33 protein-coding genes and 1 pseudogene are annotated in these 44450 nt (G+C 69.4%); 15 read left to right on the top strand and 19 right to left on the bottom strand.

Features of this window, described 5'->3' with window-relative positions:
* Positions 1-90 precede the first annotated feature (90 nt).
* The 4 genes from AB0D94_RS31135 to AB0D94_RS31120 form a co-directional block, all read right to left on the bottom strand.
* Complete coding sequence (locus AB0D94_RS31135; protein ID WP_362058692.1) at positions 91-1377, bottom strand: MFS transporter; 1287 nt, start codon at positions 1375-1377, stop codon at positions 91-93.
* Positions 1374-1913 (bottom strand): winged helix-turn-helix domain-containing protein, encoded by a 540-nt coding sequence (locus AB0D94_RS31130; protein WP_214933824.1) that lies wholly within the window; start codon positions 1911-1913, stop codon positions 1374-1376. Before AB0D94_RS31130 ends, AB0D94_RS31135 begins: the two co-directional genes overlap by 4 nt.
* 154 nt (positions 1914-2067) lie before the next feature.
* Positions 2068-2730, bottom strand: a complete 663-nt coding sequence (locus tag AB0D94_RS31125) for a response regulator transcription factor (protein WP_362058688.1) — start codon at positions 2728-2730, stop codon at positions 2068-2070.
* On the bottom strand, positions 2727-3854 hold the full coding sequence (locus AB0D94_RS31120; protein ID WP_362058685.1) for a histidine kinase: 1128 nt from the start codon (positions 3852-3854) through the stop codon (positions 2727-2729). Before AB0D94_RS31120 ends, AB0D94_RS31125 begins: the two co-directional genes overlap by 4 nt.
* Positions 3855-4051: 197 nt before the next feature.
* Between AB0D94_RS31120 and AB0D94_RS31115 the strand changes: the two genes are divergently transcribed.
* A complete protein-coding gene (locus AB0D94_RS31115; RefSeq protein WP_362058682.1) occupies positions 4052-4474 on the top strand; it encodes a DUF6223 family protein in 423 nt (140 codons plus the stop codon).
* 116 nt (positions 4475-4590) lie between these two features.
* Positions 4591-4971, top strand: coding sequence for a nuclear transport factor 2 family protein (locus tag AB0D94_RS31110; protein WP_362058679.1), 381 nt, complete (start codon positions 4591-4593; stop codon positions 4969-4971).
* A 185-nt stretch (positions 4972-5156) separates the two neighbouring features.
* On the opposite strand, the pseudogene AB0D94_RS31105 reads toward AB0D94_RS31110, so the two are convergent.
* The 3 genes and pseudogenes from AB0D94_RS31105 to AB0D94_RS31095 all read right to left on the bottom strand — a co-directional run.
* Positions 5157-5855: pseudogene (locus AB0D94_RS31105) on the bottom strand (GAP family protein); the annotation flags it as partial.
* 786 nt (positions 5856-6641) lie between these two features.
* Positions 6642-7184 carry a hypothetical protein gene (locus tag AB0D94_RS31100; RefSeq protein WP_362058676.1) on the bottom strand — a complete coding sequence of 181 codons (543 nt, stop codon included), beginning with the start codon at positions 7182-7184 and terminating at the stop codon, positions 6642-6644.
* Between the two features lie 253 nt (positions 7185-7437).
* Positions 7438-7851, bottom strand: coding sequence for a hypothetical protein (locus tag AB0D94_RS31095; protein ID WP_362058673.1), 414 nt, complete (start codon positions 7849-7851; stop codon positions 7438-7440).
* Between the two features lie 518 nt (positions 7852-8369).
* Here AB0D94_RS31095 and AB0D94_RS31090 point away from each other — a divergent pair.
* The gene (locus AB0D94_RS31090; protein ID WP_362058670.1) at positions 8370-9878 is read left to right on the top strand and encodes an MFS transporter; all 1509 of its coding nucleotides are present in this window, start codon (positions 8370-8372) and stop codon (positions 9876-9878) included.
* Positions 9879-9924: 46 nt separating this feature from the next.
* Here AB0D94_RS31090 and AB0D94_RS31085 read toward each other — a convergent pair whose 3' ends face one another.
* From AB0D94_RS31085 to AB0D94_RS31075, 3 genes are all read right to left on the bottom strand, one after another.
* Positions 9925-10947: a hypothetical protein gene (locus AB0D94_RS31085; RefSeq protein WP_362058667.1), complete on the bottom strand. Its 1023-nt coding sequence runs from the start codon at positions 10945-10947 to the stop codon at positions 9925-9927.
* Between the two features lie 152 nt (positions 10948-11099).
* Positions 11100-11666, bottom strand: a complete 567-nt coding sequence (locus AB0D94_RS31080) for a hypothetical protein (protein WP_362058664.1) — start codon at positions 11664-11666, stop codon at positions 11100-11102.
* 642 nt (positions 11667-12308) lie between these two features.
* Entirely contained in the window at positions 12309-13211 is a 903-nt protein-coding gene (locus AB0D94_RS31075; protein ID WP_362058661.1) for a TauD/TfdA family dioxygenase, read from the bottom strand.
* An 85-nt stretch (positions 13212-13296) separates the two neighbouring features.
* On the opposite strand from AB0D94_RS31075, the gene AB0D94_RS31070 reads away from it, so the two are divergent.
* Together AB0D94_RS31070 and AB0D94_RS31065 are read left to right on the top strand one after the other, a co-directional pair.
* Positions 13297-14271, top strand: a complete 975-nt coding sequence (locus tag AB0D94_RS31070) for an aldo/keto reductase (RefSeq protein ID WP_362058658.1) — start codon at positions 13297-13299, stop codon at positions 14269-14271.
* 305 nt (positions 14272-14576) lie between these two features.
* Positions 14577-16265 carry a protein kinase gene (locus tag AB0D94_RS31065; RefSeq protein ID WP_362058655.1) on the top strand — a complete coding sequence of 563 codons (1689 nt, stop codon included), beginning with the start codon at positions 14577-14579 and terminating at the stop codon, positions 16263-16265.
* Positions 16266-16395: 130 nt separating this feature from the next.
* Here AB0D94_RS31065 and AB0D94_RS31060 read toward each other — a convergent pair whose 3' ends face one another.
* On the bottom strand, positions 16396-17340 hold the full coding sequence (locus tag AB0D94_RS31060; protein WP_362058652.1) for a LysR family transcriptional regulator: 945 nt from the start codon (positions 17338-17340) through the stop codon (positions 16396-16398).
* 89 nt (positions 17341-17429) lie between these two features.
* On the opposite strand from AB0D94_RS31060, the gene AB0D94_RS31055 reads away from it, so the two are divergent.
* From AB0D94_RS31055 to AB0D94_RS31045, 3 genes are read left to right on the top strand one after another with little or no spacing between them, the layout of a single operon-like run.
* Positions 17430-18350 (top strand): zinc-binding dehydrogenase, encoded by a 921-nt coding sequence (locus tag AB0D94_RS31055; protein WP_362058649.1) that lies wholly within the window; start codon positions 17430-17432, stop codon positions 18348-18350.
* Positions 18347-19339 carry an alpha/beta hydrolase gene (locus AB0D94_RS31050; RefSeq protein WP_362058646.1) on the top strand — a complete coding sequence of 331 codons (993 nt, stop codon included), beginning with the start codon at positions 18347-18349 and terminating at the stop codon, positions 19337-19339. Before AB0D94_RS31055 ends, AB0D94_RS31050 begins: the two co-directional genes overlap by 4 nt.
* Entirely contained in the window at positions 19336-20088 is a 753-nt protein-coding gene (locus AB0D94_RS31045) for an SDR family oxidoreductase (RefSeq protein ID WP_362058643.1), read from the top strand. Before AB0D94_RS31050 ends, AB0D94_RS31045 begins: the two co-directional genes overlap by 4 nt.
* Before the next feature lie 107 nt (positions 20089-20195).
* Here AB0D94_RS31045 and AB0D94_RS31040 read toward each other — a convergent pair whose 3' ends face one another.
* Entirely contained in the window at positions 20196-20975 is a 780-nt protein-coding gene (locus AB0D94_RS31040; RefSeq protein ID WP_362058640.1) for an SDR family oxidoreductase, read from the bottom strand.
* A 364-nt stretch (positions 20976-21339) separates the two neighbouring features.
* Between AB0D94_RS31040 and AB0D94_RS31035 the strand changes: the two genes are divergently transcribed.
* A complete protein-coding gene (locus AB0D94_RS31035) occupies positions 21340-21795 on the top strand; it encodes a nuclear transport factor 2 family protein (protein ID WP_362058637.1) in 456 nt (151 codons plus the stop codon).
* 73 nt (positions 21796-21868) lie between these two features.
* On the opposite strand, the gene AB0D94_RS31030 is transcribed toward AB0D94_RS31035, so the two are convergent.
* Positions 21869-23407, bottom strand: coding sequence for a carboxylesterase family protein (locus AB0D94_RS31030; RefSeq protein ID WP_362058634.1), 1539 nt, complete (start codon positions 23405-23407; stop codon positions 21869-21871).
* 362 nt (positions 23408-23769) lie between these two features.
* Between AB0D94_RS31030 and AB0D94_RS31025 the strand changes: the two genes are divergently transcribed.
* Complete coding sequence (locus AB0D94_RS31025) at positions 23770-24384, top strand: DUF3995 domain-containing protein (protein ID WP_362058631.1); 615 nt, start codon at positions 23770-23772, stop codon at positions 24382-24384.
* A gap of 68 nt (positions 24385-24452) precedes the next feature.
* Here AB0D94_RS31025 and AB0D94_RS31020 read toward each other — a convergent pair whose 3' ends face one another.
* The 3 genes from AB0D94_RS31020 to AB0D94_RS31010 are packed head-to-tail and all read right to left on the bottom strand — an operon-like array spanning position 24453 to position 28097.
* A complete protein-coding gene (locus AB0D94_RS31020) occupies positions 24453-25487 on the bottom strand; it encodes an ABC transporter ATP-binding protein (protein ID WP_362058628.1) in 1035 nt (344 codons plus the stop codon).
* Positions 25484-27073, bottom strand: coding sequence for an iron ABC transporter permease (locus AB0D94_RS31015; RefSeq protein ID WP_362058624.1), 1590 nt, complete (start codon positions 27071-27073; stop codon positions 25484-25486). Before AB0D94_RS31015 ends, AB0D94_RS31020 begins: the two co-directional genes overlap by 4 nt.
* 4 nt (positions 27074-27077) lie before the next feature.
* Complete coding sequence (locus tag AB0D94_RS31010) at positions 27078-28097, bottom strand: iron ABC transporter substrate-binding protein (RefSeq protein ID WP_362058620.1); 1020 nt, start codon at positions 28095-28097, stop codon at positions 27078-27080.
* 215 nt (positions 28098-28312) lie between these two features.
* On the opposite strand from AB0D94_RS31010, the gene AB0D94_RS31005 reads away from it, so the two are divergent.
* A complete protein-coding gene (locus tag AB0D94_RS31005) occupies positions 28313-30976 on the top strand; it encodes an AMP-binding protein (protein WP_362058617.1) in 2664 nt (887 codons plus the stop codon).
* A gap of 309 nt (positions 30977-31285) precedes the next feature.
* Entirely contained in the window at positions 31286-32419 is a 1134-nt protein-coding gene (locus tag AB0D94_RS31000) for an alpha/beta hydrolase (RefSeq protein WP_362058614.1), read from the top strand.
* A gap of 53 nt (positions 32420-32472) precedes the next feature.
* Here AB0D94_RS31000 and AB0D94_RS30995 read toward each other — a convergent pair whose 3' ends face one another.
* A complete protein-coding gene (locus AB0D94_RS30995; protein WP_362058611.1) occupies positions 32473-32673 on the bottom strand; it encodes a hypothetical protein in 201 nt (66 codons plus the stop codon).
* A gap of 222 nt (positions 32674-32895) precedes the next feature.
* Here AB0D94_RS30995 and AB0D94_RS30990 point away from each other — a divergent pair, with 222 nt between their 5' ends.
* A complete protein-coding gene (locus AB0D94_RS30990) occupies positions 32896-35841 on the top strand; it encodes a tetratricopeptide repeat protein (RefSeq protein ID WP_362058695.1) in 2946 nt (981 codons plus the stop codon).
* Between the two features lie 283 nt (positions 35842-36124).
* On the opposite strand, the gene AB0D94_RS30985 is transcribed toward AB0D94_RS30990, so the two are convergent.
* A complete protein-coding gene (locus tag AB0D94_RS30985) occupies positions 36125-38791 on the bottom strand; it encodes a DUF6185 family protein (protein ID WP_362058608.1) in 2667 nt (888 codons plus the stop codon).
* A gap of 167 nt (positions 38792-38958) precedes the next feature.
* Between AB0D94_RS30985 and AB0D94_RS30980 the strand changes: the two genes are divergently transcribed.
* On the top strand, positions 38959-39336 hold the full coding sequence (locus AB0D94_RS30980) for a hypothetical protein (RefSeq protein ID WP_362058605.1): 378 nt from the start codon (positions 38959-38961) through the stop codon (positions 39334-39336).
* 19 nt (positions 39337-39355) lie between these two features.
* Here AB0D94_RS30980 and AB0D94_RS30975 read toward each other — a convergent pair whose 3' ends face one another.
* On the bottom strand, positions 39356-41782 hold the full coding sequence (locus AB0D94_RS30975; RefSeq protein ID WP_362058602.1) for a DUF6185 family protein: 2427 nt from the start codon (positions 41780-41782) through the stop codon (positions 39356-39358).
* Between the two features lie 359 nt (positions 41783-42141).
* Between AB0D94_RS30975 and AB0D94_RS30970 the strand changes: the two genes are divergently transcribed.
* Positions 42142-44346, top strand: a complete 2205-nt coding sequence (locus tag AB0D94_RS30970; protein WP_362058599.1) for an endonuclease — start codon at positions 42142-42144, stop codon at positions 44344-44346.
* Positions 44347-44450 lie beyond the last annotated feature (104 nt).

Here is a 44450-nt window from a genome sequence, read left to right as displayed (position 1 = left end):
GTACGGCCGAGTACGAGCTGCGCTCCTCCGCCTTGCGATGCACCGCACCAGACGACGCGGGCTGATCCACGAAGATCGCCCGGACAGGACCTAGACGGCACGCTCCTGAACGGGATCCCAGGATTCCGGGTGATCTGGATCATCGGCCTGCGCGGCGGCACGCAGCGCCGCCTCAACCCGGCGGTTGCTGGTCATGGTCGACGTGACGGCGGTCATGGTGAGGAGGAGGCCGGCGGCGGTGTAGAGCGGGGTGCGTACGTCGTAGGTGGTGGCCAGCCAGCCGCCGAGGAAGGCGCCGAACGGGGCGGCGCACATGGCGAGCATGCGGGAGGTGGAGGCGACCCGGCCCATCAGGTGGGCGGGGACGATCGCCTGTCGGAGGGAGGGGCCGAGCACCATCGTGGCGCCCATGCCCGCTCCGCAGACGGCGAGCGCGAGGCCGGCGACGTACGGGTTCGGGGCGACGGCAAGGCCCAGGATGGCGAGTCCCTCGACTGCGGCCGTGCAGGTCAGCGCGGTGCCGGTGCCGAGTCGTCGGCCGAGGCGAGACGCGACGCCCGCACCGAGCAGACCGCCGGTGGCCTCCGCCGTGAGGAGCAGGCCGAAGCCGAAGGTATCGATGCCGAGACGATCGTGCGCGAAGAGGGCGAGTACGGTCTCCACGGCGAGGAAGGCGATGTTCCCGACCGCCGGACGCAGCGCGAGCCCGAGCAGCAACTGATCCCGGAATACGTACGAGGCGCCGGCCCGCGCCTGCCGCAGCAGCGACTCACGGGCCTGCGGTACGGGCCGGGGTGCGGCAGGCAGCGACCGTACGAGCAGTGCGGAGATCGCGAACGAGACCGCGTCGGCGAGCAGCGGAACCGCCCGCCCGAGCGCGAGCAGGGCACTGCCCGCGGGCGGCCCGGCGAAGCCGGACGCGGCGGTCTGGGTGCCGCGCAGGCGGGCGTTGGCGCGCTCCAGGAGCGCGGGGTCGCGGCCGAGCAGATCCGGCAGATAGGCCGTGGCGGCCGTGTCGAAGAAGAGTCCGCCGAGGCCGAGGAGGAAGGCGACTGCCGCGAGCAGTGGAATGCTCAGCACGTCGAGCACGGCCGCTGCCACCGGTATCGCGAGCAGCACCGCACGCGCCGCGTCCGCCACCCACATCGTGCGCCGGCGGTCCCAGCGGTCCACCAGCGCACCGCCGAGCACCCCGAAGAGCAGCCACGGCAGCGTTCCGGCGGCCGTGACGACGGCGAGCGCCATCGGATCCCGCGTCAGCGTCAACGCGAGCAGCGGCAGCGCGGCATGCGTCACCCCGTCACCGAGCGAGGACACCGTCTGTGCAGTCCACAGCCGTCCGAACCCGGCCGGCAGCTTCCGAACGTCTGAGGTCACTTGGCGTCCCCTTCGGCCTGCTCGCGCGGTGCCGGGTGGAACAGCGCGAAGACGAGTGACGCGTCCGGCAGCGACGGATCGGACAGCTCCCGGTACTCGTCCGCGAGTGCCTGCAGCCGCGCCCCCAGCTCCGCGAACTGCTCTTCGGTGAGCCGCAGATGCGCCATCCGGACGTGCCGCTCGCCATCCACCGGCGCTGCCTCCAGGTCCGCCACCGCATGCCGCATCAGCACATCCGGCCCTCCCTCGCCCGGATCCGGCAGCACGATCGCCCGCGCGGCCATTGCGTAGTACCGCTCGGTGACCCCCCGGACCTTCCGCGTTCGCACCACCTTCACCAGGCCGGCCCGCTCCAGCAGCCGTACGTGGTAGCTGGAACTCCCCTTCGCGAGGCCCACTCGCTCGGCGATCTGCGTGATCGTCGCGGGCTCGAAGCGGAGCACGGCCATGATCCGGTGACGCGTGAGATTGGAAACGGCGCGTAGCTGCTCGTCAGTGGTGACGTGGAACGTCTCAGGAAGATCATCGGTAGGCATGCCCCTAATGGTCAACACTTCTTGACCATTAGGCAAGGGTTTTTTGTTCGGGCTTCCGGAATCGGCTGTCCAGCACGTGAGGCCTTCGCTCCCGGGGTTGGCCTCGTGACGACCGCAGTCAGGGAATGCGGTCCGGGGTGTTGCTGAGTGGATGTCAGGAGTTGCGTGGGGTTACCAGGCCGGATTCGTAGGCGAGGACCACGAGCTGGGCGCGGTCGCGGGCGTGGAGCTTGGTCATGGCTCGGTTGACGTGGGTTTTCGCGGTCAGAGGGCTGATCACCATGCGGTCCGCGATCTCGTCGTTGGACAGGCCCTGTGCGACCAGTACGACGGCTTCACGTTCGCGGCTGGTCAGTTCTTCCAGTGCTGGCTCCGTGGTGCTGGGGAGCGGCTGACTGACGTACCGGTTGATGAGCTTGCGGGTGATCGAGGGCGCGAGCAGGGCGTCGCCGCGCGCGGCAACGCGTACGGCGTGCAGGAAGTCCTCCGGCACGATGTCCTTGACGAGGAATCCGGCGGCGCCGGCGCGCAGGGCGTTGAAGACGTATTCGTCCAGGCCGTAGTTGGTGAGGATGACGACGTGCACCCCGGCCAGGGCCGGGTCGGCTGCGATGCGCCGGGTCGCCTCGATGCCGTCCATGACCGGCATCTGGATGTCGATGAGCGCGATGTCGGGCACGTGCTTCATGGCGAGCTGCAGCCCTTCGGCACCGTTGGCGGCCTCGGCCACCACCTCGATGTCGTCCTCCAGGTCGAGGAGCGCACGGAATCCGCTGCGGATGAGCGGTTGATCGTCGACCAGCAGAACCCGGATCACGAGGCTCGCTCCACGGGGAGTTCGGCCTGGACGGTGAAGCCGCCCTCGCCGCGCGGTGCTGCCCGCAGGCGGCCTCCGAGGGCGGTGACGCGTTCGCGCATCCCGAGCAGTCCCATGCCGGGGACCGGGGCGGCGTGCGGTGTGGCCTTGCCGTCGTCATCGACCTGGAGACCGATGGCGTCCGGGCGGTACTCGATGCGAACCGATGCCGAGGTGGCGTCCGCGTGGCGGGCGATGTTGGTGAGTGACTCCTGGACGATCCGGTAGACGGTACGGCCCACCGCGGCCGGGACATCGTGCCGCTGCCCCTCGATCGTCAGCGTGGCCTCCAGGCCCGTCCCGCCGGCCCGCTCCACCAGTTCCGGCAGGTGGTCGAGACCGTGCGGCGGGGTCGTGTCGTCGTCGCGCAGGGCCTCCAGGGTTGCCCGGAGCTCCCGGGCCGCCTCACGGCCGGCCTCCCGGATCGCCAGCAGTGCCTCCGGTACTTGTTCGCCGCGCTTTCGGGCCACGTGGACGGCCACTTCGGACTGCACCTTGATGACCGAGATCTGGTGGGTGAGGGAATCGTGCAGCTCCCGCGCGATGTGCAGCCGCTCCTCGTCGGCGCGGCGCCGTGCGGTCTCCTCCCGGGTGCGCTCGGCTTCGTCCGCGCGCCGCTCGGCCTGCCGCAGGGCTTCACCTGCCGCCCCGGCCGCGATCAGCCAGGCAATCTCAAGGGCGCCGCGGGCCTGCGCGAACGCCTCGCCCGTGTCGTGCAGGCCCGAGACCAGGGCCGCGAGGGGAAGAGCCGCCAGCACGGCCACGCTCGCTGCCACCGTGACGATGCGGTGTCCGGCCCGCATCGCCGCGTACACCGCGAAGAGGAACGCGACGGCAGCCACGTCGAACCCTGTCGCCTGGTACCCCACCGCGCAGGCCCCGGTGACGGCCAGTACGGCAACCGGAGCCCGGCGGCCAGCCGCCAGCGCCAGGCCACCGACCACCAGCAACGCGTATCCGAGCAGGTCAGGGCCGGTGGCAGAGTGTTGCCCGGACAGCCCCGTGACCAGGAGCGCCCCCGCCACACCGACGGCTATCAGCCAGTCTCTGACACCGGCCCGAACGTGGAACCGTCGATTGCTCATGCGCGCACCGTAGCCGGAGGCTGCCGCGGGCGGATCCCGCTCGCGGACGAGCGGCCGACTACCGCACACGCAGTAGTTCCGCGGCGCCTGCCGCGTCCGTGGTAGGGCGAAGTGCCTGCGGCTGCTGGACGACCTGTGGCGGCTCCCGCCGACATGCTCGGACCACATCCAGTCGTAGGAAGAGAAGGAGCACCTTGATGTCCGCTCGTCGCTTGATCGCCGCCGCCCCGGCCGCCCTGCTCGGAGGCCTCGGTCTCGCCACACCCGCGGCAGCGCACGCCTCGGTCCAGCCCGTCGCCGTCAGCGTCACCGACTTCAGCCTCGGGAGGCTCGGAGCCACCACCGGCGGGCTGCTGGGGCTGGCCGCCGTGGTCATCGCCGTGCTCGCGCTGACCCGACCCGCCGGTCGTCTCGGCATTGCCAACGGGTCGCTCGGGGCCACAGTGGCCGTGGTCGCGGGGCTGATCGCCATGGCCCTCGGCGGGCTGGTCGCGGCCACCGCCGACGGTGGACTCGGCACCGGCAACGGGCTGGGCGGAGCCTACGTGGCCCTGCTGCTCGGGCTGACCGGCACTGCATGGGGCGGACGAGCTCTGACCCGCTCCCGCCGCACCCGCTGACCACCCCGAAACCCCGACGACCTCGCCGGCCGGACTCCGGCCGTCCTCGTCGGGGCCGACCACCCGCTCGACGCACTTACCGTGACGCACCCGGCACCCGACCCTACGGTGGCATCATGAGCGACCCGGAGAAGAACAAGGCCACGGCTCAGGCGTTCTACGACCTGATGTTCAACCAGTGCCGCCCCGCCGAGGCCATCGACCTGTACGCCGGCGACACCTACATCCAGCACAATCCACACGTCGGCGACGGCAAGCAGGCATTCATCGACTACTTCGAGCGCATGGCCGCCGAGTACCCGGGCAAGCGGGTGGAGGTCAAGCGCGCCTTCGCCGAAGGCGACCACGTGATCCTGCACTGCCACCAGACCTGGCCCGAGGAGGAGTACGCCGGCATCGACATCTTCCGCTTCGGCGCAGGCGGCAAGATCGTCGAACACTGGGACGTCCTCCAGGTGATCCCGCCCACCTCCAAGAACGACAACACCATGTTCTGACCCTCGCCCCGCGCACGCCGATCTGCCGCACTGCAACGCTCACACGTAACCGCCAACGGCCGCCCCCACCGGTAGGCAGAGCGCCAGCCGACCGCATCAATCGTCGCGGTGAATAGCGCAGGTTCGGAACACTGCCTCTTCACTCTGGCATCTGCCCATCGGGGGACGCTTCGGCAGTGCGGGAGTCAGTGCGTCAGGCCGGACATCGCGTCGCCGACGTACTTGGAGCCCAGAACGGCGAACAGAACGGCGAACAGAACGGTCATGATTGCCGCCGTGTGGGCGGACATCCATGTCTTCCAACCGTTGAGGATCTGCGCCGCGCGGGTTCCGCCGAACAGGAACACGGCGACTGGCACCGCCGTGCACAACGAGGCCACGAGCACCATCACGACCACCGCCACGGTCTTGCCGCGCGGGTCGGCGCCGCTGCCGGCGATGGCGACCGTGCCCCCGAGGATCAGGACCAGGTTCTTGGGGTTGGCCACCGCGAGCAAGGAGGCCAGGCTCACGGCCTTGGCGGGGGTGAACCGGTCGATCGCCGCCATCCACTTGGGGGCGTGGGCCGGGTGGCCCTCGCGGGGCCTGCCCTCGCCGATCTTGCGGTATCCCCACGCCCGGTAAGCAGCCGACGCGGCCTTGCTCGCCGGGTGGACGTTCAACAGCACCCGCTCGGCTCCGATGCCGTCGAACAGCGTCTTGTGCAGACGCCGCGCCACACCGTGTCCGCGCCAGGGTCCGCGCACGGCGAGTTCCATGAGCCCGAAGGTGCGGTGCCCGTCCTCGCGCCGCATGTCGTCGGGCACGGGCTCGGTCAGTTCGTCCCACCACACGGCGTCGGGGCCGAGCAGGTAGCCGTATGCCATGCCGATCGGCTCGCCCTCCATAATGCAGCTGTTTTCAAGTACCGCACCTCAGCCACGAATTGACCTGTAATGACGCGGCCATGACATTGAGTTTCAGGCTACCTTGCCAAACGATCCGGCTAGCACGCGCACTTGGGACGCCCACCAACCAGAGAAGAATGAGGGCCTCATGAAATCAAAGTTAGCCACAGTAACCGTTCTCGGCGTGGCTGCGATCGGAATGACTCTGACCGCACCTGCCGCTCACGCCGCCTCCCCCTCCCCTACCTCCGCAGTGAGCTGCCAGAACTGGACCGTGAGCAGCGCACAGGGCAAAGGCTCCGGCACACACTGCTCCGACGGTGTCGTGTCCGGCTGGGTAGAGGACACCAAGGCCGACGGACGCTGTCCGTACGTGCGACTCAACACCAGCAGCGGCGCCAAGGACAGTCCATGGGTCGGGCCCAAGGGGGCCAAGAAGCACTTCTCCTTCTCAGGAGTCTGGGGCTCTGTGACGTACTCCATGGGTTGGGTCAACTGCTGACCCAACCCCAGACTTCTGAAGGAGCCGGGGCTTGGGATTCCGTCAGCCCAAGCCCCGTAGCACCACTTCCGCCGCCTCGCCCCTCTGAGCCGGGACGCGGGGGGCGTGGTCCAGAAGAAACCGCCGGCCCTGCGCTGGATCGCTCCCTGCCGGCGGGAGGCCGGGCAGGAAGACCTGCGTGGACCTGTGACTGCATCCAGCGCGACGCATGCAAGTCTGCCCGCGTCGTAGAAGGCCTTCACCCCGTTGCTCCTGCAGCCAGGCGGCTCGAGTACGACGCGTCACTTTCCGTCAGTGATGTAGTAGTCGTTCTTGAGGTACTCCAGGGTGTAGCTGCCGAGGTCGCTCTCGGAGAAGGAGGCGGAGGCTCTGACCGCTTCGAGCGGAATCTCGATCTTCTCGGGCGTGATCACGGCGACGTGCTGCGGATCAACCGTCGCGGTTTGCAGCGCCTTCTTCTGCGCGGGTGAAATCATCTGGAACACAACGACGTACGTAGACGTGCACGGACCGAAGCCCATGTCCTGCGCCTTCTTCGCGCCGGGCCCGGCCACTTCGCAAACCGTGTTGATGTCCTCATGGCCGAGGGCGTGGAGGTACTGCTCGTACCGCTGGATCGCGCGCTCCTTGGTCCTGGGCGCGGGCAGCACACTGGTCGGGGTGGGCGACGGCTTCTCGGTTCCAGTCGACGCGGACGGCGTGGCCAACGGCTCTTCTGCCCGTGTGGACGCGGACGGCTGCGAGGGCTTCGCGTCCGCGTTCTCCTTCGATTTCTCCGGACCGCACGCGCACGCCATCAGCGCCACGCACGCCGATACCGCCACGCTCACCATCGTCCGCGTTCTCATCCGGTTCCCTTCACCAGCCGACTACACATCAAGAGGTCACGCAGGATCCCGAGGAACGGTTCCCGAGCCGGTCCAGGAATCGTGATCGGTGCCGCGCTCGTCGTCATCCCCGCCGACGCCCGTGAGTCGATCGCCCCACCGACGCGCGTGCGGATGCCGTGCCGGGCTCGAAGGGTAGCCGCCGCCACCCGCGACGGCCACATTCCCGGACACCGGTCCGGGACGGTGATCAGCGTCCGTAGCGCTCGCATCGCAGAGGCTTGGAGCCGTCGTCGAGGCAGATCCGCACAACCGCGGCTCCGCCGGGAACGGGCGCCCCCGCGGAGAAGCTGAACTTCTCGCTTTCGCCGCATGCGATTCCGGGGGTGACGGCGTACCCCAATTGCTTGTTCGCACTGGCCAGAGCGAACGCAGTGGTCTGCCGGCAACTCGCCGAGGAGACCGACTTCTGCTCTCCCGCCACGGTGACCGACCGGTCGTACCAGGTGATCGTGCCCCTCGTGTACGTGTTCCCGACGGTGACGTCGAACTCGCTGATCGGGTAGCTGGAAGTGTGGGCGCCGGCGCCGGCCGGGGGCGCGGCCAAGAGCATGCCCGTGGTCAGTGCGACGGCGCTGAGGGTAGCGGCCAGGTGAATGCACACGCCATCTCCGGGAGTTGGGCCTGTCGCGGCTGTCGGTCAAGGACCTCTGGTCTCCTGGTCGGGATCGACCGCGTCCACATCCCCCGACTGATGGGCGAGCGCGCCACCTCGCCCGGATGGACAACTCCGATGCTCATCGTGGACGTGTGCACGGACGGCCGGGTGGGGGGCGGACGCACTATCTGATGTGCGGAGGGGGCTGGGGGTGTCGTACCGTGGACCAGTTGCTCAGCCCGTAGGCATAGGCGGCAGCGTCAGTCTTCCTGTTCCTTCTGTGGTGATCTTGAGGTGACTTCGCATCCCCCAGGCCCTGTAGCGGTCCGCATTCCCCCACGTTCTGAGTCTTCGAACGTGTCCGGGGGCGGACGTCGCACTGGCCTGAGTTGCGTCACCCACCCCCGCAGTTTCCTGTCTTTTCCCGGGTGCAGCTCTGCCGACTGCCCCGGGTTTGGTGTTTTCCGGCCCCGGCGCGGCTGACGGCAGGGCTCCCCCGATTCCTTGAATCAGGAGTCCCACAAGTGTCCTCCCCCGCGCTCGGCAACGAGCCGCAGCACACCGCCGAGCCCCCGGCTCACGACGTACCGGGCCGGTCGTCGAAGATGACCCGGGCCGCCCGGATCGCCCTCGTGGTGCTCCTGGTCGCCGAGCTCATGGACATCCTCGACCAGTCGGTCGTCCTCACCGCCCTGCCCGCCGTCCAGGAGTCGACCGGCGCCGGACCGGCCGCGGTCCAGTGGCTGACCGCCGGCTACTCGCTGACCGTCGCTGTCGGGCTGATCACCGGCGGGCGGCTCGGCGACATCCACGGCCGACGCAAGGTCCTCCTGATCGGCACCGTCGTGTTCACGATGGCCTCGCTGCTGTGCGGCATCGCCAGCGGCCCCGGCGTGCTGATCGCCGCCCGCGTTCTGCAGGGCGCCGGAGTCGCCGTGATGATCCCGCAGGTCCTGGCCACCCTCCACGTCACCTTCGACGGCGAGAACCGCAGCAGGGCCTTCGGCCTGTACGGGGCCGTCCTGTCGCTCGCCAACGTTCTGGGGCCGGTGCTGGGCGGCGCGCTCACCGAGGCCGACCTGTTCGGACTGTCCTGGCGGCCGATCTTCCTGATCAACGTGCCCGTCGGTCTCGCCGTGATCATCCTCGGACGCAAGTTCATCCCCGAGTCGACCGCACAGAAGGCCGGCCGGCTCGACCTCACCGGCATGCTGCTGTCCGCACTGGCCGTGGTCCTGATCATCTTCCCGCTCACCGAGGGCCACACCCACCACTGGCCCCTGTGGTGCTTCGCCATGCTCGCCTGCGGTCTCCTCGTGCTCGGCGTCTTCCTGCGCCACCAGCAGCGCAGGCAGGACGACGCCCCGCTCGTGGCACTGTCCCTCTTCCGGGGCAAGCAGTTCTCCGGCGGCCTGTCCGCGCAGCTGATGCTCGGCCTGCTGTGCGGCCTGTTCTTCATGACCTGGACGCTGTACCTCCAGCGCGGCCTGGGCATGAGTCCGCTGATGGCGGCCGCGGCTTTCGTGCTGCTCGCTCTCGGAGAACTGGCCGGTGCGACGACCGCGATGAAGTCCGCCGGGCGTTTCGGGCGCCGCCTGCCCCAGGCCGGAGCTCTGATCGCCCTCGCCTCAATGGCGTCCTACGGGTTCCAGGTCAGCAGCCGACAGCCCGACCTGACCCTCCTCACGATGACCGTCCCGGTCGTGCTGCTCGGCTTCGGCCTCGGCATGGTCGGCGGCCCGCTCGCCGACATGGCGCTCGCCAACGTCCCGCACGAGAACGCCGGTTCCGCCTCGGGCCTGTTCAACACCGCCATGCATCTGGGCATCGCCCTGGGCACCGCGCTGACCGCCCTCGTGTTCTTCTCCGCCACCGGCGGCTCGCCCGACGGTGCGATCAACCGCACCGCTTTCACCGGTGTCCTCTGGTGGGTCGGCGGCGCCCTCGCCGTGATGTGGGCCCTGATGTTCTGCCTGCCCAAGCAAGCGAACAGCCAGGCCTTCGCGTGCCGGCCGGTCCCCAGGTCCTCGTAGAGGCGCACCCAGCCGCCGAAGCGGCCCCGAAGCGGCCTTGTACCGCTCAGTCCTCCCAGTCCTCGTCGTCGCCGCCGCGCATGGTGCGCCATCCCTGGAGGGCTTCCAACGCCTGCCGCGCCAACTGGGCGTACTGCACCGGGCACTCCCACAGCTCGCGGGCCGAGAGCTCGGCGGGCACGGGGGTGTCCGGGTGGTCCTCCGGCGCGTACAGGTGGACCACCGCGCGGTACCGGGACCGCACGGTGGAATCGGCGGTGGACCAGGGGTGCTGCGGATGCTCGCAGGAGACGTCCAGGTCGATGGTGGCGAGCGCGGCGGCCAGGTCGCGCGCGTACGAGGGCGGCAGACCCCCGTACGTCTGGGCGATGCCCATCCACAGGCACAGGAACAAGCCGATCCGCTCCTCGTCCCGCACCTGTCCGGTGAGCCAGCGGCGGGCGGACCACAGGGCGACCGGGCCGGTGTTGTCCTCCCAGCTACGGCTGATCGCCCCCTGCATGGCGACGAGGTCGAGGCGGCCGTCGTCCCGGACGAACTGCGCGTCCAGATGGGAGACGTCGATGCCGCCGAAGAGCTCCTGGTGCGCCTCGTGCATGCGGCGCAGCGCCTCATCGGCGAGGTCCGCGAGGAACCCCTCGCAGTCGAACACCGCCAGCTCCTCCTCGTCGAGACCGTAGTCCTCGGCGAATGCGGTCCGTCCGGCCTCGGTCAGCATGCTCACCCCCGCCTCGACCTGGTACTCCGAGTCCAGCCGCGCGGGGTGGGCGCCGGCCGGGCAGGTGCAGGAGGCCCGGTCCAACTGCGCACGCAACCCGTCCAGGGCCTGTATGTACGACGCGAACAGGGACTTGCTGAAGATGCGTGCACCGACGTACCAGCAGGTGGCATGCAGGAGCATCGTGTACCCGGTCCGCTCCCGGCGGCCCTCCGGCGTGGCGTCGCGGCCGAGCGCCTCCGCCGCGTCGTCGGCGAGTACGGCGAGGGTCGATTCGGGATCCGCATAGGGGTAGTCGCTGACGATCCCGGACAGGTCGGAGATCAGTTCGCGGTGGTCGGCAGGCAGCATGGGCGTCACTTCAGTCACATCCGTAACCGACGATTGCGCAAGTCGAACGGTTCCCCCGGCGCACGCGACCGATGGACCGCTCGGCCCCGTCCTGATCCGGAGGGCGGGGAAGCACGCGGCGCTCTGCATGAGGATGTCGAGCCGGTTCGGGTTCAGGGGCGCCGCCCGACGTGGGCCAGGACGTCCTCTCCTGGCGGGAACTGACCCACATCGCCCGCAGCCATGCAGTGCAGTCTGCCGTCGTGGACCGCCAGGGCCGGTGTACCGAGGGCGGTGACCGGGGGTGCCGGTGTGCTGGCGCTCCAGGTGCTTCCGGTGGTCGTGGTAGTGGTAGTGGTCAGGAGACGGGTGTCACCGGGCCCTGTCCATTTCAGAGTCAGCTCGTAGCGGCCGGCCGGCCCTGCGTGGAGGCGCCAGCCGTCGAGCCTGCCGGGCCGTGCGGTCAGAGCGCGGATCGCGGCGCGGTCGAAGCCGATGGTCCGCTGCGCGAGCAGCTGGTCCTCGCTGCGCCAGACGTGCATGACCGACGAGACGAGTACGGAGATGAGCCCCAGGATCGCCGGGGCCTCGTGGCCGGTAGCTTCCGCGGGCTCCGGGTTGCGCCCGATGCAGAGCGTGCCCTGTGAGAGGTAGTCGGAGATCTTCCACAAGTCCTGGATCAGCCGTTCGTGTCCTGCCGAGTTGGTGTGGTCAGCTGCCCATACCTCGATGTGAGCCATGAACGCGTGGTCGACGAGGCCGTCGAAGAGTACGTCTTCGGGGTCGAAGTGCGCTTGGCTGCCTGCCGGCGTGCTGGCGTAGCACCGTGTGAAGCTTGCACGCTGGGTGCGGTCGAGGTCCCCGCTGCGGTCAGCGCCCAGTAGATCGCTTTGCCGCCGGCCCGGCTGGACCTTCTTGCATGGGAGAAGCCCGACAGCGCCACCCGGGCATGGATCGGGGGTAAGCCGGCGGTGGACTCGGGCGGCCGCTGTCCGGAAGCGGTCACCATCGTCGCCCCGTATCCGTAGGCGTCGGCGGCCGCGGCGGCCTCTGCGCTCCCGGGGCCCCTGCCAAGGGCAGCGTCAAGGTCCACGAGGCTGATGTTGGGCTGCCCCAAGATCTCCGGCCGCAGCGCGGGCAGGTCCGCGAACAGATCCGCAACCGAGTACCCCTCCGTGAGGGCGCGGGAGGTCAGGGTGCCGGGAAACAACTGCGGCGCGTTCCTCACCGACGACTCCTGCGTGAACACGCTCCCGATCTCACAGATCTCGTCCCGCGACATCCTCGATCGCAGCGGCTTGTGACCTGACTAGCCGGCCCGAGCTGGTTGGGCCCGGTCACGCCGGTGGGGGGAGAAACTGCCGCTGGTCGGGCGGTGGCCGTCACGAAGCCTCAGGAAGTTCCGCGGCATCCTGAGGCACATTCATCATGACGCGTACGAGGCAGCGTCGGCGGGCGGGGTCGGGGTGGTCCTCGTAGGATGTACGGCCGTGCAGAACGCGGCGGTCGTCGATGACGAGGCAGTCGCCCTCCTCAAGCGGGATCGTCACCTTCAGCTCGGGCCGGGAGAGCACCTGGCGCAGCATGTCGAGGGCCTCGCACCGGTCGGGCGGTATCGGCTCGCCGATCAGTTCGGCGGCCGTCTCGATGCGTTTGAGGTTGCATCGGATCTGGACGCGGCCGCCGGTGTCTTCGAAGACCGGCGCCCGTACCACAGGGCTCTGGCCTCGAGGTGTGACGTGGCGGCGGTCCACCGGGTAGGGCGTGTGGAGCAGGGCCAGTGCGCGGGGGGATGTCTCGCGGAGGATGCGGTGCACCGTCCAGCCGTCCACCAGCACGGAATCTCCGCCCTGCGCGGCTGTGCGGTGGGTGAAGAGAGCGACGCAGTCGGGCTCGTGCCCGAAGGGGGTGACTGCCCGGTCGTTGTGCAGGTGCAGGTAGCCGCGCGACTTGGACGTGTACGCGTTCTCGCGGAAGCGGCGGTCGTCGGTGTGCTGCGAGACGCCCTCGTCCCGTACGAGCCATGCCAGGGAGGTGTCGGCGCCCCGTCCCTGCAAAAGCGGTTCGCCCAGGTGGCGGAGCATCCGCGTCGCGAACTCCTGGGCCGCCCGGGTGCCCAGGGCTCCGGCAGGCGTGCCCGTAACCACCGCGAAGCCACGGCCGTCGAGCACCTCGGTGCGTAATCGCCGGGCCAAGAGGGCGTGGTCGCAGTCGTAGGGGAGGCGGTACGCGGCCGCCGAGACGAAGGTCTGCCCTGTCCAGCCGTTCATGGAATCCCACGTCATCTCATCGTCCCTTTCGGATGGGCACCCTCTCCGTCAGGGTAGGAGGCAGGGTGGGCACGGAGAAGACCCCCACGAGGAGCCTCGGATGCAGTACAGACGGTTGGGACGTGGCGGCCCGACGGTGTCGGCGATGGGCCTGGGCTGCATGGGCATGTCCGACTTCTACGGACCCGCCGACGAGACGGAGTCGATCGCCACGATCCACCGCGCACTCGATACGGGCCTCACATTCCTCGACACGGCCGACATGTACGGCCCTTACACGAATGAGGAGTTGGTGGGACGAGCCATCGCAGCGCGCCGCGACAAGGCGTTCCTGGCATCCAAGTTCGGTGTCGTACGCTCCGGCGACCGCAGGGCGCGACGGGTCGACTCGACCCCCGCCTACGCCAAGAAGGCCTGCACCGACTCGATGAGGCGGCTCGGTGTGGACCACCTCGACCTCTACTACCTGCACCGCCGCAACCCGGCCGTCCCCATCGAGGACACGGTCGGCGCCATGAGCGAGCTGGTGGCCGAGGGCAAGGTCCGCCACATCGGCCTGTCGGAGGTCAGCGCCGACACCTTGCGCCGGGCCTGCGCCACAGCCCCGATCGCAGCCCTGCAGAGCGAGTACTCCCTCTGGACACGCGGCCTGGAGCGGGAGATCCTGCCCGCCGCGCGCGAACTCGGTGTCGCGCTGGTGGCGTACTCGCCACTCGGCCGCGGCCTCCTCGCCGGAACCATGGCCGGGGTGGACGCCCTGGCCTCCGACGACATCCGCCGCGATCAACCCCGCTTCCGCGCGGAGAACCTGACAGCCAACCTGCGCCTGGTACAACGCCTACGGGCACTGGCACATCACCTCGGCTGCACTCCCGCGCAACTGGCGCTCGCCTGGCTGCTGGCACAGTCGGACAGCGTGATCCCCCTGCCCGGCATCCGCCGCCGCACGCACCTCGACGAAAACACCGGTGCCCTCGCGATCACCCTCTCCGCCGAACAGACACGGCTGATCACCGACGCGATCCCAGAAGCCGCCGGCGACCGCGCACCGGACCTGTCCCGACTGGAAAGATAGCCAGGGCAGCTCAGCGGCGCTGTCATCTACATCAGGGACTCCTAGAGGTGTGGCGCCATCTCCCGGCCTTCGACGGGCGCCAGGTCCGCCATGAAGCGCCGTCGCATGCCCAGCTGGCTGCGGTAAGCAGGTGCCCGGGCGGGGAGTGTCCTGATCTCAGGTGAGATGTCTTGGTGATCACGGCTGTTGGAAGGTGCACCTGCGCGCCGAGGGCCAGGCCGGGCGCACGCACACATACGCGAACACCTACCCTGGTGCGCGCCATGTGGCGAATTTCGAACAGTGCAACGAACGGGATGTGACAGGTGACGGAGGCGAACGGCGCGGATCTGGTCGGCGAGGTTCTGGGCGGGCGATACCGCGTGACCGCCATGATCGGCCGCGGTGGCATGGGTGTGGTCGCCCGGGCGGTGGACCAGTTGCTGAACCGCGAGGTCGCCGTCAAGGTCCTGCGGGCCTACACCGACGCCTCCCCGGCCGAACTGGCCGATCTGCGGGTCCGGATGCAGAGGGAGGCGCAGGCCGCCGCCCGCATCCGGCACAGCGGTGTGGTCACCGTGCACGACGTGGTCGAGGAGAACGGGCTGCCGGTCATCGTCATGGAGCTGGTCGAAGGGCCCTCCCTCGACGCTGTGCTGGCGGAGCGTGGCTCAATGGATCCGCGCGAAGCGGCCGCGATCGGCGCCAAGCTGATGGACGCGCTCGATGCGGCACACCGGGCCGGGGTCCTCCACCGGGACGTCAAGCCCGGCAACGTGCTGCTTGAGCACAGCGGCCGGGTCGTGCTCACCGACTTCGGCATCGCCAGCATGGAGACCTCCGGCGACGAGGCCCTGGCCAAGCTGACCCAGAGCGGTCAGATCATCGGCTCCCTCGACTATCTGCCACCCGAGCGGGCACAGGGCCAGGTACCGGGTGCCGCGTCGGACATCTGGGCGCTCGGCATGACGCTGTACGCGGCCGTGGAGGGCGCTGCGCCCTTCCGCCGTACGTCGGTGTGGTCCACGCTGGCGGCGATCGTCGGCGAACCGCTGCCTGAGCCCCGGTGCGCCGGACCGCTCACCCCGGTGTTGCAAGCGCTGATGGCCAAGGACCCGCTGCAGCGGCCCGACGCCGGGCAGGCGCGCGAGATGCTGGAGGCCGTCGCCGGCGGCAGGGGGGCGGACCTCCCGGCGGCACCGGCGCCCCAGCCCGTCACTCCGCCGGGCTTCGGTCCCGCCCTCGCCGTGCCGCTCTCCCCGCCCGCCCCCCAGCCCGTCGCTTCCTACTCCCCCGGCGCGTACGCTGCCCCTCCGCCGGCGGGCGCCGCGCAGCCGGGCATGGCGCAGCCGGGCATACCCGCCGATCACAACAGCCGTTCCGAAACCCGTGCCACGACGGTCCGCGCGCGGCGCCGCACCCGTACCATCGTCGCGGTGGCAGCCGCCACCGTCCTCACCTGCGGCGGAGTCGCCTACGCTGTGATGGACATGCGAGGCGCCGAGGGCAGAGGTGGGTCGAACACGGCGCTGCCCACGGCGAGCACGGCCGACGACGCGACCTCCCCGGGGAACCTGACCTCCATCAGCCCCGGCGAGAAGTCGTCCAGCACCCCCTCGAAGAAGGATGAGGCCCGAGCGACAGGTCCCACGTCAGCGCCCAGCAACGCTGGTGACAAGCCGGCAGGGAACCCGTCAGCCTCTCCGAAGGCAACGCCCAGTTCCACGGTGAAGGAGCCCACCCCGGTGTCGACGGCGTGCACCGGCTGGGCCCACTCGAACCGCAGCGATGGCTACGGCAAAGCGGCCCAGAACACCCACCTCTACACCGGGCCGTACGCGGAGTGCTCCTATGTGACCGAGGTCAAGTCCGGCGCGAAGATCTACTACCACTGCTATGTCACCAATGCCCATGCCAACAAGTGGATCTACGCCCGTATCGCGGGCACGGAAACCGAAGGCTGGGTGGTCGGCGAAAAATCCACCCTGGACAGCGGCACACTGGCCCGCTGTTAAGACTGATCCGCGATTCACCAGAGGGTGACTTGCGGGTCGCAGCCGGGGCGTCGTCCGGGCGCTGCGGACCCTCCTCGGCCGCCGAGTCCATGAGGACGGTGGCCGAAGGGTCCGTTCCACTTCGGCGGGGTCATTCTCGTCCGGAGTCGGGACCGTCCGTGGGTGGTTCCGGCAGCCAGTCGCGGGTCGGGTCGTACTCCAGCCATCTGCTTCGGCCTGCTTCCTCAGCGCAGGCGGCGGCGAGGCCGTTCAGTGCCGGGTGTCCGTTTCCGGAGCGCCACAGCAGCGACCAGGCGTACAGCGGCGTGGGATCGATCAGGGGAACGGAGCGCAATCCGGGGACCTGCGGCAGTGGCACATCGGCAGGCACCAGCGAGAACCGTCGCGGCTCTTCCGCCACCTCGGCGAGGAAGTGGGCGAGCCCCAGGTTGACGCTCGTTGCCCTGTTCTGGATGCCGAATCGGTCGGCGAAGCGGTGGAGGAAGTCGAGCCGTTCCAGTGCACCGGGTGCCCACAGCACGCTGTCGCGCAACTGGTCCGGCCGCAGAGCCGGTTCAGCCGCGAGCGGGTGGTCCGTGCTCAGTACTGCGTCCACCGGTTCGAGGCGGATGAGGCGGTGTGCCAGCCCGGCAGGCAGCGGCGGGTGGACTCGGCCGAAAGCCGCGTCGATGTCGCCACGCAGCAGCGCCGTCGTCACCGACGGCAGATCGCGCCCGTGCCCCAGCACCAGTTCTCCGGCTCGTCCGGCAACCTGGGCCAGCGTCCGCATCGGCGCGTAGAGGTGCCCCCAGACGTCTACACGCAGCGGCTGTCGCTTCCCGGACACCGCCGCGACCGCGGCGTCGGCGGCGGCCACGGTGTGCCGGGCTGGTGGGAGAAAGCGCTGTCCGGCCTCGGTGAGGCGTACTCCGTTGCCGCCGCGCTGGAACAGCTCGGTGCCGAGCAGAGTTTCCAGGCGCGCGATCCTCTTGGACAGCGCTTGCTGGGAGATCGAGAGCGTCCCGGCCGCCCGACCGAAGTGCAGTTCCTCGGCGGTGCGCACAAAGGCACGTACCTGCGCCAAGTCGAGATCCATGGCTCCCACCATAGGCGACAACCAAAAGTTGTCGGCTTTGCTTGTTCGTTGTTGGATCGGGGGGCAGCCGTGGGGGTTGCATCCCCTCTATGCAAAGACTGATTCCCACGGGAGAGGCGGCGCGACCGGTCGCCTTCGCCGAGGTCTCCCAGCCCGTGCCGGAGCCCGGTGAGGCATTGATCAAAGTCGAGGCGTTCGCCCCGAACCGGGGCGAGACATTCCTTCTCGAACGCCCCCGGCCGGAGCTGCTGCCCGGCAAGGACATCGCAGGACTCGTCGTACAGGCGGCAGCCGACGGCTCCGGCCCCGGCATCGGCACCCGCGTGGTCGGGCACCCGGCGCAGGGCGGCTGGGCCGAGTACGCCGCCGTGCCCACGCACTCGCTCGCGGTTCTCCCGGACAGCATCGACAGCGCACGGGCGGCGGCTCTTCCCCTGGCCGGGATCACTGCCCTGCGGCTGCTGCGTACGGCCGGTTCCCTGGCCGGCCAACGGGTGCTGCTGACCGGCGCCTCAGGTGGCGTCGGCCACTACGTCACCGAGCTCGCCGTGGGGGCTGGAGCCGAGCTGACCGCAGTGACGGCCACGCCGGTGCGCGGCGAGCGGCTCGCGGAACTGGGCGCGAAGGTGGTGCACGATGTCGCGGCGGCTCAAGGACCGTTCGATGTCGTGCTGGAGTCCACGGGTGGGCCGGATCTGGCACTCGCCCTGTCGAAGGTACGCCCGGGCGGCCTGCTCGTCTGGTTCGGCCAGGCGAGCCGCACCCCGGTGTCCCTCGACTTCTTCCAACTCCTTGGCGGGCCCGAGCGGGTGACGATCCAGCACTTCCACTACGCCGGCGCCCCGTACGGCTCCGATCTCGCGGCGCTGGTGAGCCTCGTGGAACAGGGCCGGCTGCATCCGGAGATCGGCCGCACCGCCGACTGGGCACAGACCGCCGGAACCCTGGTCGACCTGCGCGAGCGCCGGATACGCGGCAAGGCCGTCCTGCTGACCGGAGGAGCACGATGAGCCCCGTCGAGTTCGCCGCCGCCCAGTGGACCCGTGCCACCGGTGCGGGCGTGGACCCGCACGAGTACCGGCGCGTCACTGATGGCCTGACCTCCGTCGCCGACTGGGGGCCGGCCTTCCTTCGCACCGGACACGGCTACCTCCGGCGCGCGGAGGACGCGGGATCATCCCGCTCTGCGGGTGAGTACCTGTTGATGGCGGCCCGGTGGTTCCACCTGGCCACCCTGGCGCCGTACACGGAAGCACATCGCGCTGCCGTCGCGGCAGATCACGCCCTGAGCAGAGCTCTCACCGTGCTGGAGCCCGGTGCGCGGCGGGTGAGCGGCGAGGGGTTCACCGGCTGGCTGCGCGGCCCCTCCAACGCGCCGGGGACCGTGGTCGTCGTCCCCGGCCTGGACTCGGCCAAGGAGGAGTTCCTCGATCTCGTGTCCGCGCTGCTGGCCAGACGACTGGCGGTGTTCGCGATGGACGGCCCCGGACAAGGTGTACTCGCGGCCACCACGGCCTTCATGCCGGACTACGAGCGGATCGTGGGCCGGGCCATCGACGCCCTTGGCGCCGCACGCATCGGGCTCATCGGCCTGAGCTTGGGCGGCTACTTCGCGGCCCGGGCCGCGGCGCTGGAACCGCGCGTGGCGGCCGTCGCCACCGTCAGCGGTCCCTTCCGCCTCGACTGGGAGGAACTACCCCCGCCGGTACGGGACATCATGGCCCGACGCGCCGGAGGAGCCGACGCCGCCCATGAGTTCGCACGTCACGTGGACCTCGCCGCCCTGGCACCTCGCATCGCGGCCCCACTGCTGGTCGTGGACGGCGGCCAGGACGTCATCCCCGGCGTGACGAACGGCGAGCCCCTGGCCCGCCTGGCGCCGCACGGCACCTACCTGTCCGTCCCGCACGGCGACCACCTCCTTGGCAACGCGCGGCCAGACTGGCTGCCCCACCTCAGCGACCACATCACGCACACCCTGATGGGAACACCAGCATGAACCGCTTCACCGGGAAGACCGTCCTCATCACCGGCGGCACCAGCGGAATGGGGCTGGCGACCGCACACCGTCTCCTCGCCGAAGGCGCCCACGTCATCGTCACCGGCCGCACTCGCGAACGGGTGGACTCCGCCGTCCAGCAGCTCGGCCCCAACGCCTCGGGGGTCGTGGCCGACGCCGCCGACCTCGGCGCGGTGGACGCGCTGATGGAAACCGTCCGGGACCGTCACGGCCACCTGGACGTCCTCTTCGCGAACGCGGGCACCGGCACATTCCTTCCGTTCGAGAACATCACCGAGCCGGACTTCGACCACGGCATCGACGTCAACTTCAAGGGCGTGTTCTTCACCGTCCAGAAGGCACTGCCGCTGCTGGCGGACGGAGGCTCGATCGTCATCAACGCCTCCTGGACCCTCCACCGGGGCAACAGCGTCCTGACCCTCTACTCGGCGACCAAAGCCGCCGTGCACAACCTGGCCCGAACCCTTGCCGCCGGACTCGCCTCGCGCGGTATCCGCGTCAACTCCGTCAGCCCCGGCTATATCGACACCCCGATGTACCCCGCCGCCGCGCTGACCACAGCGGAGGCGGAGGCGGTCACCGGTCAGATCGTCGCCGGCCGCTTCGGACGACCGGAAGAGGTGGCTGCGGCCGTGGCATTCCTCGCCTCGGGCGACGCGTCCTATGTCAACGGTCAGGATCTCGTCATCGACGGCGGCCTGGTCGGTGCCGTGCCCGTACCTGCCTGATGGTTGGGCGGACACACGTTGGAGGTCCGATCGGCCTTCTGCGGAGCGGAACTGCTGCTTGCTCTGCTCTGCTCTGCTCTCCACGCTCGACGACGAGAGCGCCGTGATCACCCGGCCGAGATCGGTCCGAGATAGGTGCCGCCGGAGACGTCGATGGTCTGGCCGGTCACCCAGCGCCCCTGCGGGCCCGCCAGGAAACCCACCACGTCGGCGACGTCCTCCGGCTCGCCGATCCGTCCGAGCGCGGTGATCGACTCAAGCCCGGCCACCGCCTCGGGAACCGCAGCGTAGGCGGCGATCATGTCGGTCAGCACCACCCCGGGTTCGACCGTGTTCACGGTGATCCCACGCCGGCCCAGCCCGTTGGCGAGCGACGGGCCGAGAGCCGCCAGCGCCGCCTTGGTGACGGTGTAACCGATCTGGCCGGGTTCCGCGATCCGGGTGGCCGCCGAGCCCATGTTGACGATCCGTCCGCCGTCCCGCAGTAGCGGCAGCGCCCGCTGGACCACGAAGATCGGCGTGCTCACGTTGACCGCCAGCAGCCGCTCGAACTCCTCCTCGGTGAGCTGACCGATCGAACTGCCGGAGTGGATGCCCGCGTTGTTGACCAGGATGTCCAAGCCGTCCGCGCCGTGGTCCGCCAGCCCGGAGACGAGGTCCTTGAACAGCCGGTCCACCGCACCGCTCTCGCCGAACCGGGCCTGCACGGCGAAGGCCCGGCCGCCGGCGTCGGCGATCCGCGCCACGGTCTCCGCGGCGGCCGCATCGTTGTTGCCGTAGTGGACCGCGACCAGCGCTCCCTCGGCGGCGAGGCGCAGGGCGATCGCGCGCCCGATCCCCCGCGAGCCGCCCGTCACCAGTGCGGTCCTGCCGTCCAGTTCCCCCATGATCGCCTCTTCCCTCGTGATGCCCCGGTCGAATCCGGGGACGATTCAGCCGGAGCGGCCTCAGTGAAGTGCGGTGCTGATCCTCCCGCGCCCCCCAGGTCGGAGCCTCACCAGCCCTACGGATTCAGCACTCGCCTTCGAGCGACCGCTCAGATGACGGATGACAATGGATGCCGTGGCACGTACGTCATGCCGTGCCCCCTCCCGTTGATCACTTCGCGGACGCTCCTACCCTGCCGGAGCCGGGCCCTGGCCGACAGGGCACGACCGGTCAGCCCTGTGGCGGGAAGACATGCCAGGCGCGTCGTACCACGATGTCTGATTTCCGCCAGCAAGGTGCGTCTTTGCTGACCAAGCTGGAGGCATGACGATGTCATCCACTACAGACTCGGTAACGGTCCTCACCGGCATGTATGCGGCTGAGGCGGAGTACCTGGCGGCCGGCGGTCCTGGCGAGGCTTCGTTCGACTTGCTCGCCCCCTTCTTCGCCCCGAATGTCGAACTGCATCAAGCGGATGCCCTGCCCTACGGAGGTACTTGGCGTGGGCACAACGGAATGACGCAGTTCTTCCTCGCGATGGGACGGACCTGGGAGACGTTCGACATGGTGGAGCAGGAGTTTCTTGCCACCGGTGAGACTGCGGTCGTGCTCACTCAGGTCCGTGCTCGCGCTCGTACGACCGGCCGCGAACTCAGCTTCCCAATCCTGCAAACGATCACGGTCAAGGACGGGCAGATCACCGAGGTCCGTCCGTTCTACTGGGACACTCAGGCCATCGCCGACGCCTGCGCCGCGCCCGCGCCCGCGCCGACAGACTGAGACCGACTGTAAATTTCACCACGTCTCACAGAACGTGATCGTCCACAGCCAGGATCCATTTTCACGACACTCCCTAGCGGCCGAGTAGCGGCAGCGCGGGGAAGTCGTGGTCCTGCCAGATCAGGCGGGAGGCCTCCTCCGGGTAGGCGGTGACGGCGGGCCGGGTGTCGAAGAGCTGCGCGAGGCGCTGCCCGGTGTCGTACGCGGGCCAGCCGGGGTCGCCGTGGGCGGCGAACGCCGTCCAGGCGCCCCGCATGCGCGCGGACAGCTCTTCCGCCTCCGGGAACGGGCTTTCGCCGATCAGCACGGCGGGCTGGCCGCGGTCCAGGTTGCCGAAGACCAGAGGCACGTCGAGGCCGTGGCAGGCACCGAGGGCGCCGCCCATGCCCGGGGCGGGCCAGGTCAGCTCGTAGACGTGGGCACGGCCGCCGGCGGTGGTCTGGGCCTGGGCGAGGTGGAAGGACGGCATGCGGAACAGCCAGTCGGAGCCGACCAGCTCGTACAGCTCGTCCGGGCCCGCGGCGGGAAAGGCCTCGCGGTAGCGGTGTGCGGCGTCCGGACCGGGGCCGAAGACGTGCAGCGCGGTCTCCGCCTGCTCCGGAGTGACCTGGTCGAGCAGTCCGTCGAGCGCGGTGAGCAGCCGCGTTTCGTCGCGGGTGTGGCCGACGAGGAGTTCGATGTCCCGCGCGGCGCCGCCGGCCAGGGCCTGCCACGGCGTGACGGGCAGGGTTTCGCCGTCGACGACCGGCGAGAACGGGATCGCCCGGTGTGCGACCGGGCCCCAGCGATCCGCCCACTGGTCCATCCTGGCGCTGACCGCGTCACCGGCGCCGGACAGCCGGGCGGGCTCCACCCCGGAGAGGTCGGCCGTCGTGGGCCGCAGCCCCAGCTCGGCGGCGCAGACGGCGGCGATGTCGGCCGCGAGCTCCGGTGAGAAGAAGGTGCCCTGGACGCTCTGCGCGACCGCCCGGCCGAAGAGCCCGGCCGCCCGCGGCATCGCCAGCAGCGCGGCGACCGATCCGGCGCCCGCCGACTGTCCGAAGACGGTGACACGCCCCGGGTCACCGCCGAAGGCCCGGATGTTGTCGCGCACCCACTCCAGGGCGGCGACCTGGTCCAGCAGGCCCCGGTTGGCGGGCGCTCCCCCGATCAGCCCGAACCCCTCCAGTCCCACACGGTAGTTGAACGTCACCACGACGACACCGCCGTCACGGGCCAGGCGTCCGCCGTCGTACTCGGGAAGGCCCGACATGCCGATCGAGTAGGCGCCGCCCTGGATCCACACCATCACCGGCAGCCCCGCGCCCGGCCCCGGCTCGGGCGACCAGACGTTGACCGTGAGCCAGTCGTCGCCCGCCGCGTCCCGGGCCAGCGCGTCCATGCCGAAGTGGCCGCCCTGCGGGGGCGGCGGGCCGTACGACACCGCCGGCCGTACCCCGTCCCATCCCCGTACGGGCCTCGGTGCGGCGAATCGCAGCGGGCCGACGGGCGGCTCGGCGAACGGGATGCCGCGGAATACCGCCACGCCCTCCTCGCAGGTGCCGCGCAGCGCCCCGCCCGCCATGCGGACTTCCGGCTTGGACCCCGCGGCCTCGGGCGGAACAACGGTCATCACAGCTCCCTCACTGGGCGGCCCGGACGTTCCGGATCATCCCGCTGCCACCCGACGCGCGCCAGCGATTTAGGGAGGGCCCTGCGCGAGCCGGAGGACGGCCCAAGTTCCGAAAGGGACGGCCCGGCCCGCCCGATCTCTGCCCAGACCCAGTGACCCCACACGGTCACCAACCCGCTCACCCCGACCTGCACAGCCCAGGCCAGAGGCATGACGACGGCTCAGCTTCGGCACGGACCCTCGGATGCGGGCGTGAGCTCCCCGACCAACTGATCCCTGCCAAGGGTGGCTCCCCCGCGCGGGGGAGCCTGATCGTTCGCGAGGACGACGCCCTGTCGTCGAGGTTCGGCAACGGTGGAGTCGTGACGATCAAGCATTCTTTCGACGATGTAGTGCGTCCGGCCCCGAGCTGGGCGCTCCGCCTCCGTCCGGGCAGGTGGCCCGGGTTCGCTGTTGCGGCATGGGGGTTTCTGTTTTCGGTACCCAGTTTCGTCTGGGCGTTGGGTGGCACCTTCGGTGCGCAGTCCGCGGTGGCTCCGTCGCTGGTAAAGCTTGCTGATGACCGGGTGACGTGGTTCCTGGCCGTCTTGTGGGTGACCGGTTTCCTGAAGCTCTTCGGGGCGTTGGTCGGCATCGGCCTGACGCGCCGTCGCGGCAAGCGGACGGGTCGGCTCATGGTGTTCTGTGGCGGTGGCGCGACGGTGCTGCTCGTCTGGCACGGATGTCTGTTCGTTGCCCACGGAGTGCTGGTTGAGGCCGGGGCGCGCGCTGTCGCGCCCGATCTGGTCGGGTTGACCCGCTGGTACCTCTACTTGTGGGGGCCGTGGTTCATTGCCGGCGGCCTGGCCTTTGCCGCGGCCGCCACGCACTATGTCCGCCGACATGACGGCCGGCGTGAGTTGCGGCTCTACGGCTCTGTGGGGGCGCTGGGCGCGCTCGTCCTGTCTTTGGCCTCGTTGGTCACCGGGATTGGTTGACGGCTGTCACCCAGCTGCCGGCCACGAGTGAACGGTCACGTCATGGCCGGTGTGATCATGCCTCCGGTTCATGGATGCAGTGTCGCCTCACCCTTGACGAGGATTCCGGTGCGCTGGCCCGGGCGTACAACGACGGGTCCGGCGACCCGGATGCCGACCGGGCTCTCCAGGCCGTCGACGGAGACGGTGACCATGGCGTCGTGGCCGTAGAAGGTGACGTCGACAACGGTGCCCTGGGCGGCCGTCGCGGTCTGGGTGAGCTGGAGTTGCTCGGGCCGCAGCAGGACGGTGCCCTCGCTCCGCCCGGCAGAGGGCGCCGCGAGGGGCAGGCGGCCGAGCGCGGTCGTTGCGGTGCCGTGGTCGGCGGTGCCGGGGATGAGTACGGCGTCGCCCACGAAGCGGGCCACCCAGGGGTCGGCGGGGCGGCCGTAGACCTCCTGCGGTGTGTCGCACTGAGCCACCCGGCCATCCCGGACGACAGCGACGAGGTCGGCCGTGGAGAGGGCTTCCTGCTGGTCGTGGGTCACCAGGAGGGCTGTGGCGCCGGTGGCGCGCAGGGCGGCCCGGACATCTGCCCGGACACCCGTGCGCAGGGCGCTGTCGAGGGCGTTGAACGGTTCGTCCAACAGGACCAGGGCCGGCTCGGGCGCAAGGGCTCGGGCCAGGGCGATGCGCTGCTGCTGGCCGCCGGACATCTCGTGCGGCATCCGGTCGCCGTAGCCGCCGAGTCCGACGAGTTCGAGCATCTGCTCCGTGCGGCTCCGGCGCTCGGCGCGGTCGTGTCCGGTCAGCCCGAAGGCGACGTTGTGGGCGACGCTCAAGTGCGGGAAGAGCGCGCCTTCCTGGGGGACGATGCCGATGCGGCGGCGCTCCGGGGGAAGGTGGGCTCCGGGGCCGGACAGGGTGCGTCCACCGACGGTGACGGTGCCCGCGTCGGCGCGCAGGAATCCGGCGATGATGCGGAGCAGGGTGGTCTTGCCGCAGCCGGAGGGGCCGAGGACAGCGGCCAGGGTGCCCGCGGGGACGGTGAGGTCGAGTCCGTCGAGGACGGCGGCGTCCGGGCCGTAGGCCTTGGAGAGTCCGGTGATCTGCAAGTCGGTCATGTGCGGTGCCGTCCGAGGAGATAGGAAGGGATGGCCGCCAGCAGGATCAGCGCCGCGGCATAGGGGGCGGCCGCGGCGAACGAACCGGTCCCGGTCTCCGTCCAGAGGCGGGTGGCGAGCGTGTCCATGCCGGTGGGGCGCAGGAGGAGCGTCGCAGGGAGTTCCTTCATGCATACGACGAAGGTCAGGGCGGCTCCGGCGGCGACGCCGGGTGCGGCCAGCGGCACCGTGACCTCGCGCAGCACGCGCAGAGGACTGCGGCCGAGCGAGCGGGCCACGTCCTCCAGGACCGGTGGGGACTGGAGGACGGCGGCACGGGTGGCGGCCACCGCGACGGGCAGGAAGAGGACGGCGTAAGCGCAGACCAGCAGCGGGAGTTCCTGATAGAGCGGTTCGGCGTAGCGGACCGCGAAGAAGACCAGGGACAGTGCGACGGTGATGCCCGGGAGGGCGTGTCCGGCGTACGCGGACTGTTCCAGCAGATGTGCGGTCCGGCCCCGGTGACGGGCGGCGATGACGCCGACGGGCAGGGCCAGGAGGGTGGTGAGCGCGGCGCCCGCGGCCGCAACGCCGAGGGTGGTGCCGGCGGTGTCGAGGAGCGCGGCAGGGTCCCAGGTCGCGGAGTTGCCGACGGCGAGCCAGTACCCGAGGGTGGCCAGCGGCATGACGACGGCGACGGCCGCGACCACCGTGCACCAGGCCAGTGCGGGTGCGCGCCATCGGTCGAGCGGCGCTGGGACGGCGGGGCGTGCCGTGCCGGTCCCGGTCCTGGCGTGTCCCGCGCGGCCTCGCGTACGGGCCTCGGCGGCCACGAGCAGGATCGTCATCACCACGAGGACGAGGCTGAGGGCGGCGGCCGGGGTGCGGTCGAAGCTGGCCCGGTATGAGGTGTAGATGCCGCGGGTGAAGGTGTCGTAGCGCATCAGGGAGACGGCGCCGAAGTCGGAGAACACGTACAGCGCGACCAGTACGGCTCCCCCGGCTGCGGCCGGACGGAGCTGAGGGAGGGTGACGCGCAGGAAGGTCCGCAGCGGCCCGTGGCCGAGCGAGCGCGAGACCTCCTCCTGTGCCGGATCGGCCCCGCGCAGTGCGGCGGTGACGGGCAGGTAGACGTAGGGGAAGCTCACCAGCGTCAGCGCGAGGGCGGCGCCGCCGAAGCCCGCGAGGCCGGGGAACGCGGACAGCCAGGTGAAGGCGGCGACGTAGCTCGGCACGGCCAGGGGCAAGGTCATCAGGACCGACCAGGCCCGGGCGCCCGGCAGCGCGGTCCGTACGGTGAGCCAGGCCAGCGACACTCCGAGCACCAGGGAGGCCGATACGACCACTGCGGCCAGTCCGACGCTGCGGCCGAGCAGTTGGGCGGTGCGCTCGTCGGCGATGACGTCCCAGGCGAACGCGGGACCGCGCTCCAGGGAGCGGACGGCGAGGTAGCCGAGCGGCAGCAGTGCGAAGAGCGCGGCGAGGGCTGCGGGGACCAGCAGGACGGCGGGCGGGCGGCGCCCGGCGCGCAGCCGCCCGGCCGGCGCGGCGGCGCCTGCCGGGCGGACTGCGGGATCCGCCGGTGCGACGGGATCCGTGGAGTGCATGGGGTCAGACCATCCCGGCTTCCTGGAGCATCTTCAGGGTCTCCTGAAGCGATTCCAGCTTGCCGAGGTCGATCTTGGGGGCGTCGAGGGAGGCCAGCGGCGGCAGGTCCTTGACGGTGCTGGTCACGCCGGCGGCCAGCGGGTACTCCTTGGTGTCGTCGGCGAAGTACTTCTGGGCCTTCTCCGAGAGCAGGAAGTCCACGGCCTTCTGCGCCACCGGCGCCTGGTCGCTGCCCTTGAGGATGCCGACTCCAGCCACGTTGACGAGGGCGCCCGGGTCGCCGCCCGACAGGAAGTGGATCTTCGCCTTGACCTTGCTCTCGCCCTTCTCGGCGACCTGCTCGTACCAGTAGTAGTGGTTGACCAGGCCGAGCGCGACCTCGCCCTTGCCGACACCGTCGAGCACCTTGAGGTTGTTGTCGTAGACCTTCGGCTCGTTGGCCTTCAGACCCTTGAGCCAGGCGCGGGTGGCGTCGTCGCCCTCCAGGACACGCATGCCGGTGACGAAGGCCTGGAAGGACGCGTTGGTCGGAACGTAGCCGATCTTTCCCTTCCACTCCGGCTTGACCAGATCGTGCACGCTGTCCGGCACCTTGGTGACCTGGGCCGGGTTGTACGCGAGGACGCGGGCGCGCCCGGAGGTGCCGACCCAGTCACCCGCGCCGCCGCGGAACGCCGGGTCGACCTTGTCGAGCGAAGCCTGGGGCAGCTTCTCCAGCAGACCCTTGGTGGAGAGCGCGCCGAGGGCGCCGGCGTCCTGCGAGAAGAACAGGCCCGCCTTGGTCTTGTCGCCCTCCTCCTGGATCTGCGCGGCCAGTTCGGCACTTTCGCCGTAGCGGACGGCAACGGTGGTGCCGACTGCCTTCTCCAGCTCGTCCAGGAGAGGCTTGACCAGCTTCTCGTTGCGGCCGGAGTAGATCACGAGCCCGGCGTCCTCCTCGTCGACGCCACAGCCCGCGAGGGCGGGGAGGAGAAGCGCTGCCGCGGAGAAAGCGGCGAGACGGTGGGCCAAGGGGCGTCGCATGGGAAGCCTTCCTGCACGTGCAGCGAGAACCTGTGAATGCCCAATAAGTAAGGTAAAGCTAACCTAAAGGTCAAGAGTGACGCACGCAACGTTTCGGCCTCACCGGGGGTTCGGCGGAGCCGACCATACCTGTGATTTTCTTATGGATCTTCAATGTCTCAGCTGTGACTTTCCTGTGACTATCCCATGAGGTAAGCCTTTCCTAAGATGCGCTCGTGACAGCCCCTTCCCATTCCGCCCTGCTGCCAGGCACCAAGAACGTCCCCTTCGCCGGCAATCTCGTGACCCACGGCGACCGGACGGCGGTCATCACCGCCCACGGCCCCGTGACCTACCGCGAGCTCACCGCCCGGGTGGAAGCGACAGCCGATCGTCTGGGTCCCACGCGCCGTCTGGTCCTGGTGGTCGGCGCCAACACCGTCGAGGCGCTCGTCGTCCACCTCGCGGCGCTCTCGGCGGGGCACCCGGTCCTGCTCGTGCCGGGCGACCACCCGGAAGCCGTGCAGTCACTCATCGACGCGTACGACCCGGACGTCGTGGCACGCCCCGACGACAGCGGGGAGTGGCTGCTCGACGAGCGGCGCCCCGTCTCCGCGCACGACCTGCACCCGGACCTCGCCCTCCTGCTGAGCACGTCCGGCTCGACGGGGTCACCGAAACTGGTCCGGCTTTCGCACGAAAATCTTCAGGCCAACGCGGAATCCATAGCCGTGTACTTGGGAATCCGGGACACCGACCGTGCTGCCACGACCTTGCCCATGCATTACTGCTACGGCCTTTCCGTCATCCACAGCCATCTGCTGCGCGGCGCCGCACTGATCCTCACTGGCCTCTCCGTCGCCGACAGTTGCTTCTGGGATCTGTTCAGGACCGCCCGCGGTTCGACGTTCGCAGGTGTCCCGTACACCTTCGACCTGCTCGACCGCGTCGGCTTCGACACGATGGATCTGCCCCACCTGCGCTACGTCACCCAGGCGGGCGGCCGGCTCGCGCCCGACCGGGTCCGGCGCTACGCGGCTCTCGGCCGCGCCGCCGGCTGGGATCTGTACGCGATGTACGGCCAGACCGAGGCGACGGCCCGCATGGCCTACCTGCCACCCGGCCTCGCGGAAGCCCACCCCGAGGCAGCCGGAGTTCCGATCCCCGGCGGCTCCTTCCGCCTGGAGCCGCTCCCCGACTGGACCGAGGAGGACACCGGGGAGCTCGTCTACTCGGGGCCGAACGTCATGCTCGGCTACGCCCACACCCCCGACGACCTCGCGCTCGGGCGGACCGTGGACGAGCTGCGCACGGGTGACGTCGCACGGCGCACCTCCGAGGGCATGTACGAGATCGTCGGCCGACGCAGCCGGTTCGCGAAGATCCTCGGCCTGCGCATCGACCCCGCCCAGGTCGAGGCGATGCTGGCACGGCACGGGGTCACCGCGCTGTGCACCGGCGATGACGCCGCACTGTCCGTGGCTGCCGTCACGGTCGGTGCTCACACCGCCGCACGGCGGATACGAAACCTGGTGACGAGCGAGTACGGCCTGCCGGCCCGGGTGGTCCGGGTCCACGTCCTGGCGGACCTTCCCCGCCTGCCGACGGGCAAGCCCGACTACCAGGCCGTACGCGAACTGGCCCGCCCGGCCGACGCCGGCGCATCGGCGCAAAGCCCGGGCAACAGCCCCGAAGACCTGTGCCTGCTCTACGCGCGCATCCTCGACCGGACCGACGTGACGTCGGAGAGCACCTTCGTCGGCCTCGGCGGCGACTCCCTCTCGTACGTCGAGATGTCCCTCCACCTCGAAGAGCGCCTCGGCCACCTGCCGACCGACTGGCACACCACGCCGATCCGGGAACTACGGCCGCCGGAGGGTGAGATCCCCGCACACAGGCGGACACTGGACACCAGCGTCGCCCTGCGCGCCATGGCGATCTTCTGCATCGTCGGATCGCACATCCACGTCTTCGGCATCAAGGGCGGAGCACACTTGCTCCTCGCCATCGCGGGCTACAACTTCGCCCGCTTCCACCTCACCACCGCCGAACGCGGCGAACGCATCCGGCGCGCCTGCCTCAGCATCGCTCGGGTCGCAGTGCCGGCCATGATCTGGATCGGCTTCGTACTCCTCCTCAACGACGACTACACCCTGGCGAACCTCGCCCTCCTCGACAGCGTGCTGGGATCCGAGGACAGCAGAACAGGCATGCACTTCTGGTTCATCGAGGCATTGGTCTACATCCTGATCGTCGCCGTAGCAATCCTGGCGCTCCCCCTCGCGGACCGGGCGGAGCGCCGTTTCCCCTACGGCCTGCCTCTGACACTCGCCGCTCTCGGCCTGCTCACCCGCTACGACCTGCTCGGCCTCCCCGACCGCGCCCAGATACCCGACGCGGTCACCGTCTTCTGGCTGTTCGCACTCGGCTGGGCGGCGGCGAAGGCCGGCACCAAGACACAGCGGATGGTGGTCACGGCCGCCGCCCTGGCCACGGTGCCCGGCTTCTTCCCCGGCGACCCCGGACGAGAGGCGATCATCATCGCCACGTTCACCCTGCTCGTGTGGGTCCCTTCTCTGCCCAGCCGCGAGCGCGTCAATCAGGTCGCCGCCCTCCTGGCCACCAGCTCGCTGTACATCTACCTGACCCACTGGCAGATCTTCCCGTTGATCGGCGGGTTCTCCAGGCACTTGGCCTTCCTCGCCTCACTGATCTTCGGCATCGCGTACGGCATGGCAGCGACCCGCGTGTTGCGCGGACTGTCCTCGCTGCTCTCCCCGGGTGCGCTGCGCAGACGCGCCCGTCCGGGGTTCCGATTTCGGTTGCCGGTGACCGCAGTGGAGCGGTTCCGTCGAACTCCTACCCCAGCAGCTTCCGCTCAAGGTCACGGAGGTCCTTGACGAACCGCGGACCGCCAGCCGGGACCACAGGATCCGCGCCGACGACCGCGCACCTCAAGCAGGGCACGGGAAGACGTACTCGATCACCATGTGAGCGCTCAGAGGAGGAGAAGAGATCGCTGCTCACTGCAGCAGCGGCGGCCGGGCCAACCTCCCGGACGATCGCCCCGGGACGTCAACCCGGGGATGTACGGCCGCCGTCGGCGTACATCCCCGGGCCGATGGCAGCCGCTCGCGCCCGGCATAGCGTTCGAGGCATCGGCCCGCACCGGGCCGGATGCCACGAGAGACATCGATGGAGACAACTCGATGCGACGACGCTTGTTCCTGGTCGGTGCCGCCGTTGCCACGGCTCTGGCGGGCACCTTCTCCACCACGACCGCCGCCCATGCCGACACCGCCCCCGTACAACCGCCCGGGACCGCACTCGTGCTGCCCGCGCCGTCCGGGCACCACCCGGTCGGCAGGGCCACCGTCCATCTGAGGGACGAGAACCGGGCCGACCCGTGGGTCCCCTCGGAGAAGCGGGAGCTGATGGTCTCCCTCTGGTACCCGGCGGCCAAGCCCTCGGACACGCCCGCGCCCTACATGACGGCCGAGGAATCCGAGCAGTATGTGGCGTCCAGCGGACTTGACCTGCCGGCCGACCTGTTCGCCAAGGTGAGAACCCACTCGACCGTGGACGCCAAGCCGGCGAAGGTCCGCGGCGGACTGCCCCTCGTCATCCTGTCACCGGGCTTCGGCATGCCGCGCGCCACCCTGACCGGCCTCGCCGAGGAGTTCGCAGCCCGCGGCTACGCCGTCGCCGGCATCGGACACAACTACGAGGCGGACGGCATCTCGTTCCCCGACGGGCGCACCACCTCCTGCCTGGCGTGCGTGGACAAGGACTATCCCAAGGTCGGCGCCGTCCGCGCCGAGGACATCTCCTTCGTACTCGACGAACTCACCGGCGCGCGGCCGGCCTGGAAGCGCGGCGCACCCATCGACCCCGACCGCATCGCCGTCGTGGGGCACTCGGCCGGCGGTTTCAGCACGGTCCCTGCCATGCTGCGCGACCCGCGGGTCAAGGCGGCGGTGAACATGGACGGCAACTTCCGGTTCCCGAACGACACCCCGCTGGACCGGCCGTTCCTGATGCTGGGCCAGCCCAGCCACAAACCCGGAGGCATCGACCCGAGCTGGGACGAGACCTGGACCGAACTGACCGGATGGAAGCGCTGGCTGAGCGTCGACGACACCGGGCACCTGTCCTTCACCGACCTGGCGCCCCTGTCCAAACAGCGCGGCATGCCGCTCCAACGACTGGACGGTGACCGCGCCGACGCCATCACCAGGAGCTACGTGACGGCGTTCGTCGACACCCACCTGCGGGGACGGAACAGCCCGCTGCTGGACGGCCCGACAGCACGCTTCCCGGAAGTGCGCTTCCACCGCCCCTAGGACTTGTCCGGTGTGGGGGTGCGGTCGACGCAGCCCGAGGCACCCCGGAGCAGTCAGGCAAGGACGGCGGCCAGGGCGGCAGTGATGGCGGCGGCGAGGGTGAGGACCGCGGCGAACGCGGCTGCCGCGCGCAGACACGCGCCCGGGTAGGTCGCGCCGTCGAGCCGGGCGAGCTTGCCCGCCGCCGCGGCAGAGACGATGGCAATGACCAGGACGAGGACGGAGGTGAACAGAACGAGGGTGAGACCGGACACCGGGAACTCCCAAGAGGTAGGCGGGATCGATGCCTTGACAGTCCTGGAACCGGTGTCCGCCGGGGTTCAGATGGACGAAGATGAACACTGTTGAACAGCAGGGCGCACGGCGGACCGGGGGCGGGATTGAGCGGCGCAGGGCACGAGCAGGGAAGGCAGCAGAACGCGCTGGCCCGGTTGCAGGAACGGCTGGCGGATGGCCTGGCGAGCTCGGGGCTGACCGTGACGCTTCTGGCCCGGAGGACCGGGCTGGGGCGTACGACGGTGAGCAATGCCCTGAACCAGCCGGTGGCGCCGTCAGCGCGGACCGTCGCTGAGATGGCCAGGGCACTGAGGCTTGACGGCAAGGAGCTGCTGGAGCTGCGGCGCCAGGCCGAAGACGTGCCCGACCAGTCTCCGGAGCCGGTACGTCCGGCGGCCGCCACGGAATCGGCTGCCGCTGTGTTCAGCGGGCCGGTCGCCGACAGGCCGGTGGGTGGAGGAATGCTGGTGGGGGCGCCGCCGTTGACGGCGTCGGCGTTCCAGCCCCGGTCCGGCCTGAGGGAGCGCATCGACGGCGCCCGTGCCGGTGGCGGGGCGGTGCTGACGCAGACCCGGCCGAGCTCTGCGCGGGTGCTGTCGGGGATGGGTGGGGTCGGCAAGACCCAGCTCGCGGCGCAGTACGCTCACGAAGCCGTGGCCGCCGGTACCGGACTGGTGCTGTGGGTCCCGGCCGGGGACACCCAGCAGATCATCGGCCTCTACAGCCGCGCCGCACTGCGCGTCGGTGCTGCCGGCGCCACCGGCAAGGACCCCGAGCAGGACGCGCGGGCGTTACTGGAGTGGCTGTCGACGACCCGGTGCTCGTGGCTCGTGGTCCTGGACGACATCGCCGACCCCACCGTCGTCGCCCCGTGGTGGCCGCCGGCTCGGCCCGGAGTGGGCTGGACGCTCGCGACGACCCGGCTCCACGACCCTCGGTTCACCGGCGGCGGACGCACCCGTATCGACATCGACGTCTACTCCCCCGACGAAGCCGTCACCTACCTGACCGAACGCCTGACCGGTGACGGCCGCGCCGATATCCTGGACGGGCGTCAGGACGAGCTCGCCGCGCAAGTGGGGCATCTTCCCCTGGCGCTGGGGCACGCCGCCGCCTACATGCTGGCGGAGCAACTGACCTGCGGTGTCTACCTCGGCCGGCTCGGCAACCAGGCACTGCGGCTCGACGACGTCCTGCCCGGCTGGGCGGACACCGAGGTCTACGGACGGCACGTCACCGCCGCCCTCCTGCTCTCCCTCACCGCGGCCGAGCAGGCCGGCCCTCCCGGGCTCGTCGAGCCCGTCTTCCGCCTGGCGGCCCTCCTCGACCCCGCCGGGCACCCCGAGACCCTGTGGACCGCCGACACCGTCCTCGGCTTCCTCGATGCCGGGCCGGGCCGGACCGAGGGTCCGCGCGTCACCGCGGACGAGGTGCGCAGCGCCCTGCGGGTCCTCCACCGGTACGCGCTGATCACCACAGATCCACGCACACCCCACCGCGAGGTCCGCGTCCACTCGCTCACCGCCCGCGCCACCCGCGAGACCACCCCTGAGAGCCGGCGCGCCCTTCTGGCCGTAACGGCGGCCGGCGCACTGGCCGAAGTCTGGCCGCGACCGGACCACGTCCAGCGCGATCTGGCCGAGGCGTTGCGTGCCAACACCGCGGTACTGCGGCGCAACGCCGAATCGCACTTGTGGCAGGGCGGCGCGCACGACGTGCTCTTCCTCTCCGGAATCAGCCTCGTGAACAACGGACTGCACCGAGAAGCCGGAGACCACTGGGCCGAGCTCGCCGACCACTGCGCTCGGCTGATCGGCCCGGACCACCCCGCCACGATCAGCGCCCGCTCCAACCTCGCCGCCACCTACACCGCTCACCTCGGCCGCCACCACGAAGCGCTCCGGCTCGAGGAAGAGGTCCTCGCCGACCGCGAACGCGTCCTCGGCCCCGACCACCCCGACACCGTCACCGCCCGCGCCAACCTCGCCGCCACGTACACCGTCCTCGGCCGCCACCACGACGCACAGCAACTGCAGGAACGGGTCCTCGCCGACCGTCAACGCCTCCTCGGCCCCGACCACCCCGACACGATCCGCGCCCGCGCCAATCGCGCATCGAGTTACGGGCACCTCGGCCGCCATCACGACGCGCTGAGGCTTCAGGAGCAGGTCCTCGCCGACCGTGATCGCCTCCTCGGTTCGGACCACCCCGACACCGTTCTCGCCCGTGCCAACCTCGCCGGCACGTACGCCTTGCTCGGCCGCTTCCAGGACGCGGTCAGGCTGATGGAACAGGTCCTTTCCGACCGCGAGCGTCTCCTCGGCCCCGACCACCCCGACACGATCCGCGCCCGCGGAAGCATCGCCTTCACCTACGGTCATCTCGGCCGCCACCACGAATCGCTCAGACTGCAGGAGCAGGTCCTCGCGGACTTCGAGCGCATTCTCGGCTCCGACCACCCCAACAGCCACCTCGCCCGGGCCAACCTCGCGGTCGCCTACAACGACCTCGGCCGCCACCACGAAGCGCTCCGGCTCGACGAAAAGGTTCTCGCCGCCCGCGAACGCGTCCTCGGCCCCGACCACCCCGACACCGTCACCGCCCGCGCCAACCTCGCCGCCACGTACGCCCTCCTCGGGCGCCACCCCGAAGCGCTCCGGCTCGACGAAGAGGTCCTCGCCGCCCGCGAACGCGTCCTGGGCCCCGACCACCCCGACACCGTCTTCGCCCGCGCCAACCTCGCCGCCACCTACACCCACCTCGGCCGCCACCACGAAGCACTCCAGCTGTCGGTACAGGTTCTCGCCTCACGCGAGCGTCTCCTCGGAACCGACCACCCCGACACGATCCATGCCCGCTCCAACCTCGCCGCCACCTGTAGCGCCTCCGGCCTCCACCACGACGCATGCCGGCTGACAGAACAGGTTCTCGCGGACCGTGAGCGCGTCCTGGGCCCCGACCACCCCGACACCGTCTTCGCCCGCGCCAACCTCGCATCCGCCTACGCCCACCTCGGCCGCCACAACGACGCGCTCAGACTGAAGCAACAAGTTCTCGCGGACCGCGAGCGCGTCCTCGGCCCCGACCACCCCGACACCGTCCTCACCCGCGCCAACCTCGCCGCCTTCAGGCGACAGGGTGGGTGACCCGCGCAGCACTCAGCCACTGCACAACCCCCGGTCATAATCTGACGAGTGGTCAGTTTCGGGGCCCACGTCGAGAATCACCTCGATGTGAGGGAAGGTGTGACAGCTGTTCAGGCACTCGCAGCAGCACGCTACACCCCCACCGCGACCTGACCAGCGGAGTCGAAAGCGGAGTCGCCCAAGGCGCCAGTCGGCCGCCGAGACCGGCGATCCGGCCTGCGTCGCCACCCTCGCCTGGCACCCTCCACACCCGGCGCACCGTTGCGCGCATCTCGGTCACGCCCTACTTCGGCCGGGACTCCATGCCGGCCAGGCTGCGCCAGACCCCCACGACGATCGCCAGCTGGGCAGCGAGGTAGGCGACCTGTGTGGACAGGCCGCGCAGCTGGTAGACCGACAGCAGCAACCCCACGCGACTGGGCCAGAACCTCCTCTCCTCGGTGAAGGTCTCCATGTCCATCCAGATGCTGGTGAGCGTCAGGACCAGCAGCATGAGGGCGACGTGCAGGAATACATAGCCGAGTTCGGTATCCGTGATCTGGGTGACCAGGGCGCCCACGCAGACGGGGATGGCATAGGCGGCTGTCAGGCTCAGCGCCCGCACGGGGCTGCGGCGTCCGGGCAGCATGCGCCACAGCGCCCCCAGGGCCAGGCCCGCACCGGTCCATGCGACCTGCCACGCAAGACACTTCGCCACGATCTCGGGCAACCCTACGAGGCTCTGGAAGGTGGCCATCTGGGTCGGGGAGTCCCTGAGGTAGCTCAGCCAGACCAGAGCGACACTGGCCGGGAACCCGAAGCCGAAGGCCAGGCGCGCGGCACGCTGGGCATTGTCCCACCAGTCCCGGCCGGGTCCCCAGCTGAGGGCGGTGTCCAGCACGGAGATCTGGGCCGGTGGCCGACCCTCTCCGCCCCACCCGTCAAACAGCCATTTCTGCAGCCCGTCCAGTTTGCGTTCCAACTCCTCGCGTGTCAGGTCGCCTTCTACGCGACCGCGATCCAATGAGTACAGCTTGTGATGCAAGTTGCGATATTCATGGGCCTTCATCAGCAACACGTGTCGGCGTCGCCTCGTGCCGAGTCTTCGAACGCAGAAGTTCTTTCCCCCGGTGCGGCCCAGCACGGAGAACCGGCGACCGACCGTGACCACGGCGTACAGGGAGGCAATCATCATCAAGAACCAGAAACCGAACAGCACGTTGGAACCTGCGAACTCGACCTGCCTCAACCCCACGGCAAGGGCGAAGACCACGACTGTCAGCAGGAGATCGGCGCCGGCCGGCCCCAATGAAGTCCCTTCGTCCTTGCCATCGGACTGGGCCCGCCGGGTATTGACACGGACCTGCAGCAGCGCGAGGAGCGCGATACCCGTCAGCAGCCACGCGTAGGCGCAGACCCATGTGAGTCCGGAGTAGGCGAACTGTCGCAGGAAATCGATCCGCGCGCGATCACGGGCGGTACCGAACTGATCCGTGAGCCAGTAGACGCGCCCCCAATTGCGCTCGCGTGTCCACCAGAAGGAAGCGAGCAGGGCCGCTGAGGCCACCCCCAGCAGGGCTCCCACGGCTAGGGTCCAGCCAACCGGCGCCTTGGCCCACCTCGCACTCCAGGACTGTTTCGGTTTACCCTCCCGTCTCCAGGACTGGGCCAGATCCCCCTCACGCGCGAACCGCCACGCCCATGCCGCCATCGCGGCAAGCCACAACCACAACGTCACCAGTGCCAGCAGCGCGAGCCCGATGACACCGGAAGTGGCCTGGGGCCTACCCGGTGTCACTTCTTCTGCCAGGCGGAAGAACCGAAGGGCCACGACCAGCAGGATGCCGAACGCGGCCACGGCTGAAGCGGTCACGGTCACGGCCCAGACCTGACGGCGTCGGGCCCTTTCGGCGTCGGCGCTCTCCTCGGTTCCGGTCTGCTGCGAGGTGGAGGACGACGGGACACCACACCACGGACGGGCGACGAGCACCAGCGCCAGACCCAGCGCGATGGTGACGAGGGAGCGCCACGACGGACGGTCGGATTCAGGCGGATCCAGGATCAGCAGACGCAACGTCAGGGCTACCGCCACGCTGAGTACGGCCCATAGCCGAACGACCCGTGCAAGGCCCTTCCGTTCCGGCGGCCAGGACGGAACGGAGGGAACCGAGGGAACGGATGGCTGCGCCCGCGAGGCGTAGTGCACGGCCACCAGGCTCACCGCTGCGGTGAACACCCACCACGAGGCGACACCCGCCCAGCCCCAGGACCACCACCACTCGCCCACGTTGAAGGAGCGTTGCCAGGGCGGTTCCACATCGACCCGCACGTCGAAGGGTTCCGGCTCGGACCACACCAGACGGACCGAGTCGGCAGAGGTCACTGGGGGAAAGAAGTTATGGGCTTCGAGCCCATCCAACTTGACCTCGACCTCATTCCATTTGATATTCCCCAGCGCCTTTGGCGGCCGAAGGAAGACGCTCCAGCTCTCCCCCTTCTCGTCTACATCAATTCTCCAGGGCCCGAGCAGAAATGGGTTATTCTTCTCGATCCATGCGGTTGCCTCGTAATCCACAGTGACCACATCGCCGCGAACCGATACCACCGGATAACGGAATCGCCACTCACGGTTGCGCGGGCCTTTCTCATCCCCCCGCAGCAGGCAGCCCATGGCCGTTTGATATTTGGCAGACTTCTCACTGCGCGCCAGATCCTTGGCGAGAGTCCACTCTTTCGCGGAAACACTGACGGTCAATTTCGAGATCACCTGAGCATAAATGCGGTCATGGTAGTCGAAATCGAGTTTGGCAGTCACCTTGCGGACCTTGAGGTTTCCCAGCTGGCAGACGTCACGGTCCCCTGCGTGCGCCACCCCTCCCCACCCCAGGACGGCCGCGATCAGCGCCGGAAGCAGGCACCACCACCGGGATTTCACGATCGCACCGCCCCGTCCGCATCGCTCGTCCAGCACCCCAGTCCTACGCAGGACGCTAAGCACGAGCCGCGTCCCGTCGCACAGGGACACGCGGCCTCCGGCCGGTACTCACCCTCTCGGCCGCCGCCACCCGGATTGCGGGCGAACAATCGGCGATCGATGATGGAGGCGGGGGATCCTGCTCATGCTCCACGGGACATGTCATGACCCATCCAAAGGAATCCACCGCGAGGAAGCCGCTCCCCCGCTTCGAGGAAGCCAAAGGTCTGGGACCGTCGGACGCGGAGTTCGTGCGGGACCTCGTCGAGGTGCTTGAGAAGCACGGGAACCTGGACCGATTCGGCCTGTGTCTCCTGCACGACCACTTCCCGCTCGCCGCGGACGAGGTCATGGTGGAGATGAACGACTCCGGGACGCGCACCCTGCACGCCCATGTCGAGGAAACGGGGCGGACGAAGCACGTCAAGGCCTCGCAATGGAGGTTCGCGCCCCACGGCACGGAGCCCGGGCAGGACCCTTACCAGGTCATCATGCTGTGCGACCCGCTCGACCTGTGCCCCGGGTGCGAGAACCAGCACTGATCCGTACGTAGGACAAAACCTATCGGCCGGGCGCCATCGGGCCCACTTCCGCGAGAGTCCTCCAGAGCGTGGCGAGCGCGAGCAGCTGTGCCAGGAAGAACGCCACCGAGGCGAAGCGCATCTGATAGACGTAAGCAACGAGACTGGCATTGGTCGGCCAGTAGCGGCGCTCATCCTGAAAGGTCTGCAGGTCCATCACGAGACCCGTGCACGTCATCACCGAACCGAACGCTGCGATCTCGCCGATCACGCGCGGTACGCTCCCACCGAGGGCTTGGGCAATGAGGAAGTCAGCCGCCGCCGGAACGGCGAACGCGAGCGCGACGAAGATTGCCTTCGTCGGCCCATGACGGCCCGGCAGATCCCGCCACATCGCCCCAAGGAAGAATCCCCCGACGATCCAGGCGACCTGCCAGAAGAGGATCTCGACCGTGATCCAGAGGAATCCCGCCGCATTCTGCGTGGTCAGCATCCAGGCTTCGCCTTTGACCGCGCCGGTCCAGTACAGCAGGCCGGTCACGGGCAGCCCGACAAGACATGCGTTGACGGCCCCCCTGCGAGCGTTGCCCCACCACGTGGACATGGGGCCACAAGCAAAGGGCAGATCGGCGGGCCTGACCCCTCCCGGCAATGACTGGTCCAGCCGGTCGATCTCGGCCTCGATCGACTCCTGCTCCGCGGAACGCTCCGCCGAGTTCACAGTGCTGAGATGGTGCAGACGCGCCTGGAGCTCACGGAACCGGCGCGCCAAGCGCAATACGTCGGCCCTGTCGGTCCGTGAGATCACCTTTCCGAGCGGCGCATTGTCGGAGAAGGGCTGCTCCAGTACGGAGACGGAAGAGCCCAGGGCGAGCACCCCCCAGGCCGTGCACAGGCATAGCAGCAGGGTGAGAGCATAAGCCGACAGGCCGTAGTAGAACGTGAAGGGTGCGAGGGTGACGGCGAAGAGGACCACGAGGAGGAACTTCTCCGCCGGGTCCGGCGTGAACGCCCCTCTCTCGTGCTGCTCGACCCGACAGACCCGCAACACCCCCAGCACGGCCAGCGGTGCCAAGACGGAGACGATGCTCAGCAGCGGCTCCGCGACAGTCACTGGGAAGTTCCACCACCATTCATCGAGCGTATACACCCAAAGGGCCTCGGACTCAGGCCAACGCGGGTCAGCGAGCCAGCTGATCCGCTCCCACTGGCGTTCAAAGGCGAGATAGCCCCACAAGACGGTCGTCATCGCTGCCGCAACGGCGGCGCAGACCATCACCCACACCGGGAGCCGTGTCTCTTCGATCAACAGCATCCGCTGACCGGCGACGATCACACCGAGCCAGGACACAGCCATCAGTGCAGTGCAGGCCATGGCCGCCACGGTCCAGCCCGTAGGGGACAACTGCTGGTCGGCCGTGGGCAGCAACGTGAAATCGTAGACCTCCGACACGAAGTACCACCCGGTCAGGCCCAGGACAAGTACGCCCACGCATACACGAAGGCGCTTCGACCGACTGCCGAGCAGACACAGCGCAAGCCCGAGGAACGCCAGGCTGAACACCGCCACCGTCGGCGAGTAGTCGTCCTTCCAGCCCATCAGCCGGTGCAGCATCCCGTAGAGGTTGTCGCCGAGGTAGATGAGCAAGCCCAAAATAACCAGGAGGAGCGCCCACCAACGCAGAAGCTGCAGCGCTTTCGACTCCTCTGGCATCGGTGCGCCGGTCAGACTGCGCCTCAGCCGCCGACCCGCGACCAGCAGCAGCGCGCCCGAGGCGACGTACCAGAACGCTCCCGAGGCGCCGTAGGCTCCCCACGTCTCCCATACCTGCCACGGGCCCTCCAACGAGGTTGTGATGAAGTGCCAGTGCTGTGCCGCGGGCGGGCGGAAAGTGACCGTGGGATACTCGTTCGGCTGTTTGTGCCGCCAGCTCAGCTTCGTTCCGTCTTCGCCGAAGGCCGGCGGGGGGCTGGCCATCAGGGCTCCCGGTCCGCCCAGGCTGACGTGGACGTTCTCCCATCTCGCGTTCTTCAGAGCAGGAGAAGGCCGCAACTCGATGCGCCAATTCTCCTTCTCCACTGTCAGCTCCCACGGACCCACAGCGGAGGAGGAGAATTGGGCCCACGTGGCAGCCTCGTAGTGAACCTTGACCCACTGACCGTCGGCCTTCACGGCCACCGGCTTGAACCGCCACTCAAAAAGATCACGGAAGTCGTTCTGCTCTCCCCAGGGTTTGCCCACCAGGCACGCCAGCGCCGAGCGGTACGCCGGCGACTGGGCGTCCAGGAGCAGTTCGGAGGCATGGCTCCAATCAGCGGGCACGCTGATGTCCACGGTGCTCGTGAACATGCTGTAGTCGTTGCCGCGGTGCTTGAACTCAGCCAGCGCCGTGACCTTGGCCTTCTTGAGCTGGTCGGCTCGGCAATCAGCGGCCGAGGGGCTTTCAGCAGCGCCCGCCTTCCCCATGGCAGGGAGTATGAGGAGGAGGACCAGCAATAGCACATGCGGAAGGCGCAGCGCGGAGCAGCCGGGACGGATCACCGCCCCAGGATCCTCCCGGCAAGACGCGCACAATGCCGCGCGACGCGTCGACTCGCAGGCAGGTCCACCCCGGCGGCCGTAGGGAATCGACCTCCATCCCGAAATTCGGAGAAGGTCGGAGAGGGTCTGGAAAGTCGGAGAAGGTTCAAAGATTGACGCAACAACCACTCCGGAACGTCCCGCTGTTCGGCTGAGCGGCACCCAGGCCCAGTGCCCATACTGAAATAAGGGGATGAATTCCGACATCTGAGCGCGGAAGATCGCCGCCGAGGAGGCGAGCCGAGATGACAGTGGAGCAGTTGTCACAGGCCGACACGGGTTTCCTGGGGCAGGTGGAGGATGCCAGTCGGCGCTACGCGACCCGTACCACAGAGCGTGACGGCCATATGGAGGCGCTGGATCAGCACGGCATCCTCTATGCCGACACCCCGGAGCGGGTCAACAAGAGACTGAACCGTCTGGGCGTCGACTGGGCCATGGCCACAGCGATCGAGCGGACCCCGGAGACCGCCACGACCGGTACCAGCCTGGATCTGGACCGCGAGCTGGTCAGCACCGACCTGCTGAAGCTCGAACGGTTCATGGGCCGCAACGATCTCATCAGCATCGACTACCTCGAAGGCGGTTTCCTCGCCGCCCGCTCGGTCGGCCGAATAACGGTCCGGAGTCCCGGGTCTTCCCACCACGGAACCGGTTTCCTGGTGTCCCCCTCACTGCTGATGACGAACAACCACGTGCTGGGCTCCGCCGAGGAGGCGGCCGCCGGGGTTGTCGAGTTCAACTTCCAGGCAGGCCTGGACGGTCTGCCGCTCGTTCCCGTCGTGTTCCAGCTCGATCCGCAGAGGTTCTTCGTCACCCACCGTGACCTCGACTTCACCGTGGTCGCCGTCTCCGAACGCTCCCGAGACGGTCAGCCGCTGACGTCCTTCGGGAGACTGCCGCTCAAGGAAGCCCAGGGCAAGGCCGTCATCGGGGAACTCGTCAACATCATCCAGCACCCCAACGGCGAGCCCAAGCAGCTGGCCCTCCGGGACAACCAGATCGTGGACCTGCTGGACGACTTCGTGCACTACGCGGCCGACACGGCGCGCGGCTCCTCGGGGTCTCCGGTGCTCAACGACCAGTGGGAAGTCGTGGCACTGCACCACGCAGGTGCTCCCCGCAAGGACCGGGACGGCCACGTGCTGGCGGTCGACGGAACCCGCTGGCATCCGAGCATGGGGGAACACCGGGTGGACTGGAAGGCCAATGAGGGCGTGCGGGTCAGCCGCATCCTCGGCATGATCCAGCAGTTCCCGCTGACCGGCGCCGCCGCAGCGCTCCGCGCGGAGCTGTTCGCGGCCGGCTCGTCCCTGCACCCCGTGGAAGTCTCGCCGCCGACGGCCCTGACCGACCGGACGGACGGCGCCACGCCCCAGAACATGACGATGGACCGGACCGGCGAGCGGCCCGCCACGTCAGGAGCCGTCCGCTGGAACGTCCCCCTGGTCATCAGCGTCAGCCTCGACGCCGAGGCCCTGCAGCCCCGGACCGAATCACCTGCCGCCGCGGGACCGGCGCACGGTGCGACCACCCCCGCGTACGGCAGGTCGCTGGCGGGGATCGGAAGCATCGACGGTCAGTCGCCCGCCCAGCGGGACCTGGCAGCCGCCATGGTCAACCTCGCGGCCTTCAGCACCCGCCCCTACTACGACGAGGCAGCGGACCGGTCGGCACGCGAGGCCTACTACGCGGGCATTCAAGTCGGCAACCCCACAGGCCTGCGCCTCGCGCTCGCCCAGCGTCTCGAGTCCACGCACGAGCGCCGGCCGTCGTACAAGCCGATGCGTCTGCTCTACCCGTGGGTGGACCTGCACCCCGACGAGACGCTCCACGGCATCTACTCGGGCAAGGGCTTCACCGCACAGGAACTCATCGAGGCCGACGCGGCGGTGGAGGCCGCCCGGATCGGACGCTGGCAGGAGTTCATGCTCCACGAGAGCGCGCCCGGCCGGGAGGCCATCGAAGCCGAGCTCGACCTCCTGGAGGCCTCACTGCCCTTCAACTGCGAACACGTCGTGCCCCAGTCCTGGTTCGCCAAGAAGGAGCCGATGCGCGGGGATCTGCACCATCTCTTCGCCTGCGAATCGACGTGCAACAGCTTCCGCGGAAACATCCCCTACTTCGACTTCCCGGACTTCGACGAGGCCGTTCGGCACTCCTGCGGGCGCCGGGAGCCGGCGAAGTTCGAACCCTCGGAGGGCAAGGGACCGGTCGCCAGGGCGACGCTCTACTTCTTGCTCCGCTATCCCGGCATGATCGGAGACGAGGCGCGCGAGCTCCAGCGGGGCGGCCTGGAGCTGCTACTGAACTGGCACAGGGACCATCCGGTGGACATCTACGAGCAGCACCGCAATGCGGCGATAGCCGAGATGCAGGGCAACCGCAACCCGCTGATAGACCACCCGGAGTGGGCCGAGCAGATCGACTTCGCAGGTGCCTGGCCCTGAGCATCGGCACCTGACCACCAGCATCGGTCCCGCCCACCAACCCCGCGTGTGGGGGAACAAGATGTAGAGGTGTGCAATTGAGAAAGCGAGAAAATGGATAACGC

Origin of the sequence: Streptomyces sp. NPDC048255 (genome assembly GCF_040652415.1) — a bacterium.
GTDB lineage: Bacteria > Actinomycetota > Actinomycetes > Streptomycetales > Streptomycetaceae > Streptomyces.
Note: the sequence above shows the minus strand (reverse complement) of the source record. Positions and strands in the feature narration are given on the sequence as shown.

Excerpts from the sequence above, each read along its gene's own strand:
- AB0D94_RS31030 (WP_362058634.1), bottom strand. The coding sequence starts at position 23,407 with ATGACCGTTGTTCCGCCCGAGGCCGCGGGGTCCAAGCCGGAAGTCCGC.
- AB0D94_RS31070 (WP_362058658.1), top strand. The coding sequence starts at position 13,297 with ATGCAGTACAGACGGTTGGGACGTGGCGGCCCGACGGTGTCGGCGATG.
- AB0D94_RS31020 (WP_362058628.1), bottom strand. The coding sequence starts at position 25,487 with ATGACCGACTTGCAGATCACCGGACTCTCCAAGGCCTACGGCCCGGAC.
- AB0D94_RS31075 (WP_362058661.1), bottom strand. The coding sequence starts at position 13,211 with ATGACGTGGGATTCCATGAACGGCTGGACAGGGCAGACCTTCGTCTCG.
- AB0D94_RS31045 (WP_362058643.1), top strand. The coding sequence starts at position 19,336 with ATGAACCGCTTCACCGGGAAGACCGTCCTCATCACCGGCGGCACCAGC.
- AB0D94_RS30975 (WP_362058602.1), bottom strand. The coding sequence starts at position 41,782 with ATGGGGAAGGCGGGCGCTGCTGAAAGCCCCTCGGCCGCTGATTGCCGA.
- AB0D94_RS31015 (WP_362058624.1), bottom strand. The coding sequence starts at position 27,073 with ATGCACTCCACGGATCCCGTCGCACCGGCGGATCCCGCAGTCCGCCCG.
- AB0D94_RS31035 (WP_362058637.1), top strand. The coding sequence starts at position 21,340 with ATGACGATGTCATCCACTACAGACTCGGTAACGGTCCTCACCGGCATG.
- AB0D94_RS31050 (WP_362058646.1), top strand. The coding sequence starts at position 18,347 with ATGAGCCCCGTCGAGTTCGCCGCCGCCCAGTGGACCCGTGCCACCGGT.
- AB0D94_RS31055 (WP_362058649.1), top strand. The coding sequence starts at position 17,430 with ATGCAAAGACTGATTCCCACGGGAGAGGCGGCGCGACCGGTCGCCTTC.
- AB0D94_RS31000 (WP_362058614.1), top strand. The coding sequence starts at position 31,286 with ATGCGACGACGCTTGTTCCTGGTCGGTGCCGCCGTTGCCACGGCTCTG.
- AB0D94_RS31060 (WP_362058652.1), bottom strand. The coding sequence starts at position 17,340 with ATGGATCTCGACTTGGCGCAGGTACGTGCCTTTGTGCGCACCGCCGAG.
- AB0D94_RS31115 (WP_362058682.1), top strand. The coding sequence starts at position 4,052 with ATGTCCGCTCGTCGCTTGATCGCCGCCGCCCCGGCCGCCCTGCTCGGA.
- AB0D94_RS31110 (WP_362058679.1), top strand. The coding sequence starts at position 4,591 with ATGAGCGACCCGGAGAAGAACAAGGCCACGGCTCAGGCGTTCTACGAC.
- AB0D94_RS31080 (WP_362058664.1), bottom strand. The coding sequence starts at position 11,666 with ATGGCTCACATCGAGGTATGGGCAGCTGACCACACCAACTCGGCAGGA.
- AB0D94_RS31120 (WP_362058685.1), bottom strand. The coding sequence starts at position 3,854 with ATGAGCAATCGACGGTTCCACGTTCGGGCCGGTGTCAGAGACTGGCTG.
- AB0D94_RS31010 (WP_362058620.1), bottom strand. The coding sequence starts at position 28,097 with ATGCGACGCCCCTTGGCCCACCGTCTCGCCGCTTTCTCCGCGGCAGCG.
- AB0D94_RS30970 (WP_362058599.1), top strand. The coding sequence starts at position 42,142 with ATGACAGTGGAGCAGTTGTCACAGGCCGACACGGGTTTCCTGGGGCAG.
- AB0D94_RS31085 (WP_362058667.1), bottom strand. The coding sequence starts at position 10,947 with ATGCTGCCTGCCGACCACCGCGAACTGATCTCCGACCTGTCCGGGATC.
- AB0D94_RS31040 (WP_362058640.1), bottom strand. The coding sequence starts at position 20,975 with ATGGGGGAACTGGACGGCAGGACCGCACTGGTGACGGGCGGCTCGCGG.
- AB0D94_RS31130 (WP_214933824.1), bottom strand. The coding sequence starts at position 1,913 with ATGCCTACCGATGATCTTCCTGAGACGTTCCACGTCACCACTGACGAG.
- AB0D94_RS30980 (WP_362058605.1), top strand. The coding sequence starts at position 38,959 with ATGACCCATCCAAAGGAATCCACCGCGAGGAAGCCGCTCCCCCGCTTC.